The sequence below is a fragment of the Nitrospirota bacterium genome (assembly GCA_013388455.1).
Lineage (GTDB): Bacteria > Nitrospirota > Thermodesulfovibrionia > Thermodesulfovibrionales > SM23-35 > JACAFF01.
This window is the reverse complement of the sequence record JACAFF010000016.1, coordinates 1-41,171: the sequence shown is the minus strand read 5'-3', so window position 1 is coordinate 41,171 and position 41,171 is coordinate 1. Positions and strand designations below refer to the sequence as shown.

Genomic DNA, 41,171 nt, shown 5'->3' with positions numbered 1-41,171 from the left:
TCTCATTCTCTTATAAGTAGATTCAGCAAATTTTCTTACCTCAAATATGAGCATACTCTGAAGAAAATATTTATAGTATCGGAAAAGAAGGTCCTTGGAAAAAGGAAACTTCTCTTTATATTGTTTGTAAAAAGATGTGAGAGAAATTTTCATCGAAAAGGATGAGAATAGTTTATCCATAAGAACCTCTAAAAGCGGGATATTAGTTATCATATACCTCTCAGCTAAGTCTCTGAAAAACATTGCACCCAGATACTCTTTCAGGAGTTTCGTCTTTTCAAACTCTGATTTAAGAAACGAAATCTCCGGGAAACCACCCCATCTGATATATTCGGAAAAGTGATTTTTAACAACAGCTTTCCGTTGACCATATAAGATATGACTATTTAAAGGATTTAATCCCTTAGAAACAAGGTACTCACGAAATGAAAATGGCAATATTTCTACACTCCATAATCTTCCTCTTAATTCTGTATGTATCTCTGAAGGCATAATTTTAGAGGATGAACCACTAACATATACTTTTATATTTTCACGCTCCACAGCTCTTCTACAGAATTTCTCCCACCCCTTTATATTTTGAACCTCATCAAGTAAGAAAATAATTTGTTTATTTATTAGATGTGGTTTTAATTCCAGAACTGCCTCTTTAAGACTCTCAAAATCCCCAAGTTTAAACTCCGACAGTCGGTCATCTTCAAAATCTAAGTATATAGAATTTTCGGTATTGTCTTTAAATAAATCATATAATATGAATGTCTTTCCGCTTCTCCTTACACCATAAAATACTACTGTTTTATTCAAGGTTCTTGGAGAAAATACCCCTTCTCTCTTTATAATCTTTTTGACATGTTTAAGGATATATTCTTCATTCGATACGAGAGTGTCTTTTAATACATGTTTGCTAATCATTTTTGTCCTTTTAATAAGGATAATTTATAATATGTTTATCCTTATGTCAAGGAGTATGTATAGCGTTCATTGCGTTATTGCGTTCATTGCGTTGTAGCGTTCGTTGCGTTTATTAAAACAACAACATTACAAAGGGATAGACAACCCCCTTAATCCCCCTTGACAAAGGGGGAAAGGATAACGACAACGGCGTGTAGCGTCAAGGCTTATACACCCCTGCACCCCTCTCAAGAGGGCACACACCCCGTCACTTCGTGCCACCCCTCTCAAGAGGGGAATTATGCAGAGTATGGCAAAACAAACTGATTCTCGATATCCGATACCATAAAAGACTGAACGCCCTATAAATCTTTCCACTCTTAACTCCATTATTCCGATTATTGATTACCATAGGCTATTCTATCGTTTTTCGACTTTGAGTCCTTCGATCTTCTGAAAATCCCTCATATTAGCGGTCACTACCGTATAGTCAAGCGCAATTGCCGTTGCAGCAATGATAAGATCATGAGAACCAACAGTAATTCCTTTCATGGATATTGTTGACCAGAGTTTTGCGTAAATCCGTGCCGTAGGCATATCAAAGGCGAGTACAGGAAAAAATTCGATAACTTTCTCAACAAAAGCCTGTCGCTTCACCTTCCGTGCTTCGGTATCAGCGCGTTCAACACCATGAAGCAGTTCAGCCACTGTAACCACGCTTATTCCGAACGTCTCCTCTTCGCGGCCATAAATTAGAGCTTCTACTTCCTGCCTGTTCCGCTCTATGGCAATAATTTCGCTTGTGTCAAAGATTATTCCCATGAGGCTTTCTCAGGCATTGAAGGTTGTTCGCGGATGATCTTTTCAATGTCATTGGCAAAACGGTCTGCATCATCTCCAAGGCTGGGAAGGTTTTTTATGAGCGACCTTAATTCTCCCAATGTGCGTCTGACAGGAACAGATTCAAACGGAACAATATTTGCTACAGGTTTACCACCTCTTAAGACTGTATAGCGGTCGCCCTTATATTTAATAGAATTCAGCAGTTCAGAAAAAGTTCTGACCGCATCTGTTGCATTAATTGTCTTCATAAATTTCTACTCCTTCAATATATGATAATCATATTTTACATATTTTTATATTTTACATCTACTTCGGTAACTCTTGGTGTCCGTTTTTGACTTTTGACAATAGCGTTTATAGCGTTTATTGCGTTGATTGCGTTAATTGAGTTATAGCGTTGTTGCGTTAATAGGGTTCATAGCGTTAATTGCGTTTATAGCGTTATAGCGTTAATAAAAAGGGGGGGAAAGATAACGGCAAACGACAACGGCGTGTAGCGTCAAGGCTTACACACCTCATCACTTCGTGCCACCCCTCTCAAGAGGGCACACACCCCGTCACTTCGTGCCACCCCTCTCAAGAGGGGAATAAGGAGGGTAAGGCGTATAATGTGAGTGCGTAAGCAAGTTATAAAGACCTTAACCTGCAAGCTATCAAGCTTGAAAGCCTGTTGCGTTAAAAAACTAAGAAAGGTACCATTTGTATGTCTTTCTAATGCCTTCCTCGAGTGATATAGAAGGCTTCCATCCGAGTAACTGAATTCTGCTTACGTCAAGAAGTTTGCGAGGTGTTCCATCTGGTTTTGTGGTATCCCAGAGTATAATCCCTTCAAATCCTACAATATCTTTGATAAGATTAGCGAGGTCTTTTATGGTTATATCCTCTCCTGTCCCGATATTGATAAACTCCCCTACATCCTTAAAACTATATCGCTCCATAAGAAATATAGAGGCTTCTGCAAGGTCGTCAACATAAAGAAATTCACGATAGGGCTCACCACTTCCCCAGAGTTTAATTACCATCTTACCTGAACCATGAACTGTGTCCTGATAAATACCATAGTATTTGAGGACCTCCAAAACCTTATCTTCAGGAGTATCTTTATTTATCTCAAATCTTGATCCACCTATTATTATTTCGTTATTGCCGTATTTTAGAAAATTCTCTTTTATAAGATTGAATCTGTTTTCAGAAAACAATTTTGCAAGGTAAAATTTTCGAATCATTGCAGGAAGAACATGTGAGGTCTCAAGATTGAAATTATCTTTCGGGCCATAAAGATTTGTGGGCATGATCGATATGAAATCTGTTCCATATTGCTCGTTAAAATACCTGCATAATTTGATTGCAGAAATCTTGGCAATTGCATATGGCTCATTTGTAGGTTCAAGCTGACCTGTTAGTAAATATTCCTCTTTCATCGGCTGTGGTGCATATTTCGGATAGATGCATGAAGAACCGAGATTGAGGAGTTTTTTGACTCCATATTTATAAGCAGCATGAATAATATTACTTGCTATCATTATGTTGTCGTAGATGAAATCTGCTCTGTATGTGTTGTTTGCGATTATGCCGCCAACTTTCGCAGCAGCAAGAAAGACGAATTCTGGTTTTTCTTTTTTGAAAAAACGTTCGGTATGACTTTGATTTCTGAGGTCAAGCTGTTTGCTTGTCTTTGTTACAATATTTCTGTAACCTTTTTCTTTTAGCTTTCTTAGGATTGCTGAACCAACAAGTCCACGATGTCCAGCAATGTATATTTTTGAGTCCTTGTTCATGACAATCTGCTCGTCAGCTTGCAGGCTTTCCGGATTGCACGCCTGTTAGCTTGCTCGCTTGCTATCTTGTTAGCATCTTTCTCTTATCTTCTCATAAAATGAAAAATCATGGTTGGTGTAAGTAAACTTTTTCTGGAGACATATATCTATTCCTTCACCTACAGGTTTCAGCCCTGTCATCTTTAAATCATAATCAACCATTATTTTGATGAGCTCATCAAAGGTTGTTCTGGGTTGCCAGCCAAGTTTTTTTCTTGCCTTGGTTATATCAGCCTGAAGAAAGTCTACTTCTGTTGGCCTGAAATACTTGGGGTCTATCTCGATCAAAGTCTCTCCGACTTTAACAGTAGCGGGAAAGGTAGATGTATAGTTAGAAGATAAGGATTTAATGATGCCTTTTGTATGTGTGCCCTTTCCTTTCCATTCTAACTCTATCCCGACATATTCGAATGCCTTTTCAACGAATTCTCTTACTGAATGACTTTCACCTGTGCCAACAACATAATCATCTGGTTTGTCCTGCTGTAACATAAGCCACATCATTTCAACATATTCAGGTGCGAATCCCCAGTCCCTTTTTGCATTTAGATTCCCAAGATAGAGCCTCTTCTGTTTTCCTGCAAGGATGTTTGCTATAGCCCTTGTTATCTTTCTGGTCACAAATGTCTCTCCTCTACGTGGTGATTCATGATTGAAAAGGATGCCGTTACATGCGAACATCTTAAAGCCTTCTCTGTAATTAACAACTATCCAGTAAGAATAAACCTTTGCTGCTGCATACGGGCTGCGCGGGCATAATGGTGTATTTTCATTCTGCGGTGGTGCGGCAGAACCAAACATCTCTGATGATGATGCTTGATAAAATCTGGTTTTGATACCACTCCTCCTTACAGCTTCTAATAACCTTGTTGTCCCTAATGCTGTTATGTCACCTGTATATTCAGGCATATCAAAGCTTACCCTTACATGGCTCTGGGCACCGAGATGGTAAATTTCATCGGGTTTTACATTGTATATAAGATTTACAAGTTGTCCTGAGTCTGATAGGTCACCATAATGAAGGAATAGTTTTGTCCCCCTAACATGTGGGTCTGTATAGATATGATCAATCCTTCCAGTATTAAATGAACTTGCTCGGCGAATCAGGCCGTGCACCTGATAGTTTTTTGAAAGAAGAAACTCTGCAAGATATGAACCATCCTGACCTGTTATTCCTGTAATTAAGGCACGTTTCATATAATCACCTCTTAATCTTCTTTATCAAGTAAAATAAATTTTTTCTTCTCGAATAAATCAATTACTTTCTTCACCGCTGTATTTATATCAATTCTCTCTGTGTCAAGAATAAGGTCGGGGTTTTTCGGCTCTTCATATGGTGAAGAGATACCAGTATATTCCTTGATAATTCCAGCTCTTGCTTTTTTATACTGTCCTTTCGGGTCACGTCTTTCGCACTCCTTAATTGAACACTTCACATAAATCTCCAGAAAATTATCGTCCTGAAAATGCTTCCTTATATATGCCCTATCCTCATGATAAGGAGATATGAAGGCAGCAAGAACAATCATTCCTGCATCAACGAGCAGTTTAGAAAGCTCTGCAATACGCCGCAGGTTTTCTCTTCTGTCTTCCCGACTGAAACCGAGATTACTATTGATTCCATGCCGCACATTGTCTCCATCAAGCACATATGTGCGAATGCCTTTCTTAAACAGTTGTCTTTCTACATAATGGGCAATTGTTGACTTTCCAGATGCAGAAAGTCCTGTAAACCAGACAAGACCGCTTTTGTGATTATTAAGTTGATTTCTCTCCTCTCTCTTCACATAACCATCATGCCAGATTACATGATTATTGTTTACAATAGCTTTTCTCATTCATTTCTCCTATCACCAAGGTTCTATCATTCCTACGGAATCAGGAATCCAGAAAGATAAAAAATTTGAAGCCCTGAGGATTATTCATTTGATTATGAGTCGAGTGGCTTTGCTTCATCTATAAGCATCACAGGTATATCATCCTGGACAGGATATACTAATCTGCACTTTTCACAGATAATACCCCTGCCGTCATCCGAATACTTTATATCTCCCTTACACTTCGGACATGCAAGGATTTCGAGAAGCTTTTTATCTATTGTCATGCTTATAGCCTCCTCATCCAGGTTTCTGCCTTCCATATATATCATCCACTCTCACGATATCATCTTCACCAACATATTCACCGTTCTGGACTTCTATTATCTCAAGCGGGACTTTACCCGGATTTTCAAGCCTGTGTAAAGTTGATTTTGGGACATATACTGATTCATTCTCATGAATGTTTATTTCCTTATCACCTATGGTAACTCTTGCTGCTCCTTTTATTACAACCCAGTGCTCTGACCTGTGATAATGCATCTGGAGACTCAGCCTCTCTCCAGGATTAACAACAATTCTTTTAATCTTATACCTTTCACCTTCTTCAAGCACTGTGTAACTGCCCCATGGACGAAAAGTGGTTACATGTTCCAGTGCCTCTTTTCTATTATTGCTATTCAATATGTTCACAATATTCTTTACTTTTTGTGTCTCACCTCTTTTTGCTATCAGCAGGGCATCTTCTGTGTCAATTATCAGACAGTCATCAATACCTATGGTTGATATTAGCCTTTTACTGCTCACGACGAGTGAATCATGTGTATCTATAAAAATGACATCGCCTGTTTTCATATTGCCTTTTTCATCTTTATCGAGAACTTCGTATAGTGAGTCCCATGAGCCTATATCGTTCCAGTAAAGATCAAGTGGCATTATAGATATTCTGTCTGATTTTTCAGCTATAGCATAATCTATGGATATGTTCGGCATTTTTTCAAAGTTAGTTTTCAAATCGTCAAAGCTCATATCGAGCATTTTGCTAATTTCTGGTGCGTGTTTTTTAAATTCTTCCATCATCGTGCCTATGGTAAAGGCAAACATACCTGAATTCCAATAATATATGCCTTCATTCAAATATTTCTCAGCGGTTTCAGAATCAGGCTTTTCAGTAAACTGCTCAACTTTGAAATATATATCACTCAAACTTTCAAATCTGCTTGCTTTTATATATCCATATCCTGTCTCTGGTCTTGTTGGCTTTATGCCAAATGTTACTATATAGCCTTTTTTAGCTATATCTTCTGAAAACCTGATATATTCTGAAAATTTCTCAGCAGGTCTGATTATGTGGTCTGATGGAGAAACAAAAAGGACTTCATTTTCATTACTTCCGAGTTTTTCAATACAATATTTAATGCCGAGCGCAATAGCTGGTGCTGTGTTCCTACCAGCTGGCTCCAGTATGATATTGCTGAAAACAAGATTTTGCTGAGAATGCAGTAGTGAATTCAAATCAGACATAACATGGAATTTATACTCACTGTTCGTCATTATTACTATGTCTTCAGGGGAAAAAGTGCGCAGGAGTCTTTTTGCAGTTTCCTGTAAAAGTGAATTTTTTGAATTCAGTCTAAGAAACTGCTTGGGAAAATTTTTTCTACTAAGAGGCCAGAGTCTCGTTCCTGAACCACCTGCAAGAACTAAAGCCTTCATGTAATATCCCTTACCTTTTTCAGTTCATCCTCCATGAATTTTTTATAGGCTTCCAGGCTTTGTGCATCCTCTGCCTCGAAGCGCATGACTATAACAGGCTGGGTATTGCTTGAACGGACTAATCCCCACCCTTTTCCAAATACAACCCTTGCACCATCAATATCGTATATTTTCTTGATAGGTATCGGGCTTTTTCCTGACTCTTTGTATTTTTTACATCTGAGCACCAGGCTTTCTACTAATCTCTTTTTCTGGTCTTCCTGACATTCTATGCGTATTTCAGGAGTATAACACATCTCTGGAATGTCTGAAAGAAGCTCTTTTATTCCACGTCCTGTTTTCTTCATTATTTCGATTAGACGGAATGTTGTATACATAGCATCATCGTATCCAAAGTAATCATCTGCAATAAAGATATGCCCGCTAAATTCACCTGCAAGTAATGCTTTTTCTTTTCTCATCTTATCTTTTACGAGCGAGTGGCCTGTCTTCCACATAACAGGATTACCTTTATGCTTTTCTATATCGTCGAACATTACCTGTGAACACTTTACATCACCGATGATTGTAGAGCCTGGTTTTCTTTTAAGGATATCCCTCGATAGTATAATCATAATCTGGTCACCCCATATAATGTCTCCTTTATTGTCAACAATCCCTATCCTATCAGCATCCCCGTCATATCCAACGCCGATGTCTGCTCTCTCATCTTTTGTTTTCTGTATCAAATCCTTTATATACTCAACAACAGTTGGGTCAGGGTGATGATTAGGGAACCTTCCGTCAGGCTCACAGTAAAGACAGATTACATCGCATCCCATCTCCTCAAGGATTTTAGGCACTACAACACCGGCTGTGCCATTTCCTGCATCAACCGTTATCTTTAATCTGCGGTATTTTTTATCAGAGAGATATGAAAATCGTTCTCTCATAAAATCTGTATAAGCTTTTATGATATCAAAATCTGTAACCTTCCCTTCATGATTACCTTTATACCACTTGTTACTTTGTAAAATTTTTTTTAAATTCTGTAGTTCCTCTCCAAATATTGTCTCTTTGCCTATACTCACTTTAAAGCCGTTATATTCAGGAGGGTTATGACTTCCTGTAACCATAATTCCGCCGTCAAGATTCAGATGGTAAAGTGAGAAATATTGAACTGGAGTTGGACAGAGTCCAATATTATATACATTAATTCCTGTTGAGATAATACCTCTGATTACATTTCTGGCAAACGATTCAGAGCTGAGCCTCCCATCTCTTCCAACGCTCACCTGTCTTGCCACAGGATTCACATTTCTGAGGTATGTTCCGAATGCCTTTCCAAGTAGAAATACAAAATTCTCTGTAAGGTCTTCTTCTACAATTCCACGTATGTCGTATTCTCTAAAAACCCTGTCAATCATCATTTGATTAAAAACTAGATCAAGCGATAAAAAGTTGTCATTCCGAGGTAGCGAGGAATCTCGCTACTTCTTACTGCTCACTATTTTAGACATTACCCATTCCATATGTTCCACATACCATCTAACGGTCTTTTCAATTCCCTCGTTGAAATCTGTTCTGCTCTTCCATCCGATTTCTTTTGTTATCTTGTTCGAATTCAATGAATATCTGAAATCATGACCTGGCCTGTCCTTTACAAATTCGATAAGCTCATCAGATTTTCCTAAAAGTTTTAGGACTGTTCTGACGACCTCTATGTTCCTTTTTTCTATGCCACTTCCGATATTGTATATCTCTCCTGTTCTACCCTTTTTCACTATCTTAAAAACTGCCTCAGCACAATCAGTTACAAACAGCCATTCTCTTATATTCAGTCCTTTTCCATAGACCGGCACTTTTTTATTATTCACTGCATTTATTATGATTACAGGAATCAGCTTTTCTGGATACTGCCAGGGGCCATAATTATTTGATGGTCTTACAGTTATCACAGGAACGTTGTATGTTCTATAATATGCCCTTCCGAGCATGTCAGCAGATGCCTTGCTGACTGAATACGGTGAATTTGGATTCAAGGGAGTTGTTTCGAAAAACTCGCCATCTTCACCAAGCTCTCCATATACTTCATCTGTTGATATATTTATAAATTTTTCTACTCCATATTTTCTTGAAACATCCAGCATAACCTGCGTGCCTTTAATATTTGTATCCATAAATGGTGTTGCATCTTCAATGCTCCTGTCAACATGGCTTTCTGCAGCCCAGTGCACAACAATTTCAGGTTTTGATCTTCTGAAGATATTTTCAACTTTTTTTCTGTCTGTCACATCAACTCTGTGGAATTTTATTAAACCCCTGATCTCTTTTAGTCTCTCAGGATCACCTGCGTAACTGAGTTTATCAATAACAATGATTTCATATCCATTTCTTACTCCCTGCCTGACGAATTCACTACCTATAAAACCAGCACCGCCTGTAACCAAAATTCTCATATTCATAATCCCTCATTTCTGTAGTGCTTCTCTATATATCTTTCTATTCCCAGTTTCCAGTCCGGTATAGCAACATTTAATGCTTCTGAAAGTTTACGATTTGACATTGCAGAAAAAAAAGGCCTTTTTGCAGGAGATGGAAAGTTATCTGAATTTGCTGGCAGCACCAGATTATCCATACCAAGACCTTCAAGAAAGTAGCGCGCTACTTCATATCGAGAGCCATAGCCACTGTTAGTAAGATGATACAGTCCTCTCAGGCCCTTATTTATAGCAAAAATTGTGAGATTTACAATATCTTCTGTATATGTCGGAATAGAAATCTGATCACAGACAATCTTCAAAACTTTCTTCTTCTTCGCCCATTCGGATAATTTATACAGGAAATTCTGCTTGCCTTCTCCGAAAACCCAGCTAACACGGAATAAGAGATAGTCATCTGACTCCTGCACTAAAAAATTCTCACCATGCAATTTGCTCTCACCATATTTATTAATCGGGGCTGGCTCATCATCTTCAGTGTAAAAATCCTCTTTCCTTCCATCAAAGATATAATCTGTGCTGTAATGAACAATTAATACCCTATTTTCTTTACACACCTTTGAAAGAATCTTTATTCCATCAGCATTTACTTTGAAGGCTGTTTCAGTCTCCTCATTTTCAGCCTTATCAACAAAATTATATGCTGCGCAGTTCAGCAATACATCTGGTTTATGATTTGAAACGACTTCATTCACTTTTTTTTCATCTGTTATATCAAGGCTATCTTTGCTTAGTGCTGTGAATTTATATGAGGATTCCTTCAGTTTATTCAGAAATTCTCTTGCAAGTTGTCCATTAGCGCCTGTGATAAGGAATTTCATTTACCCCTCTTTATTACATAGTGACCTGTCAGTCAAATATCTTTACTTCTTTACTGATTACTCAAAATTAATATCAGCCTCTTTTAAACGAGGATGTTTTGCATCCTTTTCAGAAAGGATAGGATTATGCAAAGGCCAGATTATGCCTATTTCAGGATCATTCCATATAATCCCTCTATCATCTTCAGGCGAATATTCCTTTGTGCATTTGTATATAACGTCTGCTGTATCACTCAATACAATAAAGCCATGAGCAAAGGCAGGAGGGATATACAGCATATAGTTATTTTCATCAGACAGTTCCAGTCCTATCCATTTCCCGAATGTCTCTGAACCTTTTCTAATATCCACTGCAACATCAAATATTTTTCCCTTCAGACACTGGACTAATTTTCCCTGTGCATTGGGATTCTTCTGATAGTGTAATCCCCTCAATACTCTCCTCACAGAACTTGAACAATTATCCTGAATAAAATTCTCCTTTATACCTGCTTCGGCAAAATCTGAGTATTTATATGTCTCCATAAAATATCCACGATTGTCCTTAAAAATCTTTGGCTCAATCAAAATTACTCCTGGAATTTCGAGTTTTTTAAATATAAATGGCATGATTACCTATTATTATTTGACTGCTCTGATAAGGTATTTCCCGTATTCGTTATGGTTGAGATTCTGGGCAAGTTTCAATATCTGATCTTTATTAATATAGCCTAATTTGTAAGCTATTTCTTCTATACAGGCTATCTTCAATCCCTGTCTTTTTTCGATTGTGGCAATAAATTCTCCTGCTTCAAGGAGACTCTCATGAGTTCCTGTATCAAGCCATGCATAGCCTCGTCCCATAAGTTGCACCCTCAGTCTTCCCATTTGCAGATATTCCTTGTTTACATCTGTAATCTCAAGCTCTCCCCTCAGTGATGGCTTTATTTTCTTTGCTATATTTATTACTTCATTATCATAGAAATACAGTCCTGTGACAGCATATTTTGACCTCGGCATTTCTGGCTTTTCTTCCAATGACAGGACTTTTCCATGTTCATCGAATTCAACTACACCATATCTTTCAGGGTCATTGACATAATATCCGAATATAGTAGCACCTCCACTTTCCTGCACATCTTTGACTGCCTTTTTAAGCAATTCCGTTAATCCATGCCCATAAAAAATATTATCTCCAAGCACAAGGCAGACAGTTTTATCTTTTACAAAATCCTCTCCTATAATGAATGCCTCTGCTATTCCACCTGGCCGTTTTTGTTCTTTATATGAAAAATTAAGCCCTAAATGAGAACCGTCACCGAATATATTTATAAATCTTGGCAGGTCATGAGGAGTTGAAATTATAAGGATATCTCTTATCCCCGCGAGCATCAACACAGAGAGCGGATAATATATCATCGGTTTATCATAAATTGGCAACAATTGTTTGCATACACCTATTGTTACAGGGTATAGTCGTGTCCCGCTTCCACCTGCTAATATAATACCTTTCATAATTTCTTATATTAGCTGTTTAGCATACCAGCCATCAAGCCTTTTTATTCTAAAAACAAGCTACCGCCCTTCATGTTTTATAAGAACATGCTGTTACTTTTCATACCTGAATTTCAAAAAATAAACCTCAGGTAATTTTTTAACAGGCTTTAGTTACTGCCTGCTTTATCTAAGAGACTTACGTCAAGCTCGACTTTGTAATAAAGTGTATCAAGAAGAATCATAACTCGCTCCGGACCTCTGATTTCCCTTTCGAAGATGCCATAGAAATTCCTGAATGGTCCATCCTTTATCAAAACTCTATCGCCTGCTTTGAAATGCTGAGGACGTGGAATAATTATATTGCCTTCGGTCATTCTTTCTTTTATGGATAAGATAATCTCCTCATGTACTGTGATGGGATTATCTTTACCAACTATGTAACGAACTCCTCTTGTATATTTTATGAGATGAGAATATTTATCTTTATCGAATTCTGCAAATAAATAACATGGGAAAAGTGGCTCGATAACTTCGACAAGTTTTTTGCTTCTGAATTTTTTTAACCTGATCTTCGGGTTCAGCACCTGTATCCCGATGTCCTGAAGCCGAACAGCAATACCATCCTCTTTATTAGGTTTTGTATATATCGCATACCACATCTATATGTCTATGATAACACCGCCCTTTCCCCATCTTCAAATATTTAGAAATTCTCCTAATCTGACGTAGCAATCTTTTCTCGAAATACAGATTCTGCTCCACCCTAATCCTCTTCCTTCAAGGATGGAGAAATGATTCTCGAATTTGCAACAGATATACCAATAATAGCTGAGAGCAATAGTGCGTTTGAGGGTATATGCAGATTAAAATCAAAAAAACTGTGGACAGCTATGGTAATGACTGAAGCGAGCAGGGATAAATTTATAATACCTGATTTTGAATCCCAATCAGTTTTTAATAAAATACGTATATAAAAATATAAAAGCAGAAGAAATAATAATATACCAATAACACCGCATTCAAGCATGAACTCGATGTAATCATTATGTGCATGATCGTAGATTGTTGAAAATGATTCTTTTGAATAGAGAGGGTATAGATAAATAAAAGTGCCCATTCCACTTCCTGTAAGATAAAAATCCTTAAAGGCGCTCATTGTCTCTGACCAGAGCTTGAATCTTGCTTCTTTTGTAATATCTGTCTGATAAAACCTGTCTATAACAGGATCAATCCCGAGATAAAGTAGATATAAAAACAGGATAAAAAGAAAAACTGGTATAACCAGAACCTTTTTTCTCCTGAGCTTATTCCAGAACAGGAATAATGTAAAGATACTGACACCTGCAAAAAAACTTATGATGCCTGCTCTCGAAAGCGAGAGGAATAAAGATACAGCCATAATCAGTCCGAGGAATCCAAATAATATTTTTCGAGCAAATCTCTCACGCGTCAAAGCAAGTCCCAGACTTAGAGGTATGAGCATCCCCATCAGACCTGCATAGTGGTTTCTGTTAACAAATGGGCCAAATGGCGTTCCTCCAGTTGTGAGTTCTCTTAGCCAATAGATTTTTCCGTTCCATGTAGCCTTTTGTATAATGGCAAAAACAGCAAGTGCAAAACCAAAATAACACATGATTTTGAGCATTCTCTCAAGAGACATTCTATTTCTTATGCTCTGTATGATAAGGATGAGAAAAACAAAATAAGAAAGACTCCTAACAAACTCAAATTTTGTTTTATAGGTGTAAAGACTTATAGACATTGAAGGAACTTTTTCGACTGAATAAAATGAATAAATCTCATAAGATTTCGGAGATATAAATCTCAGGAAAGGTGCTGGCATAGGTAATGTCTGGATTAATATATAAGCAATGAAACCTAAAAGGACTATCAGTAAATATTTTTCTTCTTTTACCTGTTCCCTCTCAGGATTTTGATTGGCGTATTTATATTGAATTATGACAATCAGATAAAAAATAAAAACAGTAAATATAGAAAACTCAACTATAGTTAATGACCATATCTCAACTGCTCCAAAACTGATTACAGAAAAAATAAGTATTATTAACAGTATATATACTATCTTTGTGTCAAGCTGATTCCGTCTATCCATGCACTCCCGCTTATCTTGTTATCAAATTTATGTGACCTATCCCTGCGTATCTTAACGATAATTGCATTGCATTCAGGTGGTATATTAAATTCCAGATTAAGCTCCTTCCAGAAATTTGTCCCTGTTAATATATCAGAATTTTTATTAAATCCTTTACAATCATGCCCCTGAACTGAGAGGAAAAGACCGTTTGTAGTTGTTATTGAATTAGTTTTAATAAAGCCTGTCAATAAATAATTCGACCCCGGATTAACCCTGACAATCTGAGATGCGATTGTAATATCAGGATTCTGTGTGCCATCGAATGTAACACCAAGAGAATTTCTGCCTGAGATGTGGATGTCTCTATCGAGAAATACATCAACCCCTTTTGTCTCTGATACCTTCCAGTCAAAACCACCATTAAGAATATCAAGCTCAAAACTGCCATTCCAGAGAATTGATGTATTATCATTGATAGAAACCTTGAATCTATCATGCACATATTTATTCCAGATATTTTCAGCATCTTCATACTGATGATTCAAAATCATAAAATCAATATATTTTATGAAAATATCATCTTCTATTTTCAATCCATTCATTGTTCTCCAAAGATCTCTTGTCTCATTAATTCTATTTATTGAAATAAGATACAGGAGATAATTTTTGTAATAGCTATACTCAGCAGGTATAAGATTTTTAAGAATGTATTCTGAATTAAGCGGTATTTTCCAGACCATATCATATGCATCCTGCTGTCTGTCAGGACGCAGAACAATGAATTCCCTGAAATTCCTTATTGATTTCTCAATATCACCGGCTATCAGATATAAAACTCCAGCTTCCCACATAACAACCGGATTTTTCGGCATAATACTTATTGCTCTATTTATTGCATATTCAGCCTGTGCAGTCATACCTGCTGTTCTATATGCTTTTGCAAGATCGAGCCAGCAACCTCCCTGTAAAGGACAATGTTTTAAAGACTCTATGTAAAAACCTATTGCCTTGATGTTGTCAGGGTCTTCTGAATAATAATGATAATACCTTCCGAGGAAATAAGGATATGTAGCATTTCTTTTATCATAAGAGATGGCTGAATAAATCGCTTGTTCATTAACTTGTTTATTTGATTTGCTAATATAAATTTTACTGATAAAAGGCCCAACAATAAACCATATCAGGAAAAGATATATAGGAAAGATGAAAGATAGGAAGATAATCTTTTGCTCATTGATCTTCATTACTATAATAGTGTTTGTAATAATGATAATAGTGACTGTATCTCATTTCTGATTGGTTGATTGAGTTCAGCACAACTCCAAGAATCTTTGCATTTACTCCCAGGAGCAATCTTCTTGCCTCATGTGCAGCTTCTTTTGGTGTCTTACCTGATCTAACGACCATTACAACTCCATCAACCGATTGACTTATAATAAGCGGATCAGAAATACCGATAACAGGTGGTGTATCAATAACAACAAAGTTGTATATTGAATATAAGGCTTGCAAGAGTTCACGAAATCTGTAAGAACTCAAAAGTTCAGCGGGATTTGGTGGAACAGGTCCTGATGGAATAATATATAAATTTTCTATGTATGATTTCTGTATTAAGTCATTCCCGAATTCTATATTTCCTGAAAGAAATGTTGATAGACCAATCTTACTGCTATTAGAAAAAATACCGTGTATTCTTGGCCGACGCATATCTGCATCTATTAAAACGACCTTTGCATCAGACTTTGTAAGGCTGATAGCGGTATTAATAGCTGTAGTTGTTTTGCCATCTTCTCTAATCGGGCTTGTTATCATTATTATCCTGGGTGGTTTTCCACCGGTAGAAAGAAGCAAGAATGTCTTGATAGAGCGGTAAGCTTCTGCAATTGGGCTGTTCGCTTTCTCATGTGCGACGTATTCGATGGCAAGATTTTCTTTTTTGTCTGAATAATCAGGAATAAAACCAAGGGGTGGCAGGGAAACCCTCTTTTCGATATCCTCAGGTGTTTTGATGGTGTTATCAAGATATTCAGTAAAGAATGCGAGCCCTATACCTCCAAGAAGACCTACTACAAGAGATAACATGATATTCAATTTTTTATTTGGCTTATAAGGACTTTTTGGAATCTCGGCTTTGTCGAGAAGCTGTATATTGCTTGCAGTAAGACTTGCCGAAACACCTGTCTCTTTGAGCCTCTGAAGCAAACCGTTATATAATTCTTTATTGGTATCTGCCTCTCTTTTGAGGATCTGGTACTGAATAATACGCTGGTTCAAATCAAGAGCTTTATTTTTCTGAGATTCGAGGGTTGCTTTTAGCTGGTTTTCACGTTTTACTGCAACCTCATAATCCTTCCTGATACTTGTTATGAGTTTTCTGCTCTCTGTATCTATTTTCTTCTTTATCTGTGTTATCTGCTCTTTCAGCCTTACCATTTTTGGGTAATCTTGCTTGTAAACTTTTAACTGTTCATTATATTCAGATTCCAGTGTTGCTAATGTCTTCTTCAGTTCCAGTATAAGTGGATTGTTCATTATTACAGAACTCGACTCAGGATCATCAGAACGAATCTCTTTGTATAGAGCTTCCTTGCTTATTCTGTCTGATGTAGCCTCTGTAAGTTCTGAAGAGAGTTCAGATAGCTTTTTTGTAACAATATTTTCACTTTGAGTACCTTTTCCCTGTTCATCGGTCTTTTCAATGAATATGATCTCATTTTTTGCAGCATATTCATTGAGCTTTTCCTCAGCCTGCTCTACCTTCGCCTTCATTGTTTCAAGCTGTTTTTCAAGCCATGCCCTCGCCTGATGAGTAGCCTCAAACTTCGATTCAATGTTCAATTCTATAAAGGCTTCACCGATTGCATTTGATACATTTGCTGATAATTCAGGGTCATAAGATATAAAGCTCACATTTACCAGTCTGGATTTCTGAAGAGGGCTTACTTCAACCTTTTTGAGAAAAGTATCAATAACTCCTGAACTAATGCCATCTTCAAGTGGATCAATCTGTTTAAGAAGTTGACCGGAATTAGCTTCACTCGCATGGGCTTCAATCTTCTGAGGAGAGACAAATTCAGGATGTTCATTGAGTCTGAGGGAACGAATAACACGTTTTGCAAGATTTCTTGACTTAAGTATCTTATATTGTGTTTGATAATAGTCTTCTTCAACCCTCTCGAGACCAACAACATCTTTGAAACTAAGAATGTTTGGATTTTCTTTATCTATCTTAATCGTGATTGTTGATTTATATTTTGGTTTTGCAAGGAATGTCCCGATGGTCACTGTAGTAACAACAGCAATAAGAAAAGTAATTAAAATCCATCTGCGCCTTATTATAACACTAAGATAATCTCTTAGATGAACCTCTTCTTCTTTCGTCTGTATATAATCATAAGAAGGTATTGAAGATGTTAAAGGATATTGACTTGTTCTCTGGAGTGCCTTTTCTCTGTCTGACCTGTTTTCTTCTGTCATCTTATGTTATATCCTAAAGTCCTTTACCGAATGAAATAAAGCCCTTGATCGTGCTGATAAAACCGTTAAAGAAATTTTTAATACCACTTTTCGGCACAATTATTATGTCATTATCTGCAAGGACAATGTCTGAGCTCTGTCCTTTAGAAATCGCTTCGTAGTCAGCACGAATCACATCTCTTTCACCCTTTCCATTATCTCTGAATATCCTGATATCATTCAACACTGCATCAGGATTGAGACCATGAGCCATTGAGATAGCCTGTATGAAGGTTGTTCTTGATTTCAAAGTAAAAATACCAGGATTTTTTACAGCTCCGTCAACAAAAACAACCCCACCTTTTGGAATATTTATTACATCTCCAGCAAAGACAGGAATGTTTAGATCGAAATTACCATTTATCAACAGTTCATTAAGATCAATAACAAGTGTCTCAGTCCTGCTGTCAGGGATGTCCTTTGCAGAAGGACGAATAACGTAGCAGATATTTCCTGCTTCTTCTCTTAGCCCACCTGCTTGCATAAGCATATCAACAAGATATCGTTGTCCTGTAACAGCATATGTTTGTGGATTATTTACTGCTCCAATAACCGATATCCGCTGACTGCGATATTCTTTAACAAATACAGTAACAACAGTTTCCTGTACATATTTCTCAAGGCGTTTTGCAATCTCCTGTTCAAGTTCTGAAACAGTCATACCATTTGCCTTGATAACACCAACCAAAGGCAATGCTATATCACCCTGACAATTAACCCTTACTATCTTTTTCAGGTCATCAATATTATAAGCCTCAATTTCAAGAAGGTCTTCATGCCCAATACGATAATCCTCAATAACGCCGGACCTTGTTGCTGAATGTAACATGATTACTTCATTCAATTGTTCAGTCTTTTTTTTTGAACTGTAATCAATAATAGGAGGGGTTTTTGAAGCATATTCACTACTGCAACTGATAAGAAAAAATATACATAAAATAGCAATCTCGCTTCGAAAGATTAGATTGCTTCGTAGAACTCGCAATGACATCCTCATTGCTCGCTTTAAGTTATTAGATAACATGTTTTTATTTAATTATTCGTTTAAAAACCGGATGGACTACCAATCTCATGGTCATGAGTACGGAAAACATCGTAGAGGACAGTGGTTCCTGTTGTAAAAAATGCACCAGCAATCAAACCTTGCAAAATTCTTTCTTGTTCTGTTGCATAAGAAGCTGCAGAAGTCATTGATCCTTGCTCTCCACTAAAAAAACTATCTCCACTGTTCAGTATGCGTGCCTGCAACCCTGTTGGTCTGATACCTATTTTTCCTGAAATACTTCTGACATAGGTTCCTTCTTTAGTAATAGAGACTATACCCTGTATATTTCTAACTGGTGTTGCACCTGGCCCGGCTACAAGTGTATAAATACCTCCTATCTGATGCGAAACTGATATATTTGCATCTTTTGTATTTATGTTTAAAGATACAGCAGGAGTAATGTTAAAAGATATCGTTCCAGAAATAAGGTTGATTTCATATTTCCCGATCTGTGAATCCATTGATAACTCTGTATTGTGAGACAGGTCAATCCTTGAACCTTCTTTAGTATGTATGAAGGCAACTCCTTCAAGGGTCTTGAGTTTTGTATTCTTAAGCAATGGATAAACCCTTTGCATCTTAACCCATTTTCCAGTTGATGAATCAATGCTTACATCTCCTGAGCTATTAACTTCACCATATGCAAAAGTATCACTTGCTGTTACATCAGGGATAAGGATTAGGTTTAAATAACAAATCACTAATAAAATTAAACTTAAGTTGTATTTTCTTGTGACCATTTTTAAACCTCACTTATAAACTAAAGTTGTAATAAATATACATTCCACATCCCTCGACTGAAAAATCGAGTGCAAATAAATTCAGAATGAAAAAATTACCAAAACAGTTTTTAATATCCTTAAGGTTTAATAAAATATATAGATTTAATTATAGAAACGGATGAATAAATGTCAAGTTATATCTTTAAAATAAAGCTTCTGCTACAATTTTTAGCATGATTTTTGCTTAAATTTATTCGTATGATAAAGAAAAAAATAGATATTTACACATCTCCTTTAAGGCTAATTTTGTTAATAATCGCTTCTGTTTTTATAGCTGAGGCACTCATAATGCTCTCTTTATATATTTTCACCCCCACACTTCAAATCTGGATCCTTTTAGATGCGGTCCTTCTGACCATTCTTATTTCTCCTGCCATTTATTTTTTCGGATTCCGTCCATTAATTGCTCATATAAATGAACGTAAACGTGCTGAAGAAAATACACTTCACGCATTAACTGAACTCGACCAGATATTTCAGACTGCCGCAGATGGAATGCGAATTATTGATAAAAACTTCAATATCATAAGGATGAATAAGACTTTAGCAAAGCTTTCAGGTGTTAGTGCTGAAGAAGCAAAAGGGAAAAAGTGTTATGAAATGTTTCCTGGTTCTCAGTGCCATACACCAGATTGTTCTTTAAGCCAAATTCTCAAAGGTAATGATAGGGTGGAGATTGAATCTGTTAAGCAGCGCAGAGACGGCGTAAATATAGATTGCATAGTGACGGTGACGCCTTTCAGAGACTATACAGGTAAACTGATCGGAATAGTTGAGGATTTTAAAGACATCACAACTCGAAAACTGGCAGAGAAGGAAGTAAAAACTCTCAAGAAGCAAATAGAGTTTATTCTGGGAGCAACAAAAACGGGACTTGATATTATTGATTCTGAATATAACATAATTTATATAGACCCTGAATGGAAGGAAGTATACGGTAATCCGAAAGGCAGGAAATGTTATGAATATTTCATGGGAAGTAATCAGATATGCATGGGGTGCGGTGTAAAAAAAGCGCTCGAAACCAAAACAATAACTGTTACTGAAAAGATTCTGTGCAAAGAAGCAAACAGGCCAGTGCAGGTCACTACCATTCCATTTCAGAATGAAAAAGGTGAATGGCTGGTCGCAGAGGTGAACGTAGATATAACAGAACGAAAGAAACTCGAGCAACAGTTACTGCAAGCACAAAAGATGGAGGCTATTGGTCAGCTTGCGGGAGGGATTGCCCACGATTTCAATAATATTTTAACAACTATCATAGGATATGGGAGCCTTCTGCAAATGGAAATATCAAGAAAAAGCCATTTGCATACATATACATCCCACATACTGTATTCAGCACAAAGAGCTTCCCATCTTACACAAGCACTTCTTGCATTCAGCAGAAAACAGATTATTAACCCAAAACCCGTTAACCTTAATGATATTATTTTAACATTTGAGAAAATTCTTTCAAGAATTATCGGCGAAGACATCGAACTTTCAACTTCTCTTTCAGAAGAAGACTTGATCATCATGGCAGATGCAACACTCATTGAACAGATTTTAATGAACCTGGTGACAAATGCGAGAGACGCTATGCCTGAAGGAGGCAATCTGATAATAAGTACCGAAAAAACAAGAATAAATTCAGAATTTATACACGCACACGGTTTTGGAAAATCAGGATTTTATGCTCTTGTTTCAGTAAAAGATACAGGTTACGGCATGGATCTTAAGACACAGGCGAAGATATTTGAGCCATTTTTTACTACAAAGGAAACAGGTAAAGGGACAGGACTTGGTTTATCTGTTGTATACGGTATTATTAAACAACATGAAGGATATATTAATGTATATAGTGAAATTGGTAAGGGGACTATATTCAGAATTTATCTTCCATTAATTGACAAAATAATTGAAGGTGAACAAACTACTGATATCTCACCTCTTGAAGGATCTTTAGAAACAGTACTCCTTGCAGAAGACGACGTAGAGGTAAGAAGACTCTATAAACAGATTCTGTGTGAATTCGGATATGAAGTTCTGGAAGCTGATGATGGTGAACAAGCAGTAAGATTATTTCATGAAAATAAAGACAGAATTGCTCTAATAATCTTTGATGTGATTATGCCGAAGAAGAACGGGAAAGAGGCTTATGATGAAATAAAAAAGATAAATCCTAATATAAAAACAATATTTACGAGTGGATACACCGCAGATATTGTGCACAAAAAAGGGATTCTTGATGAAGGCTTAGACTTCCTTTCCAAACCTGTATCCCCACAGGGTCTTTTGAAGAAAGTAAAAGAGGTTCTTGAGAGATAACAGGAAATCATTAAAATTATTTTGGTAATAGCTTTGAGAAATCTGTAACCTCTGAGGCTTTCTTCCAGACTTCGTTTAAAAGAGACAACCTGTTCAGACGGATATTATCATCTTTATCCATAACCAGGACATTATCAAAAAAAGAATTTATATAATCCGTTAATGATGTGAGAATATTTATAGCTGAATCATAATCCTTCAAATCTAAACTTTCTTTAAGAATAGATGTGATAGAATCGAGTTTTTGAGCAAGCATTTTCTCTGATTCCTCTTTCAGCAGAATTTCATTGAAAGATGGCAGAGTCACTTTCTCTGGCAGAATGTTGCTAATACGTTTTATAGCTGTGAGAAAATCATTGTATTCGTTCTTTTCTTTAAATCTTTTCAGAGAGTCTAGCCTATTTTTTAATTGATTTAAATATATATCAGACGATAATGGTAAAGCTGATTGGACAATATCTGTGCTATAGCCCTGCTCCAATAAAATATTTTCAAGCCTGTTCTTGAAAAATTTAAGGATTTTACCTTTTATTTCAGCAGAGCCCTGAAGATTCTGAAAAGGCTCAAGGGATTTACTAACAAGCTCATTCAGTGTAACTTCGAAAGTCCTGTTGAGTATAATCGCCAGTATCCCGAGCGCCTGCCTCCTTAACGCAAAAGGGTCTTCAGACCCTGTAGGAGCAAGATCGATAGAAAAAAATCCTGCTATATTGTCAATCTTATCAGATATGCTGAGCAGTGAACCGATATCGGATTCTGGCAATTTTCCACCTGAATGTGCTGGCAGATATTGTTCCTCAAGTGCATTTGCAACTTCCTTTGTCTCTCCATTTTTTAAAGCATAGTATTTACCCATAACACCCTGAAGTTCAGGGAATTCTCTAACAACACCGGTTAGCAGATCTGTTTTGGCAAGCCATGCAGCACGTAGTAAAATATCCTTTGAAGAAGGAAGAGTTCTATCTGCAAGAAATTCAGCAACCTTAACTATTCTCTCTGTCTTTTCATAGAGTGTTCCAAGACGTTCATTGAAAGTAACTTTTCTGAGATCGTTAATCCTATCAGCAAGTGATTTTTTTGAGTCTTCCTCATAATAGAATTTAGCGTCTTCAAATCTTGCTCTGATAACCCTTTCAGCACCAGTTTTTACAGTATCCGAATTTTCCTTAGTGGTATTACTTATTACAACGAAATAATTACTTAACATGCCATCTTTTCCCTGAACCGCAAAATATTTCTGATGACCTTTCATGACTGTTATCAAAAGCTCTTTTGGAAGATCGAGATATTTTTCTGGAAAAGTCGCCAGAACAGGGACAGGATATTCAACAAGATTTATTACTGTTTCGAGAAGCTCTTCGTCTTCAACAGCTTTTTTATCAAGAGATGATAAAATTTTATCCATTCTGTCAATAATTATTCTTTTTCTCTCTTCCGGGTCAACTATTACATAATTGTTAGCAAGTAATTTTTTATAAGTAGGTATTTCTTTTATCTGAAAAGCTGCTGGAGATAGAAATCTATGACCCCTTGTTAAATTTCCACACTTTATTCCATCAATCTCAAAATTTATAATCTCATCATTTAAAAAAGCCATAAGCCAGCGTATAGGCCTTGCAAAACGTATGTTTCCATTGCCCCATCTCATAGATTTTGGTAAATGAATTGAAAGCACAATCCTTTTAAAAACTTCAGGCAGTATTTCCTGAATCTCCTTGCCTTTCTCTTCTATTATTGCAACTATATATTCACCCTTATCTTTTTTCTTAATTACAAGATTCTCCACATTAATTCCATGTGAATTTGCAAAACCAATTGCTGCTTTTGTTGGATTTCCATTTTCATCATAAGCCACTTTACGTGACGGTCCGTAAACTTCCTTTATTCTATCATCCTGCATCCTTGGAACACCTTCTCCAATAACTACAAGCCTTCGAGGAGTGCCATAGGTTTTTATTTTAGAAAATTGTATTTGATTTTCTGTTAAGATAGCCTTTGTATTTTCACCAAGCTGTTTTATAGCTAACGGTAAAAATCTGGCTGGTAAATCTTCAGTGCCTATCTCAAGAATAAAGGATGACTTATTGTTTATTATCTGTGACATAGTCATTGTCTTGCAAGTTCCTTTTTGAGCCAGTTTTCGATTTTTTTATTTATTGGAAACATTCCGAAATATTCTCTGTCTTTATTTTCTTCCATAGCTTCAACAATCATTTCATCAGGAATTTCTTCTATCATTGCTACTGTTTCTGCATAACCCATTGTTGTATGACACATGAGGAAAAGTGTTGGTTTTTTCTTAGCCATTTTATCTATATAGAACATATATCCTCGCAAAATTTTTTTCTCGATCTTACCGTCTTCGTTTTTCCTATACTTTGGTTCCATAAGTTGCTTGGGTTCTATATCCCATATAATATGCTCAATTACATGATTATCTACTTTGATATCACTTAGCGAAGCCAATCTGTCAAACATCATAAATCAACACCTCCGTCATAATTTTTTCTGTGGCCTTCTTTCTGGCACATTCTGATGTTTTATTTTATCTTCATTCCATTCCTTGGAGACATAAAGCCCACAGTAACAACTACCGTATTCTCTGATATCAGGATCCCTGTAAACACAAGGGCATATAATATCTTTATCCTCCTCTTTAATTCCTGAAGCAAGACGACATGGACACGAACGGTAACCATAGCGGGATTCATTGGTAAGAAGACCTTCGAGTATTTCTATTACATAATCTTTATCTTTATTCAACTGTATGCCCTGTGTTTGAGCATATTTATTCAGAACTTCATAAAGTCTCTCAGCGGTCATTAAATTCCTAAAGCTCCCTTTATAGCATCTTCATCAAACTCTGTAAAAACTTCTTCGACTACAAGAGTTGGATATGTTGCTGAAGGATTATACTTTTTAACCTCCTTTGTCATAAGCCACTGTTCACCGCTATCAAGTAAATCAACCTCAATTATTTCATATTGAATGTTATTTTCATCAAGAAATTTTTTTACCTTTTTACAGGTAGGACATGTACTCAATGCGTATAAACGCACTTTCTTTTTTTGATCTGTCATAAATTCTCCTTATATAAAATTTAGCATATAAAACGAGTTTCCTGAAAAGGCTTTTAAACTGCTAAAAATTCTATTTTACACTCAGAATTTTATTTTTTTCATCGAGAATCACTATCGTAGGTTTGAACTTCTTCAGTTCCTTTTCTTCAAGGTAAGCGTAACAAAATATAATTACTTTATCTCCAATTATTCCTTTACGCGCAGTTGGACCATTTAGACATATCTCTCCGACTCCTTTCTTCCCTGGTATTACATAGGTCTCAAATCTTTCACCATTATTCATATTGCTAACCATAACCTGTTCGAAAGGTTTCAGCCCCGCCTTTTCCATTATTATTTCATCGATGGTAATACTTCCTTCATATTCGAGCTTGGCATCTGTCACAGTTGCGGTATGTATTTTTGCTCTCAATATACATCTAAACATTTATTATCTCCACAAACTTATAATGTTCCTGTCGCAATCTTTTCTCAAAATATAAGATTTCGACCCAGATGCTTTCGGAGACGAAATAAATCTTTTTTACCAGATCTGGAACATTAATAATTTCATTATGCAAATTTTTAGCTATAAATTCAATCCTGTCAGAACTCTTTGAAAACTTTTGCAAGACTTTCACCACCGACATGCATCATAAATTCGTTAAAATATCCAAAAGGAGTGCATAAAACTTTATACCCTGAATTCATAAGCCTATCAGTAGCCCGTTTTATAAGCTGTTCAGAAAATTCTGGTGATGCCTTACTTGAAGACAGATGATTGAATGAATGTATGACCACATTCTTCGTTTTAAACTTTCCAGCAAGCCATTTTGTATTCTTTACAAATTTATCAAGAACGCTTTTTTCTTTCTCTTCGTCATCTTTTTCTGCATGAAAAAAAACTACAACTGCATTTTCTATGGAATCTTCCATCTCAACATCTTGAACATGTTGAAGACTCTTATATGCTGTCTTGAACCACCATTTATGAGCATAGAAAAGAAGAAGCTTCACTGGTTGGTTAATCTATGATTTTCGGCACGCGATAAAATTTATCCGTACGTGATGGAGCATTCATCAGTGCTTCTTCTTGTGGAATTGATTTAACCATTATATCATCACGCATGACATTGATAAGAGACAATACATGAGAAGTTGGCTCGATATCTTTTGTATCAAGCTCATTTAGTTTTTCCATGTAATCAAGAATACTACTCAATTGTAAAACTAATAACTCTTTTTCCTCAGATGTAAACTTCAGCCTTGCAAGCATTGCAATATGTTCAATCTCTTCCTTTGATATTCTCATAGCAAATTTTAAATTTTCTCAAGATTTGCAAATCTTACTGCAAGTCTCTTTATTCCTATTTTCGGGAAATTGATAATTACTTTGAGGTCTTCTCCATCACCATAGCAATCACGAACAACGCCAATTCCCCATGCAGGATGTTTAACCCTGCATCCAGTTGTGTAAAGTGTAAAAGTATCCTTAGGCGTAACTTTTTTCTTGACTGATGTAAGTTTTATAGTATGACGTCCTGTTATTTTTTCGATCCAGTTACAACATTCCCTCGGTATGTCTTTTAGAAATCTTGAAGGATCCTGATCCTGAACTTTCGAATATAATTTACGTTTGCTGGCACCTGTAAGCCATAGTAAATCTTTTGCACGTGTCATACCAACATATAATAATCTCCGCTCTTCAGATATTTCATCTTCATTATTTAATGCCTTGAAATATGGCAGTAAGCCTTCTTCGAGTCCGGCTATAAAAACAACCGGAAACTCAAGACCTTTAGCATTATGGATGGTCATAAGAGAAATATAATCATTATTACAAGTTTCATCCAGATTAGTAAACAGTGATACCTTATCAATAAATTCTTTTATTTCCATCCCATCAGCAGATTTTATCAGTTCAGAAATGTTTTTTAACTTTTCGTCATCGATTATTTCTGCATATCCTGATCTTTCAAAAATACTCTTTAACATATCCGAAGCATTTCTGAATTTTCCAGAAGCAAACATCTCGATAAGTCTAATGAATTCGGAGATCTTTTCCTTTACTGAAGCAGGGAAATTATCACCTCGCAACATAGCCTTAGATGTATTGAAGAGTGATAAAGATTTTCTCTTTGCTTCTTGTTCTATTCGTGACAGAGTTGAAGTTCCTATCCCTCGTGGTGGTGTGTTGATAATTCTTCTAAAACTTACATTGTCTCCAGAATTCAGTGAAAGACGCATATATGCAATAAGGTCTTTAACTTCTTTGCGCTGATAAAAACTCACAGCTCCTACAATCTTATATGGAAGTCCCTCTCTGTAAAGGGCTTCCTCGATGACCCTCGACTGAAGATTAACCCGATAAAATATAGCGAAATCTCTGTAACTGTATGTCCCTTTTAGATAGAATTCTTTAATCATACGAGCTATATACTTAGCCTCATTTTCATATGTGTCAAGCCAGCAGTAATGAACCTTTTCGCCACTACCCCTTTGTGTCCAGAGACGTTTATGTTTTCTTGTATTGTTCTTTGAAATGACAGCATTAGAAACATTGAGTATATTCTGGGTAGATCGATAATTCTGCTCAAGTTTTATAATCTTCACATTAGGAAAATCTCTGCTAAAATGCATAATATTATTAACATCGGCACCACGGAATTTATAAATACTCTGATCATCATCTCCTACAACACATATCTTACCGTGGGCAGAGGCAAGAAGTTTGAGTAGATAATATTGTGCATAATTTATATCCTGGAATTCATCAACAAGAATATACGAGAAATTCTGCTGATATTTTTCGAGCAATCCGGGATACTGCTCAAAGAGTTTCACTGTAAACATAATCAAGTCGTCAAAATCGAGAGCATTACATCTTTTCAGTTCATCCTGATATCTTACATATACTTTTGCCAGTTTTTCGTCAAAACCAAATCCGTCACCTGAGGAAAGAAATTTCTCAGGTCCTATAAGAGCAGACTTTAAGTAATTGATACGGGATACAATGCCCTTGTAAAGTGCTTCGTACATTCTGAACTCCTTCAAAATATGTCTCACAAGGGTACATTGATCATCCTCATCATAAATTGAGAAATTGTTTTCATAATTGAGAGCTTTTATCTCTCTCCTGAGAATCTTACTACACTGCGAATGAAATGTTCCTATCCATGAGCAATTGATATCTCTACATAGAATTGAGCTTATCCGTTCCTTCATCTCATCTGATGCTTTGTTTGTAAATGTTACAGCGAAAATAGAATCTTGAGGAATTCTTTTATATTTAACAAGGTATGAGAATTTATGTGTAATAACTTTTGTTTTTCCGCTTCCTGCGCCTGCAAATACGAGTAAAGGACCATCCGTATAAGTGAGGGCTTCCTTCTGCTGGGGATTTAAATCATGCATTAAGCTCTCCTTTGACATATTCATGTTAACAAATTTTTCTTTGTGAAATCTACTGTTTCCTTAAATAAAATTTTTTACTTTAAAAAACTTTAAAGTAAACCTATTCAACTGTAACACTTTTAGCAAGGTTTCTTGGCTGATCAACATCGCAACCCCTTAAGATTCCGATATGATATGCGAGAAGTTGAATGGGTATAGCCATTAATACTGTTGAAAGATAATTGTTTATATATGGAGTAACAAGACAATAATCCGAAAGCTCGCATGCATTGTCATCAACACTATTTGTGATTGAAATAATCCTTCCTCCCCTGCTCTTAACTTCCTGAATATTTGCAATTATCTTTTCATATAGATTGTCTTTCGGGGCAATAACAACAACAGGAAGTTCCTCATCGATTAAGGCTATAGGCCCATGTTTCATTTCTCCAGCAGCATAACCCTCTGCATGAATATAGGATATCTCTTTCAATTTTAATGCGCCTTCGAGTGCTATTGGATAATTAATTCCTCTGCCGAGATAAAGAAATCCTTTCGCTTTGAAAACTTCCTTTGCAATTATCTTAATAGTTTCGTCATTATTCAAAACCTCTTCCACTTTCCCAGGAAGTGATAAAAGCTCAATCAATAACTCTTTTGATCTGAGATTAGATATGTTACCTCTAATCTTCGCAGCAGCAATGGCAAAAAGATAAAGCCCTACGATCTGCGAGGTAAATGCTTTTGTAGATGCTACACCTATCTCCGGTCCGGAATGTGTATAAAAAACTGCATCAGCCTCCCTTGATGAGGTACTACCAACAACATTACATATGGTGAGTGTTTTCGCCCCAAGTTTTTTTGCTTCACGTTGAGCTGCAATCGTATCTGCTGTCTCTCCTGACTGTGTTATTACAATCACAAGGCTATCAGGTTCAATTATCGGTTTTCTATAACGGAATTCAGAAGCAATATCAACTTCAACAGGGATTCTTACCATTTCTTCTATCATGTACTTCCCGATCATTCCTGCGTGATATGATGTGCCACAGGCTACAATGAATATCTTCTTAATATTTTTTATGTCCACTTCATTCAGGCCAAATTCTTCAAGATAAATATCGCCGGTCTCAACATTAAATCTACCCCTTAATGTATCTGCGATAGCTCTTGGCTGCTCATGTATTTCTTTAAGCATAAAGTGTTTGTAGCCACCTTTTTCTGCCATCGAGGCACTCCACGAGATAGAGTGCACCTGTTTATTAATATGCTGACCATTTAGTGTCGTAATATTCACTCCATTAGGTGTCAATACTGCAATCTCTCCATCATCAAGGAAAATAACGTTTCTTGAGTAATTCAAGAAAGCAGGCACATCAGATGCTAAAAAAAATTCTCCTTCTCCTAAACCAACAACAAGAGGACTATCTTTTTTTACTCCGATGATTTTATTAGGCTCATCTTCTTTTATAATAGCGAGCGCATATGTTCCTGTAATATTCTTAAGAGCCTCTCTAACCGCTTCCTCAAAAGGAAGGGTTCCTGCATAATCAGCAATAAGATGACAGAAGACCTCTGTGTCAGTTTCTGATGTGAAATTGTGACCTTTTCCAATTAATTCTTTTTTTAGTGAAATATAATTTTCTATGATTCCGTTATGTACTAACACTATACCCTGAAATCTATGTGGGTGTGCATTCTCCTCAGATGGCTTTCCATGGGTAGCCCATCTCGTATGTCCTATAGTTGTATGACTTGTTGGATTTTCACGTTCGATAAGGGCAGTTAACTCTTTTATTTTTCCAGTTCGCCTTCGAACCTCGATTCCTTTATTAGAAAAAAAAGCGATACCTGCTGAATCATATCCTCTGTATTCAAGACGTTTAAGACCCTCGAGTACTATAGATACTGCATTCTTCTTCCCTATATATCCGATTATACCGCACATATCAATAGTCAATAGTCATTAGTAAAAAATAAATGGCCAATGACTGATAACCGATGCCGTGTAAAAAAAATCCAATGTTATCTTTTCTCACTCTTTTTAACCTTTAACTTTGAACTTTGAATTTTTGACTTTCTTCTAAGTGCCCAGCCTTCAATATTTTTCTGTCCCACCCTGCTGATTGCCAGAGCTTTCTGAGGAACATCTTTTGTTACAGTAGTGCCTGCTCCAACATATGCACCTTTTCCAATCCTGACAGGTGCAATAAGTTGAGAATCGCTTCCTATAAAGACTTTATCTTCAATATTGGTAACATACTTTTTGTAGCCATCATAATTACATGTTATAGTGCCAGCGCCGATATTCACGTTTTTTCCTATTACGGAATCTCCAAGGTAAGTAAGATGCAAAGCCTTTGTGCCAGAACCTATCTTTGACTTTTTTACTTCAACAAAATTGCCTATTCTAACATCCATTCCGATTTCTGATTGTGGCCTTAAATGAGAAAAAGGTCCAACAGAAGCTCTCTCCATAATAATTGAATTTTCGATAAGTGTTGAATCTTTTATAATTACATAGTCATGGATTATGCTATCGATAATCCTGACATTAGGATAAATTATACATTCTTTCCCGATCCTCGAAGTTCCTTCAATATATACATTAGGATAAATTGTGGTGCCTTTACCAATATTAGCATCAGTCGATATATATACTGCCCCTGAATCAATAAAATTAACCCCTCTATCTCTAAATTTCTTTACGATTCTTTCTTTTAAAGTTTTCCTTGCTCTTTCAAGTTCATTCGGGGTATTTACACCTGTCAATTCATCCTCTGAAGCAATACTAAAAGCATCAATCTTCAATCCTTTCTCTTTTGCAAGATAAACAATATCAGTTAGATAATATTCGCCTTTAGATTTATTTATTTTTATTTTGTTAATAAGTTCTAAAGCATTATGCTCAATTGCATATATACCGCTGTTTACTTCTTTTATTTCTTTCTGTTCCGATGTCGTATCTTTTTCTTCTATTATTCTGATGATATTTCCGCTTGAGTCTCTTAAAATTCTTCCATATGAAAAAGGTTCGCTGGATAAAAACGAAAGAACGGAAAGAGAATTCTTTTTCTTTTTGTGAAGAACGAGAAAATTCCGAATAGTTTCTTTAGTGATTAGGGGGGTATCTCCGTTTACAACAAGAACTGTTTTTCTGAACTCTGTAAGATAAGGGAGAGCTTTTTTCATGGCATCTGCTGTGCCTCTTGCCTTTTTTTGAAGAACAAAAAGTATCTTTTCAGTATCTGTAATATGTTTTCTTATTTTATCACTATTCTTGCCTACTATAACCAGAACTTTTTGAGGCCCGAGTCCTTTGAGCACATCGAGAACATGCTGGAGCATAGGTTTACCATGTATTAAATTGAGAACTTTAGGAATTGAAGTATTCATTCTTTTTCCGAGTCCAGCAGCTAAAACAACAGCAACAATATGCATTATGATACCTCTGGTATCCTTTCAGGGGCTGTTATTCCCCCTGAAAGGATAATTTTTACTCCGTCATCTATAGATATACTGGTATAAAATACATCACTCTCTTTGAAAAGTGCTATTTCGCCAAAATACAGATGATTCGTTGGAATGTAAACAGCCATCATACAGATTTCAGAACCGTCTTTCCCTTTTAAAACAGTGCTCTCCTTCGTGAGGAAACCAAAAGCAAAAACACCGGGTCGTGGATACTCTACAATAACAAATTTTTTGAAAGAGGCACTTTTACTCTCTGGAGAAAAGGCATCTACAAGTTGCTTAATCGCAACATAAATGCTTTTAAATACAGGTATCTTGAGCATTAATTTTTCAGTATATTCTATCACCTTTTTACCTATAACATTTGTTGATATAACACCCACAATAAATATAAGAATTATTGCAGAAATAAAACCTAAGCCAGGGACATGATATCCCAGAATTTTAAAATAAATTGGTTCAAGAAGCCCGTCAACAAAATTAAAAAACCATATAATAATAAGAAGGGTAATAATAGCAGGTATCGAGATGAGGAGGCCTGCAAAAAACCTTCGCTTGAAGGTTGCACGGATTGATATGCGCATTGTCAATCTATAACCTTTGCAATTACTTCGTCAGGGGCATCGAAGTTGGTATAAACATTCTGCACATCATCATGGTCTTCGAGGGCATCTATAAGTTTAATCATCTGTTCTGCCTGTTTTTTATCGATTGTAACATAATTTTTTGGTAACATAGTAACCTCTGCATGAGAAATAGGGATACCAGATGCTTCTAATAGATTCTTAACCTCATTAAAATTCTCTGGCGTAGTAATAATTTCGAAATTATCCTCTTTGGGGTCGTTTTTCAGATCTTCAGCTCCAGCTTCAAGAGCAGATGTAATAAGAGAATCTTCATTAACTTTTGTTTTATCAACAAGAATATATCCTTTCTTTTCAAACATCCATGAAACACACCCAACTTCACCTAAATTGCCACCGTATTTTGTCATTATATGTCTGATTTCTGGACTTGTTCTGTTTTTATTATCAGTGAGCACATACAGCAAAATGGCAACACCCCCAGGTCCATAACCCTCGTATATAGCTTCTTCATAAGCCATACCTGGAAGCTCTCCAGTTCCCTTCATTATAGCCCTTTTTATATTATCACTGGGCATGTTCACCTCTTTTGCCTTCTCTATAGCTACTCTCAACCTCGGATTACCAGATATATCACTACCTCCCAAACGGGCAGCAATAGATATTTCTTTTACAATTCTGCTGAAGATTTTGCCTTTCTTTGCATCAACGTGAGCTTTCTTGTGTTTTATCTGTGCCCACTTGGAGTGTCCAGCCACAATTTTTCCTCCGAAAAGATTTTTTGATTAGTTTGATCAAGAATATTTTATGATAATTCTATGAGAAACCTACTGTCAAGCCTCAATGCCGTATTCTTTTATTTTAGTAAGAAGGGTCTTATAGCTTACACGAAGGATTTCTGCTGCCCTGCTTTTATTACCTCTGGTTTCTTTAAGAACGTGCATAATTCGTTGTGTCTCTGCAACTCTTAATGCCTCTTTTGCAACAGCTTCTAAGGTTCCTTCCTCAGATAAAGTTTTATCATCATGTTTTGAAATAGTACTTGTATCGATAATAAAATGTTCAGATGTTATCATTTCTCCATCACATAGAATAACCGCCCTCTCAATCGTATTTTCAAGTTCTCTTACATTGCCTTTCCATCTGGAATTCATAAGGATATTAAGAGTATCCTTAGAGATATTTTTTACCGGAGTTTTTATCTCCATACAATATTTTTTTATAAAGTATTCTACAAGTAAAGGTATGTCTTCTTTCCTTTCTCTTAATGGTGGGATTTTTATAGGAAATACGTTCAACCGATAAAAAAGATCTTCTCTGAATTTCTTCTCTTCAACAGATTTTTCAAGGTCTTTATTGCTTGCCGCAACAATCCTCACATCTACTTTTATTGGCTTGACTGCTCCAATTCTCTCAATCTCTCCTGCTTCAATAGCTCTAAGTAGCTTTGACTGGATAGCCAGATCCATATCTCCAATTTCATCGAGGAAAATAGTTCCCTTATCAGCAAGTTCAAACTTTCCAAGCTTTTTAGCATCTGCACTTGTAAATGCCCCTTTTTCATGACCAAATAGTTCTGATTCAAGCAAATCTCTTGGAATAGCAGCACAGTTAATTGGCACAAAAGGGTACTGCTTTCTGTTACTAAGGTAATGTATCGCTCTTGCAAATAATTCCTTGCCAGTACCGCTTTCACCAAGTAAAAGCACAGTCGTTTTTGTTGGTGCAACCTTCTGGACAAGCTGTGCAACGTTAACAATTTCCTGACTTTTACCGATTATTGTTGGCAAACCGAGTTTTGATGCAAACTCTTCCTTTAATAAAATATTTTCTCTAATAAGTCTCTGAGTCTCAATTGCCCTCTTAATCAACATTAAAAGGTAATCTGGGTCAAAGGGTTTTGTGATAAAGTCAAAAGCACCGCTTTTCATGGCAGCAACAGCCGTCTCAATAGAACCGAAAGCTGTCATAACAATTACTGGCCTGAGTTGATTTTCTTCCTTGGAAGCCTTAAGCACATCTATACCATCCATTTTAGGTAGTTTAAGGTCAGTCAGGACAAGATCAATTGTTCCTTCTTTCAAACATTGTATCCCCTTCTCGCCGTCGCGCGCTAATATAACTGTATACCCTTCAGACTCAAGTATCTGTTTAAGCATCTCTGCCATTGATTCTTTATCTTCGATAATAAGAATATTTTCCATCTTCTTTATATCTTTGCTTCCCGAAGGGCTTCACTGCATGAACAATTTCTCTCAATAGGTATAATTTTAAGCAATTCCTTTAAAATATCCTTAATCTGTTGAGACCTATTTTTCATCATGTCCACTACCTCCGTAGCAGTCAATCTTTTTTCATTTATACCAGCAGCAAAATTTGTAACAATACTGATACCTGCGTAGCATATCTCTGCTTCCCTTGACAGAACTGCCTCCGGCATTGCTGTCATTCCAACTATATCCGCTCCTATAAGAGAAAAATATTTTATCTCAGCCTTTGTTTCAAGCCGTGGCCCCTCAACACAAATATAAGTTGCCGATTCTTTAACCTCTATTTTAGCATTCCTTGCAGCATCTAAAATCGCACTCCTCATTAAATTACAATAGGGCTCTGTCAGGTCAATATGTATTACCCCATCCTGACCTTCAAAAAAGGTAGATTCTCTTCCTTTTGTCATATCTATGATCTGGTCTGGAACAACTATTGTGCCAGGTGACATCCCTGGACTTATTCCTCCAGCAGCACCAATGGATATAAGTCTCTTTACACCAATATCTTTAAATCCCTGAATATTTGCCCTGTAGTTAATCTTATGGGGTGGAATGCAGTGCAAAGAACCATGTCTTGGAAGGAAAACAATATCTTTTCCTGAAAACTGACCAATTATATATTTATCTGATGGAGTTCCGTAAGGGGTTGATAGCTCTCTAACTTCATTAATAGTAATCCCTTCAATTTCATAAAGTCCACTACCTCCTATAATACCTATCATACTCTAATTCTAATTAAGATATAATTTCCATTTTTCATCATGAATTTTAACATATTCAACTATATATGAGATAGAGAATATTGTGTTAAATAATACACACACCATTGCTAAGGAACAACACATATACTCTTCTGAACTAACAAAAGTTATCGGGATATTAATTATAGTCTTTTATTAGAACCTCTTTTTAAGCCATTCTGAAGACAATTAATTGTCTTTAATTGTTAAATTGTTACAAAATTTTTTTTTGGCATTATATTTGCAGCTTTTTAGAGGTTTTAATTATTTTTTTAAAAATGCGATTACAAAGAACCATAAAACAAGAAATATGTTTCGATGGCATCGGGCTCCATACAGGCCGATATTCTAAAGTCTGCCTGAAACCAGCATCACGTGATACTGGTATTCTTTTTATAAGAAAAGACAAGGATACGGCAATAAAAGCATGCGTAAATTCTGTTACTGATACTGCATTTGCAACTACAATAGGTTACAATGGGGCAAAAATTAGAACTGTTGAGCACATTCTTGCTGCTCTGGCTGGGCTCGGTGTAGACAATATTATAATAGATGTATACGGCCCGGAAATCCCTATTCTTGACGGTAGTTCCGCTGAATTGACTAAACTTATTATGGATGCAGGAATTGCAAAACAAAGCAAAAAGAGACCTTATGTTCGTATAACAAAGCCAGTAGTTCTGACTGACGGAAATGCCGAGTTAACAGCACTACCTTATGACAGCCTTCGCATAACATACAGAATCCTTTTCAACCACAATCTGCTTGGCGAACAGAAATTAAGTCTGGACATGAATGAGGAAAATTTCCTGCTCGAGATCGCCCCTGCTCGCACCTTTGGATTCCTTAAGGAGGTTGAATCTCTGAGGGCAAATGGTTTTGCAAAGGGTGGTTCAATTGATAATGCCATAATACTTGGAGAAAATGGTATTTTGAATTCTACAGGTTTGAGATTTAAAGATGAATTTGTAAGACATAAGATACTGGATTTAATTGGTGATATGTCTCTGCTCGGTTACCCCATCTGTGGTCATATTATTGCAAATAAATCAGGACATTCAACAAATCTTAAATTCCTGAAAAAACTATTATCACTCCCCAGTCAATGGGAATTAATATCAGAAAAGGTTCATCAACCTATTCCTGCATATTTATAATTTTTCTTTTTTTTCAATAAGTTACAAATTATACTTGCTTTTTTTAACCAAAATAGAGTTTCATAATTATGAAGACCGCAAAAAGAAGGGCTGGAGAATTTCTCCTCCAGCCTTTAAAATCGTTATTCTACTTGAGACTTAAACTATTTCTTCTTTGCGGTCTTCTTTGCTGCTTTTTTCTTTGTGGCTGCTTTCTTTGTTGCCATTCAGTCTTCACCCCCTTTCTACCCGCATATTTATCATATGCGGGAGATCTTTTTAAAGTCTCCCTATTAAGGTTATTCTCTTACCTGACAAAATTCTCTTCAGATTTGCATCACGCTTTTTCTTTTTTACCTTATACTCATCTTCATCAACAACAGTACAATTGATTTTTAAATCGAATCTCTTCTCAAGGTCTTTAAGTTCCTTTGTGAGTGATAATGATGCACCAATTACAAAAAGATCTACTGTTTGCACATCATATCCTTCTGCATATGGTCCATAAAGAAATGCGGCTTTTGCCCCGGATGCCCTGAGGACTGCCTTCAATGCACCGGGCAAACCAAGAGATTTAGTAATAAGATTTTTTAGTTCAGAAAAAAGAGGTGATTCCTTATTAGCCTGGAAGTATTTCAGATTGACAATCTTCTCACTGGTAACAATACCCATTTTTTCGAGATTGTCAAGTTCCCTTTTTATACCGGAAGGATTTTTTCTGAGGAGCTTAGCAACTTCCCTTATGTAGAATTGTTCATCAGGGCTGTTCAACAGCAATGAGAGGACATCTGCACGTATTGATGATGAAAATAAACTTTTTAACATTCTATCACCTGTAAAAATTTATACAATAAAATTTTCTATTTGTCAACAAAAAAATTATATTTATGAACATATAATGCAAAATTGTAAACGATTCTATATTAGGAACAACTGTATATAAATCGTAAACTATTATATATAATTAGTCATTTTTTTCACTTTTTGAATATTCATCAGATCGTTAGATTCTGTCTTTTTCGGTGTTTCGAGTATCAGAGGGACGGATCTGAAAGTCTTGTAATTTATAAATTTACGAAGACCTGCTATGCCGATTTTTCCAATTCCGATATGTTCGTGTCTGTCAATATGTTTTCCGAGATCTGTTTTTGAGTCATTGAGATGTATGAGTTTGACATATTTAAATCCTATATATTTCTCTATATCGTTCGAAATATTATTAATCACTTTTGTCCTGCGTATATCATATCCTGCTGCAAACAAATGGCAGGTATCGATGCATATACCTGATATTAAATATTCATTTACTCCTTGAATAATCTCTGCGATATCTTTTATTGAAGTAGAAATATCTCCTCTTTCACCGGATGTATTTTCTATAAGCAAACCAGCATTCCATTTTCCTTTTTTTGCCACTTCATTCAACGCATCAATCGCTCTTTTCCTCGCAATCTTTCCTGATTCGTTTGATGCGCTTCCAGGATGAAGGATAACAAAATCTGCTCCAATTAAATCAGCCCTGTCCATTTCCTTTATGAGTAAACTGATAGACTTTTTATTCAATACCTTGTTTGAAGATGCTATATTAATAAGGTAAGAAGAATGAATATACACAGGTGTGATATCGCGTATTAATCTTAACTTTTTAAATAATGAAACATCTTCTTCAGAAAGTTCTTTAATGGCCCAACCCCTTGGATTATGAGAAAATATCTGAATAGTATTACATCCGAGTTCGTATGCCCTCTCCAAACTCAAATGTAAACCGCCAGCAATAGAAGTATGAACACCAAGCCTACGCATAACATATTATAAAAATATCATTCATTGAAAATAATGAATATTAATGTTTTGGTATTCAGTGAGCATAAGATAGTATCAAAAGTTTTTAAAAATGACAAAGTTGATAGTTCTGGAAATGTAAATATATTGACTTTCATATTAATTTTTGTTTATATATTAAAAATAAAGATATCTATAATCTTTTTTTATTTATTATCTTTTTTGATTGAATTAATTTTCTTATATAAATTATATTTTATAAAATTATGAAAGAAATAAAGATTGATTGTTATTTATCATTAGGGTGTCCTTCAGAACCTATGCTGAGAAAAAACATAGAAGAGGCTTTAATTCGTGAAGGCTTGAAAGCAGTGATTAATTTCCAACGGGTTGACAACTCACAGGCAGATGAACTGAAACTTAAGGGATCACCCTCTATATTTATTAACGGTATAGAGGTTCAGCCACTTAATATTGAAGGATTCTCATGAAGAATGTTCGTCGATGAGTCGGGAAGACTCATGCCTGTTCCTTCAGTAGAAACAATCCAAAAATTATTAAAGAAAGAAAGGAGTCAAAAATGGAAATAAAGGTTCTGGGGCCGGGTTGCCCGAATTGTTTAATGCTTGAAGAAATTGTAAAAAAAGCGGTTAAAGAACTCGGGATCGAAGCAAAAATTGAGAAGGTTAAAGACATGTTTGAAATCATGAAATATACTATGTCAACGCCGGGTCTGGTTATCAATGGAAAACTCAAACATAAAGGGAAACCACTTCCTGATCTCGAGAAGGTTAAATCACTAATAAAAGAAGAAGCATGATATGAAAGATCTTATAAATGTATTCAAAGCACTATCTGACGAAACCAGGCTAAGGATACTAAAGTTGCTCGAACACGGCGAATTGTGCGTTTGCGACATAGTAGCAGCGATAGATACCATTCAACCGAAAATTTCATTTCACCTTAGCACTTTAAAAGAAGCGGGTTTGATCAATGACCGAAAAGAGGGCAAATGGATTCATTACCGTCTTGCTGATTCTGACATCTTTCGCAGATACCTGATAATTTCTATCCTCGAACGTATTGATAATGAAATTCTTCAATCAGATAGAAAAAGGCTTGCTGAGTTTTTACTGAAGAAGCAGAAAAAAATAATAAATATAGACAGAGCAAGGTTAGTTTCATGATAAACATTATGTTCCTATGCACAGGGAATTCCTGCCGTTCACAGATTGCAGAAGGGTTTGCCCGAGAATTTGGTAAAGGCATACTGAAACCTTATAGCGCAGGCCTCAATCCAGCCGGACTCAATGAAAGAGCTGTAAAGGTGATGAAAGAAGTAGGAATAGATATCTCGAATCAGCAATCAAAATCAATAGACATGGATTTACTTAAAAAGATGGATATTATTATTACACTCTGTGACGATGCAGCAGAATCTTGTCCATGGACACCACCTGAAATCAAACGTATCCACTGGTCAATAAAAGATCCTGCAAAAGCTACAGGAACAGAAGATGAAATAATGAATGAATTTAGAAGAGTAAGGGATGAAATAGAGAGAAGGTTAAAAGTTTTTATTAGCGAGATACAGAATGGCTGAAGTAGTAAAAAGATTATCGTTTCTTGATCGCTTTCTTACCTTATGGATATTCCTTGCAATGGGCGTAGGGGTTGCTTCAGGTTATATGTACCCCCAGATCACTGATTTCTGGAATATTTTTCAGGTCGGGACAACGAATATTCCAATTGCAATAGGATTAATCCTTATGATGTATCCTCCATTGGCGAAAGTTCGCTATGAAGAGCTACCAAAGGTATTCAGCAATTACAAGATCCTTGGCTTAAGTCTTATTCAGAATTGGATTGTCGGACCTATTGTCATGTTCATTCTCGCAATCATTTTTCTCCAAAATTATCCTGATTACATGGTTGGTGTAATTCTTGTTGGACTTGCCCGATGCATTGCAATGGTGCTTGTATGGAATGATCTCGCCTGTGGTGACCCTGATTATGTTGCCGGACTTGTTGCTTTTAATGCTTTATTTCAAGTTTTAACCTATTCAATTTATGCATGGATTTTTGTAACAAAATTACCACCATTGCTCGGATTGCATGGAGTTGTAGTTGATGTTACCATTGGCCAGATCGCCAAAAGTGTATTCATATACCTCGGCATACCTTTTATCGGCGGGATGATCACCCGTTTCACACTTGTTAAATTGAGAGGTAAACATTGGTATCATGAAAAATTCATACCAAAGATAAGCCCCATTACGCTTATTGCACTTCTTTTTACTATAATCGTAATGTTTTCACTTAAAGGTGAATATATTATAAAACTTCCTCTCGATGTGATGAAGATAGCAATTCCTCTGTTTATTTATTTCGTATTTATGTTTCTCATTACCTTTTATATAGCAAAGAAAATCGGTGCTGATTATCCTAAATCCGCCACCCTTAGTTTTACTGCCGCTTCAAACGACTTCGAATTGGCAATTGCAGTAGCAGTAGCAGTCTTTGGAATTAATTCAGGTGCTGCCTTTGCAACAGTCATAGGTCCTCTTGTAGAAGTGCCTGTTTTAATAGGTCTGGTAAATGTAGCATTATACTTTCAGAGGAAATATTTCCCTGCTGAGTTTTGCCAGATTAAAAAGACTGAGCCGTTATGAATGGAGATTTTCCAGAAATTATAAGGAGGATTTAAATGTGTCTTGGAATTCCATCAAAGATAATTAAGATTGAAGACACAAATGCAACAGTGGACGTTTATGGCGCACATCGTAATATCAGTTTGCTTGTTATGGATGAGCCTGTGAACATTGGTGACTATGTGATTGTTCATGCAGGTTTTGCAATTAAAAAACTTCATGAGGATGAGGCCAAGGAAACCCTGGGATATTTCAAACAGTATTTAGAAGAATTAGAAAAAGAAAGTCGAGTAGATCCTTAGAGATAGTGAAAGAAAGATATAAATTCATTTTAATATTTATCACCTTTCTTACCTGCTATTTTCTGCCGATTGAGAACGCACGATTTACCAATGCAGTAAACGAATCACTGGCTTTGACCAAATGGTATGCACGGGAGCATGTTTTACTCTGCCTTGTGCCTGCTTTTTTTA

Annotated in this window: 43 protein-coding genes; 8 read left to right on the top strand and 35 right to left on the bottom strand. The window is 36.2% G+C overall.

Annotation, left to right across the window (positions count from 1 at the left end; translation table 11 throughout):
- The 19 genes from HXY53_03925 to HXY53_03835 form a co-directional block, all read right to left on the bottom strand.
- A partial coding sequence (locus HXY53_03925) for an ATP-binding protein (GenBank protein NWF75716.1) occupies nt 1-912 on the bottom strand: 912 nt, incomplete at its 3' end.
- Nucleotides 913-1,311: 399 nt separating this feature from the next.
- Entirely contained in the window at nt 1,312-1,713 is a 402-nt protein-coding gene (locus tag HXY53_03920) for a type II toxin-antitoxin system VapC family toxin (GenBank protein ID NWF75715.1), read from the bottom strand.
- The gene (locus HXY53_03915) at nt 1,704-1,982 is read right to left on the bottom strand and encodes a type II toxin-antitoxin system Phd/YefM family antitoxin (protein NWF75714.1); all 279 of its coding nucleotides are present in this window, start codon (nt 1,980-1,982) and stop codon (nt 1,704-1,706) included. The genes HXY53_03920 and HXY53_03915 overlap by 10 nt, the downstream gene beginning before the upstream one ends.
- 435 nt (nt 1,983-2,417) lie before the next feature.
- Nucleotides 2,418-3,512 carry a GDP-L-fucose synthase gene (locus HXY53_03910; protein NWF75713.1) on the bottom strand — a complete coding sequence of 365 codons (1,095 nt, stop codon included), beginning with the start codon at nt 3,510-3,512 and terminating at the stop codon, nt 2,418-2,420.
- Nucleotides 3,513-3,581: 69 nt separating this feature from the next.
- Nucleotides 3,582-4,748, bottom strand: a complete 1,167-nt coding sequence (gene gmd / locus HXY53_03905; protein ID NWF75712.1) for a GDP-mannose 4,6-dehydratase — start codon at nt 4,746-4,748, stop codon at nt 3,582-3,584.
- Nucleotides 4,749-4,759: 11 nt separating this feature from the next.
- Entirely contained in the window at nt 4,760-5,377 is a 618-nt protein-coding gene (gene cysC / locus HXY53_03900) for an adenylyl-sulfate kinase (GenBank protein ID NWF75711.1), read from the bottom strand.
- 104 nt (nt 5,378-5,481) lie between these two features.
- Nucleotides 5,482-5,655 (bottom strand): Trm112 family protein, encoded by a 174-nt coding sequence (locus tag HXY53_03895; GenBank protein ID NWF75710.1) that lies wholly within the window; start codon nt 5,653-5,655, stop codon nt 5,482-5,484.
- Nucleotides 5,656-5,668: 13 nt separating this feature from the next.
- Nucleotides 5,669-7,084, bottom strand: a complete 1,416-nt coding sequence (locus HXY53_03890) for a mannose-1-phosphate guanylyltransferase/mannose-6-phosphate isomerase (GenBank protein NWF75709.1) — start codon at nt 7,082-7,084, stop codon at nt 5,669-5,671.
- A complete protein-coding gene (locus HXY53_03885) occupies nt 7,081-8,490 on the bottom strand; it encodes a phosphomannomutase/phosphoglucomutase (GenBank protein ID NWF75708.1) in 1,410 nt (469 codons plus the stop codon). Before HXY53_03885 ends, HXY53_03890 begins: the two co-directional genes overlap by 4 nt.
- 63 nt (nt 8,491-8,553) lie before the next feature.
- A complete protein-coding gene (gene rfbB / locus HXY53_03880) occupies nt 8,554-9,522 on the bottom strand; it encodes a dTDP-glucose 4,6-dehydratase (protein ID NWF75707.1) in 969 nt (322 codons plus the stop codon).
- A gap of 2 nt (nt 9,523-9,524) precedes the next feature.
- A complete protein-coding gene (gene rfbD, locus HXY53_03875; protein ID NWF75706.1) occupies nt 9,525-10,385 on the bottom strand; it encodes a dTDP-4-dehydrorhamnose reductase in 861 nt (286 codons plus the stop codon).
- A 57-nt stretch (nt 10,386-10,442) separates the two neighbouring features.
- A complete protein-coding gene (gene rfbC / locus HXY53_03870; protein NWF75705.1) occupies nt 10,443-10,994 on the bottom strand; it encodes a dTDP-4-dehydrorhamnose 3,5-epimerase in 552 nt (183 codons plus the stop codon).
- Between the two features lie 12 nt (nt 10,995-11,006).
- The gene (gene rfbA, locus HXY53_03865) at nt 11,007-11,879 is read right to left on the bottom strand and encodes a glucose-1-phosphate thymidylyltransferase RfbA (GenBank protein ID NWF75704.1); all 873 of its coding nucleotides are present in this window, start codon (nt 11,877-11,879) and stop codon (nt 11,007-11,009) included.
- Between the two features lie 149 nt (nt 11,880-12,028).
- On the bottom strand, nt 12,029-12,520 hold the full coding sequence (locus HXY53_03860) for a hypothetical protein (protein ID NWF75703.1): 492 nt from the start codon (nt 12,518-12,520) through the stop codon (nt 12,029-12,031).
- A gap of 104 nt (nt 12,521-12,624) precedes the next feature.
- Nucleotides 12,625-13,974: an O-antigen ligase family protein gene (locus tag HXY53_03855; GenBank protein ID NWF75702.1), complete on the bottom strand. Its 1,350-nt coding sequence runs from the start codon at nt 13,972-13,974 to the stop codon at nt 12,625-12,627.
- The gene (locus HXY53_03850; protein ID NWF75701.1) at nt 13,941-15,200 is read right to left on the bottom strand and encodes a hypothetical protein; all 1,260 of its coding nucleotides are present in this window, start codon (nt 15,198-15,200) and stop codon (nt 13,941-13,943) included. Before HXY53_03850 ends, HXY53_03855 begins: the two co-directional genes overlap by 34 nt.
- Nucleotides 15,187-17,433 (bottom strand): polysaccharide biosynthesis tyrosine autokinase, encoded by a 2,247-nt coding sequence (locus tag HXY53_03845; GenBank protein NWF75700.1) that lies wholly within the window; start codon nt 17,431-17,433, stop codon nt 15,187-15,189. The genes HXY53_03850 and HXY53_03845 overlap by 14 nt, the downstream gene beginning before the upstream one ends.
- A 13-nt stretch (nt 17,434-17,446) precedes the next feature.
- A complete protein-coding gene (locus tag HXY53_03840) occupies nt 17,447-18,457 on the bottom strand; it encodes a polysaccharide biosynthesis/export family protein (GenBank protein ID NWF75699.1) in 1,011 nt (336 codons plus the stop codon).
- A gap of 59 nt (nt 18,458-18,516) precedes the next feature.
- A complete protein-coding gene (locus HXY53_03835) occupies nt 18,517-19,257 on the bottom strand; it encodes a hypothetical protein (protein NWF75698.1) in 741 nt (246 codons plus the stop codon).
- A gap of 240 nt (nt 19,258-19,497) precedes the next feature.
- On the opposite strand from HXY53_03835, the gene HXY53_03830 reads away from it, so the two are divergent.
- Nucleotides 19,498-21,609: a PAS domain S-box protein gene (locus HXY53_03830; protein NWF75697.1), complete on the top strand. Its 2,112-nt coding sequence runs from the start codon at nt 19,498-19,500 to the stop codon at nt 21,607-21,609.
- Nucleotides 21,610-21,625: 16 nt separating this feature from the next.
- On the opposite strand, the gene HXY53_03825 is transcribed toward HXY53_03830, so the two are convergent.
- From HXY53_03825 to mtnP, 14 genes are all read right to left on the bottom strand, one after another.
- A complete protein-coding gene (locus HXY53_03825) occupies nt 21,626-23,713 on the bottom strand; it encodes a glycine--tRNA ligase subunit beta (GenBank protein NWF75696.1) in 2,088 nt (695 codons plus the stop codon).
- A 2-nt stretch (nt 23,714-23,715) separates the two neighbouring features.
- A complete protein-coding gene (locus tag HXY53_03820) occupies nt 23,716-24,090 on the bottom strand; it encodes a hypothetical protein (GenBank protein ID NWF75695.1) in 375 nt (124 codons plus the stop codon).
- Between the two features lie 15 nt (nt 24,091-24,105).
- Nucleotides 24,106-24,432 carry a ferredoxin:thioredoxin reductase gene (locus HXY53_03815; GenBank protein ID NWF75694.1) on the bottom strand — a complete coding sequence of 109 codons (327 nt, stop codon included), beginning with the start codon at nt 24,430-24,432 and terminating at the stop codon, nt 24,106-24,108.
- Nucleotides 24,432-24,689 carry a glutaredoxin family protein gene (locus HXY53_03810; GenBank protein ID NWF75693.1) on the bottom strand — a complete coding sequence of 86 codons (258 nt, stop codon included), beginning with the start codon at nt 24,687-24,689 and terminating at the stop codon, nt 24,432-24,434. The genes HXY53_03815 and HXY53_03810 overlap by 1 nt, the downstream gene beginning before the upstream one ends.
- 70 nt (nt 24,690-24,759) lie before the next feature.
- Nucleotides 24,760-25,116, bottom strand: coding sequence for an aspartate 1-decarboxylase (locus HXY53_03805; protein NWF75692.1), 357 nt, complete (start codon nt 25,114-25,116; stop codon nt 24,760-24,762).
- Nucleotides 25,117-25,274: 158 nt separating this feature from the next.
- Entirely contained in the window at nt 25,275-25,685 is a 411-nt protein-coding gene (locus HXY53_03800) for a hypothetical protein (protein NWF75691.1), read from the bottom strand.
- Between the two features lie 7 nt (nt 25,686-25,692).
- Nucleotides 25,693-25,980: an Asp-tRNA(Asn)/Glu-tRNA(Gln) amidotransferase subunit GatC gene (gene gatC, locus HXY53_03795; GenBank protein NWF75690.1), complete on the bottom strand. Its 288-nt coding sequence runs from the start codon at nt 25,978-25,980 to the stop codon at nt 25,693-25,695.
- 8 nt (nt 25,981-25,988) lie between these two features.
- A complete protein-coding gene (locus HXY53_03790) occupies nt 25,989-28,082 on the bottom strand; it encodes a UvrD-helicase domain-containing protein (protein ID NWF75689.1) in 2,094 nt (697 codons plus the stop codon).
- 100 nt (nt 28,083-28,182) lie between these two features.
- On the bottom strand, nt 28,183-30,009 hold the full coding sequence (gene glmS / locus HXY53_03785) for a glutamine--fructose-6-phosphate transaminase (isomerizing) (protein NWF75688.1): 1,827 nt from the start codon (nt 30,007-30,009) through the stop codon (nt 28,183-28,185).
- A 77-nt stretch (nt 30,010-30,086) separates the two neighbouring features.
- The gene (gene glmU / locus HXY53_03780; GenBank protein NWF75687.1) at nt 30,087-31,502 is read right to left on the bottom strand and encodes a bifunctional UDP-N-acetylglucosamine diphosphorylase/glucosamine-1-phosphate N-acetyltransferase GlmU; all 1,416 of its coding nucleotides are present in this window, start codon (nt 31,500-31,502) and stop codon (nt 30,087-30,089) included.
- Nucleotides 31,502-32,119 carry a DUF502 domain-containing protein gene (locus HXY53_03775; protein ID NWF75686.1) on the bottom strand — a complete coding sequence of 206 codons (618 nt, stop codon included), beginning with the start codon at nt 32,117-32,119 and terminating at the stop codon, nt 31,502-31,504. The genes glmU and HXY53_03775 overlap by 1 nt, the downstream gene beginning before the upstream one ends.
- A gap of 2 nt (nt 32,120-32,121) precedes the next feature.
- Nucleotides 32,122-32,877, bottom strand: coding sequence for a YebC/PmpR family DNA-binding transcriptional regulator (locus HXY53_03770; protein NWF75685.1), 756 nt, complete (start codon nt 32,875-32,877; stop codon nt 32,122-32,124).
- Nucleotides 32,878-32,952: 75 nt separating this feature from the next.
- A complete protein-coding gene (locus HXY53_03765; protein NWF75684.1) occupies nt 32,953-34,323 on the bottom strand; it encodes a sigma-54-dependent Fis family transcriptional regulator in 1,371 nt (456 codons plus the stop codon).
- Between the two features lie 5 nt (nt 34,324-34,328).
- The gene (gene mtnP / locus HXY53_03760) at nt 34,329-35,111 is read right to left on the bottom strand and encodes an S-methyl-5'-thioadenosine phosphorylase (GenBank protein NWF75683.1); all 783 of its coding nucleotides are present in this window, start codon (nt 35,109-35,111) and stop codon (nt 34,329-34,331) included.
- A gap of 296 nt (nt 35,112-35,407) precedes the next feature.
- Between mtnP and HXY53_03755 the strand changes: the two genes are divergently transcribed.
- Nucleotides 35,408-36,286 carry a UDP-3-O-acyl-N-acetylglucosamine deacetylase gene (locus tag HXY53_03755; GenBank protein ID NWF75682.1) on the top strand — a complete coding sequence of 293 codons (879 nt, stop codon included), beginning with the start codon at nt 35,408-35,410 and terminating at the stop codon, nt 36,284-36,286.
- A 258-nt stretch (nt 36,287-36,544) separates the two neighbouring features.
- On the opposite strand, the gene HXY53_03750 is transcribed toward HXY53_03755, so the two are convergent.
- Both HXY53_03750 and HXY53_03745 read right to left on the bottom strand, forming a co-directional pair.
- The gene (locus tag HXY53_03750; protein ID NWF75681.1) at nt 36,545-37,090 is read right to left on the bottom strand and encodes a winged helix-turn-helix transcriptional regulator; all 546 of its coding nucleotides are present in this window, start codon (nt 37,088-37,090) and stop codon (nt 36,545-36,547) included.
- Between the two features lie 129 nt (nt 37,091-37,219).
- Entirely contained in the window at nt 37,220-38,068 is an 849-nt protein-coding gene (locus HXY53_03745; GenBank protein ID NWF75680.1) for a deoxyribonuclease IV, read from the bottom strand.
- A 245-nt stretch (nt 38,069-38,313) separates the two neighbouring features.
- Between HXY53_03745 and HXY53_03740 the strand changes: the two genes are divergently transcribed.
- From HXY53_03740 to HXY53_03715, 6 genes are all read left to right on the top strand, one after another.
- Nucleotides 38,314-38,538 (top strand): hypothetical protein, encoded by a 225-nt coding sequence (locus tag HXY53_03740; GenBank protein ID NWF75679.1) that lies wholly within the window; start codon nt 38,314-38,316, stop codon nt 38,536-38,538.
- A gap of 89 nt (nt 38,539-38,627) precedes the next feature.
- Nucleotides 38,628-38,867 carry a TM0996/MTH895 family glutaredoxin-like protein gene (locus tag HXY53_03735; protein NWF75678.1) on the top strand — a complete coding sequence of 80 codons (240 nt, stop codon included), beginning with the start codon at nt 38,628-38,630 and terminating at the stop codon, nt 38,865-38,867.
- Nucleotide 38,868: 1 nt separating this feature from the next.
- Nucleotides 38,869-39,234 (top strand): metalloregulator ArsR/SmtB family transcription factor, encoded by a 366-nt coding sequence (locus HXY53_03730; GenBank protein ID NWF75677.1) that lies wholly within the window; start codon nt 38,869-38,871, stop codon nt 39,232-39,234.
- Nucleotides 39,231-39,650: an arsenate reductase (thioredoxin) gene (gene arsC, locus HXY53_03725; GenBank protein ID NWF75676.1), complete on the top strand. Its 420-nt coding sequence runs from the start codon at nt 39,231-39,233 to the stop codon at nt 39,648-39,650. Before HXY53_03730 ends, arsC begins: the two co-directional genes overlap by 4 nt.
- Nucleotides 39,643-40,719, top strand: a complete 1,077-nt coding sequence (gene arsB / locus HXY53_03720; GenBank protein ID NWF75675.1) for an ACR3 family arsenite efflux transporter — start codon at nt 39,643-39,645, stop codon at nt 40,717-40,719. Before arsC ends, arsB begins: the two co-directional genes overlap by 8 nt.
- A gap of 35 nt (nt 40,720-40,754) precedes the next feature.
- Entirely contained in the window at nt 40,755-41,000 is a 246-nt protein-coding gene (locus HXY53_03715; GenBank protein ID NWF75674.1) for a HypC/HybG/HupF family hydrogenase formation chaperone, read from the top strand.
- Nucleotides 41,001-41,171: the final 171 nt, after the last annotated feature.

Excerpts from the sequence above, each read along its gene's own strand:
- HXY53_03920 (NWF75715.1), bottom strand. The coding sequence starts at position 1,713 with ATGGGAATAATCTTTGACACAAGCGAAATTATTGCCATAGAGCGGAAC.
- HXY53_03915 (NWF75714.1), bottom strand. The coding sequence starts at position 1,982 with ATGAAGACAATTAATGCAACAGATGCGGTCAGAACTTTTTCTGAACTG.
- HXY53_03910 (NWF75713.1), bottom strand. The coding sequence starts at position 3,512 with ATGAACAAGGACTCAAAAATATACATTGCTGGACATCGTGGACTTGTT.
- gmd (NWF75712.1), bottom strand. The coding sequence starts at position 4,748 with ATGAAACGTGCCTTAATTACAGGAATAACAGGTCAGGATGGTTCATAT.
- HXY53_03895 (NWF75710.1), bottom strand. The coding sequence starts at position 5,655 with ATGACAATAGATAAAAAGCTTCTCGAAATCCTTGCATGTCCGAAGTGT.
- HXY53_03890 (NWF75709.1), bottom strand. The coding sequence starts at position 7,084 with ATGAAGGCTTTAGTTCTTGCAGGTGGTTCAGGAACGAGACTCTGGCCT.
- HXY53_03885 (NWF75708.1), bottom strand. The coding sequence starts at position 8,490 with ATGATTGACAGGGTTTTTAGAGAATACGACATACGTGGAATTGTAGAA.
- rfbB (NWF75707.1), bottom strand. The coding sequence starts at position 9,522 with ATGAGAATTTTGGTTACAGGCGGTGCTGGTTTTATAGGTAGTGAATTC.
- rfbD (NWF75706.1), bottom strand. The coding sequence starts at position 10,385 with ATGAAATTCCTTATCACAGGCGCTAATGGACAACTTGCAAGAGAATTT.
- rfbC (NWF75705.1), bottom strand. The coding sequence starts at position 10,994 with ATGCCATTTATATTTAAAAAACTCGAAATTCCAGGAGTAATTTTGATT.
- rfbA (NWF75704.1), bottom strand. The coding sequence starts at position 11,879 with ATGAAAGGTATTATATTAGCAGGTGGAAGCGGGACACGACTATACCCT.
- HXY53_03860 (NWF75703.1), bottom strand. The coding sequence starts at position 12,520 with ATGTGGTATGCGATATATACAAAACCTAATAAAGAGGATGGTATTGCT.
- HXY53_03855 (NWF75702.1), bottom strand. The coding sequence starts at position 13,974 with ATGGATAGACGGAATCAGCTTGACACAAAGATAGTATATATACTGTTA.
- HXY53_03850 (NWF75701.1), bottom strand. The coding sequence starts at position 15,200 with ATGAAGATCAATGAGCAAAAGATTATCTTCCTATCTTTCATCTTTCCT.
- HXY53_03845 (NWF75700.1), bottom strand. The coding sequence starts at position 17,433 with ATGACAGAAGAAAACAGGTCAGACAGAGAAAAGGCACTCCAGAGAACA.
- HXY53_03835 (NWF75698.1), bottom strand. The coding sequence starts at position 19,257 with ATGGTCACAAGAAAATACAACTTAAGTTTAATTTTATTAGTGATTTGT.
- HXY53_03830 (NWF75697.1), top strand. The coding sequence starts at position 19,498 with ATGATAAAGAAAAAAATAGATATTTACACATCTCCTTTAAGGCTAATT.
- HXY53_03825 (NWF75696.1), bottom strand. The coding sequence starts at position 23,713 with ATGTCACAGATAATAAACAATAAGTCATCCTTTATTCTTGAGATAGGC.
- HXY53_03820 (NWF75695.1), bottom strand. The coding sequence starts at position 24,090 with ATGATGTTTGACAGATTGGCTTCGCTAAGTGATATCAAAGTAGATAAT.
- HXY53_03815 (NWF75694.1), bottom strand. The coding sequence starts at position 24,432 with ATGACCGCTGAGAGACTTTATGAAGTTCTGAATAAATATGCTCAAACA.
- HXY53_03810 (NWF75693.1), bottom strand. The coding sequence starts at position 24,689 with ATGACAGATCAAAAAAAGAAAGTGCGTTTATACGCATTGAGTACATGT.
- HXY53_03805 (NWF75692.1), bottom strand. The coding sequence starts at position 25,116 with ATGTTTAGATGTATATTGAGAGCAAAAATACATACCGCAACTGTGACA.
- gatC (NWF75690.1), bottom strand. The coding sequence starts at position 25,980 with ATGAGAATATCAAAGGAAGAGATTGAACATATTGCAATGCTTGCAAGG.
- HXY53_03790 (NWF75689.1), bottom strand. The coding sequence starts at position 28,082 with ATGCATGATTTAAATCCCCAGCAGAAGGAAGCCCTCACTTATACGGAT.
- glmS (NWF75688.1), bottom strand. The coding sequence starts at position 30,009 with ATGTGCGGTATAATCGGATATATAGGGAAGAAGAATGCAGTATCTATA.
- glmU (NWF75687.1), bottom strand. The coding sequence starts at position 31,502 with ATGCATATTGTTGCTGTTGTTTTAGCTGCTGGACTCGGAAAAAGAATG.
- HXY53_03775 (NWF75686.1), bottom strand. The coding sequence starts at position 32,119 with ATGCGCATATCAATCCGTGCAACCTTCAAGCGAAGGTTTTTTGCAGGC.
- HXY53_03765 (NWF75684.1), bottom strand. The coding sequence starts at position 34,323 with ATGGAAAATATTCTTATTATCGAAGATAAAGAATCAATGGCAGAGATG.
- mtnP (NWF75683.1), bottom strand. The coding sequence starts at position 35,111 with ATGATAGGTATTATAGGAGGTAGTGGACTTTATGAAATTGAAGGGATT.
- HXY53_03755 (NWF75682.1), top strand. The coding sequence starts at position 35,408 with ATGCGATTACAAAGAACCATAAAACAAGAAATATGTTTCGATGGCATC.
- HXY53_03750 (NWF75681.1), bottom strand. The coding sequence starts at position 37,090 with ATGTTAAAAAGTTTATTTTCATCATCAATACGTGCAGATGTCCTCTCA.
- HXY53_03745 (NWF75680.1), bottom strand. The coding sequence starts at position 38,068 with ATGCGTAGGCTTGGTGTTCATACTTCTATTGCTGGCGGTTTACATTTG.
- HXY53_03740 (NWF75679.1), top strand. The coding sequence starts at position 38,314 with ATGAAAGAAATAAAGATTGATTGTTATTTATCATTAGGGTGTCCTTCA.
- HXY53_03735 (NWF75678.1), top strand. The coding sequence starts at position 38,628 with ATGGAAATAAAGGTTCTGGGGCCGGGTTGCCCGAATTGTTTAATGCTT.
- HXY53_03730 (NWF75677.1), top strand. The coding sequence starts at position 38,869 with ATGAAAGATCTTATAAATGTATTCAAAGCACTATCTGACGAAACCAGG.
- arsC (NWF75676.1), top strand. The coding sequence starts at position 39,231 with ATGATAAACATTATGTTCCTATGCACAGGGAATTCCTGCCGTTCACAG.
- arsB (NWF75675.1), top strand. The coding sequence starts at position 39,643 with ATGGCTGAAGTAGTAAAAAGATTATCGTTTCTTGATCGCTTTCTTACC.
- HXY53_03715 (NWF75674.1), top strand. The coding sequence starts at position 40,755 with ATGTGTCTTGGAATTCCATCAAAGATAATTAAGATTGAAGACACAAAT.